A 56,897-nucleotide genomic window follows, 5' to 3' on the forward strand; every position below is an offset into this window, starting at 1 on the left:
CACTAAATCAGTAAGTTGGCAGCATCACCGATTTCTTCTTTTAATTCAGCAGAAGAGAGAGTAAGCAGATCAGCGAATTCAAGTTCTAGTTGTTTCAGACGTTTGAGATATTGGGCAGGTGAAAGATTGCTCTGGTCACGGCGTAAAAATTCAATGGCCAGTTGGGTGGGATCAAGTTGAGTAGACATAGCATCCTCGCTTTTAGACAAGACCTGCACAGTATACCACCGTTTACTGTGCAGATAATAACCAAAGGCAATATGCGTCACACTTTTCTGGTGACAACGTCACAAAATAGCGGTCGTCAATCGTGACGAACAGCACAAACGCTCTTTCTCATCGAATATTTCAATCTGCCAGACCTGATGACGTGAACCAAGATGCAGCGGCTTGCAAACGCCGCGAACTCGCCCTTCTCGCGCTGATCGAACATGGTTAGCATTGATTTCCAGACCAACGACTTTTTGCTCACCTTCGGTACATAAATAACCGGCAACGGAGCCAATACTTTCGGCCAGCACCACGGACGCACCGCCATGCAGCAGCCCGAAAGGTTGCTTTGTCCGCGAATCTACCGGCATTGTCGCTTCCAGAGTGTCATCACCAATATGTTCAAAGCGAATATCCAGCAATCCCACCATGTTTCCATCACCCATGGCATTCAGTGCTTCCAGGGTGATTTTACGTTTCCATATCATTTAATAATCTCCAGTAATGCCTGCACAGGATGGCGTACCCCCGTACCTTCAACCCGTTTTACCTGACTACGGCAGGAATATCCGGTCGCCAGACAGCGATTTCGCGGCAGACGCTGCATCGCCTGATGCCAGGATAACTCATAGATCCCAAGCGAGTTTTTATGATTTTTCGCTTCATGTCCGTAAGTCCCCGCCATACCGCAGCAACCCACACTGACATTTTCCAGCTTCGCGCCAAAACGGGCAAATATCGCGGCCCATTGTGCTGGCGCGCCCGGCAAGGCGGTGACTTCGGTACAGTGACCAAAGAAATACCACGGTTCACCGCTGACCGCAGCCACTGGCTGTGACTCAAGTACGCTTGCCAGCCATTCATTCGCCAGCAGAACGTTAAACTCGCCGCGTTCCTCGCCGAGAGTGAGTTTGTATTCGTCGCGATAACAAAGTACCAGCGCCGGATCGACACCCACCATTGGCATTCCCAGCTTCGCCATACGGTTGAGGAAATCCGCCGTCTTTTTCGCCGTCTTCGCAAAACGATTGAGGAACCCTTTGATGTGCTGGGCTTTACCATTCGGCGAGAATGGCAGTAACACAGGCTGGAAACCTAATTTTTCGACCAGACGCACAAAATCCGCCACCACTTGCGCATCGTAATAGCTGGTGAAAGGGTCTTGCACCACCAACACCGTGCGCGCTTTCTGCTCAACATTGAGAGCTTCAAGCTGTTCCAGCGTCATGTTTGCCGAGCGATGCCCCACCATTTGTTGTTGCAGCGACGGCACCGAAAGCAGCGGCAAGTCGACCATGCCGATATGTTTTTTCGACAGTTTGCGAACCAGAGGCTGGTTAATGAAGAAGTTAAAGGTCTTTGGCGCTCGCGCCATCAGCGGCGCATAACTTTCGACCGTCGCCACAAGATGGTCGCGCAGCGGGCGTAAATAACGGGTGTGATAGAGTTGCAGGAAACGAGAGCGGAACTCTGGCACATCTATTTTGATAGGGCACTGGGTCGAACAGGCTTTACAGGCCAGACAGCCTGACATCGCCTCTTTCACTTCGTGGGAGAAGTCATATTCGCCTTTATTTGCGTGCCAGCTATTGCGCGTGCGGGCAATTAACGTCCGCAAACTGGCTCGCGATTCCGGCAGTTCTTGTTCCAGTTTTAGAGGATCAACACCACGGTCAGCCAGCAAACGTAGCCATTCACGCACCAGCGTTGCGCGCCCTTTCGGTGAATGAATCCGGTTCTGGGTGATCTTCATCGACGGGCACATGGGGCTGCGGGCATCAAAGTTGAAGCATAAACCGTTGCCGTTACACTCCATCGCACCGCGCCACTGCTGGCGTACCGCGATGGGGATCTGCCGATCAAATGTACCGCGCTTTACCGCGTCCACTTTCATCATCGGCGCGTCGAGACCTTCTGGCGGGCAAATCTTTCCTGGGTTGAGTCGGTTATGCGGGTCAAATGCCGCTTTCACTTTGCGCAGTTCTGCAAAAAGTTCCTTACCGAAAAACGCCGGGCTGTATTCGGCGCGAAAACCTTTGCCGTGCTCGCCCCACAACAAACCACCGTATTTCGCAGTCAGCGCCACCACGTCATCAGAAATTTGCTTCATCAACATCTCTTGTTGCGGATCGCACATATCCAGCGCCGGACGAACGTGCAAAACCCCCGCATCGACGTGACCAAACATACCGTAGCTTAAGCCGTGACTGTCGAGCAGCGCGCGAAATTCAGCAATATAATCCGCCAGGTGTTCTGGCGGCACGCAGGTATCTTCGGCAAACGGAATTGGCTTAGCGGCGCCTTTAGCATTGCCAAGCAGGCCAACAGCTTTTTTGCGCATCGCATAGATACGTTCAACACCCGCCAGCTCGCGGCACACCTGCCAGCCAATGACACCTGCTTGCTGACTAGCGATAAGTTCGTCCAGCCGCGTACAGAGTGCATTTACCCGCTCGTCAATCAGCGCCTCATCATCACCAGCAAATTCCACAATGTTCAGTCCGAGCATCTCTTTGTCAGGCACATCGGTAATCAACTCACTGACGGAATGCCAGACGATATCTTCCCGCGCAAGGTTCAGCACTTTAGAATCCACCGTCTCAACTGAAAGCGCGCGCGCCTCAACCATAAACGGCGCGTTACGCAGCGCGGAGTCAAAAGAGTCATATTTGACGTTCACCAGACGGCGCACTTTCGGCAAGCGAGTAATATCCAGTCGCGCTTCGGTAATAAAGGCCAGCGTCCCTTCTGAACCCGTCAGAATGCGCGTCAGGTCGAACTCGGTCATCTCATCGTTAAAGACATGACGCAGATCGTAACCGGTAAGAAAGCGGTTAAGTTTGGGAAATTTGTCGATGATTAACTGCCGTTGCTGACGGCAGCGTTGATAAACCGTTTTATAGATACGCCCGATAGCTGTATTGGTTTTGCCCAGCGTTTCCGCCAGCTCGACGGGTAAAGGTTGCGTATCGAGAATATCGCCCCCCAACAACACTGCCCGCACGCCGAGCACGTGATCTGACGTTTTGCCATAGACCAGCGAGCCCTGACCGGAAGCATCGGTATTGATCATCCCGCCGAGCGTTGCCCGGTTGCTGGTCGAAAGTTCTGGTGCAAAAAAGTAGCCGAACGGTTTCAGGTACTGGTTAAGCTGATCTTTAATAACCCCCGCTTCAACGCGCACCCAGCCCTCTTCAGGGTTAATTTCGATGATGCGGTTCATATGACGGGACATATCAACAATAATCCCCTGGTTGAGCGCCTGACCGTTAGTGCCGGTGCCGCCACCGCGCGGGGTGAAGATCAACGATGAATAGCGTTCCTGCGCAGCCAGACGGGCGATTAATGCCACATCTGCGGTCGAACGCGGAAATACCACTGCGTCGGGGAGAAGTTGGTAAATACTGTTGTCGGTCGACATTGTCAGACGATCGGCATAACTTGTCGCCGTATCGCCGGTAAAACCCTGTTGCTCCAGCTCTTGCAAAAAATTAAGCACCAGTTGAACGACGCCGGGTGCCTGGGAAATCTGTGGAATCATTATATTGACCCTTTCCTGCGGTCTGTGATGTAGGTCGATACACAGTTCTTTCAGGCTGCTGCAATAGCGCACTGAAAGGTGATGTATGTTTACTCTATGGATTTCGAGTTGCGGGAAGGCGGCAAGCGAGTGAACGCCAGGAACTTACAAAAGTAAGTGACTAGGGTGAACGAACGTAGCCGCAGCACATGCAACTTGAAATACGACGAGTAAACCGTTTGCGTGTTGCCTGAATTGTTGTACCACATTTTTTTCTTACACGCCCATCAGAATTAAGGGCAGAATCGGCCTGTTAAAAACCGCTGAAATTGCTCATCATTATGCAGGTGAGTTTCGCGTGTTCACGTCGCGTCGACGATTTGACGCACAAAAAAGGTGAAAAGTAGTTATGGTAAATGTTCGTCAGCCCAGGGATGTCGCACAAATTCTGCTTTCGGTGCTGTTTTTAGCAATCATGATTGTGGCATGTCTGTGGATTGTTCAACCCTTCGTTCTCGGCTTTGCGTGGGCTGGTACGGTGGTTATCGCTACCTGGCCGGTATTGTTACGCTTGCAAAAGATCATGTTTGGTCGCCGTTCGCTCGCCGTTCTGGTGATGACGCTGTTATTAGTGATGGTGTTTATCATCCCTATCGCCTTATTGGTTAACAGTATCGTCGATGGCAGTGGGCCGTTGATTAAAGCCATTTCCAGCGGCGACATGACGTTACCCGATCTGGCGTGGCTTAATACCATTCCGGTGATTGGTGCGAAGCTGTATGCAGGCTGGCACAATTTGCTGGATATGGGGGGTACGGCGATCATGGCGAAAGTCCGTCCTTATATTGGCACCACCACCACCTGGTTTGTTGGGCAGGCAGCGCATATCGGGCGCTTTATGGTGCATTGTGCATTAATGCTTCTCTTCAGCGCCCTGCTGTACTGGCGCGGTGAACAGGTAGCGCAAGGCATTCGCCATTTTGCCACTCGTCTGGCAGGCGCTCGCGGTGATGCCGCAGTCCTGCTGGCGGCGCAGGCTATCCGTGCGGTGGCGCTGGGCGTGGTGGTAACAGCGTTGGTGCAGGCGGTACTTGGCGGTATCGGTCTGACGGTATCCGGCGTTCCTTACGCAACGCTGCTGACGGTGTTAATGATCCTCTCCTGCCTTGTCCAGCTTGGCCCGCTGCCGGTGTTGATTCCGGCGATTATCTGGCTCTACTGGACCGGTGATACCACCTGGGGCACGGTATTGCTGGTGTGGAGTGGTGTGGTTGGCACACTGGATAACGTGATTCGCCCGATGTTAATTCGCATGGGCGCCGATTTACCGCTGATCCTGATCCTCTCCGGGGTTATCGGTGGTTTGATTGCCTTCGGGATGATTGGTCTGTTTATTGGTCCGGTTCTGTTAGCCGTTTCCTGGCGTCTGTTTGCTGCGTGGGTGGAAGAAGTCCCGCCACCGACTGACCAGCCGGAAGAAATTCTCGAAGAACTGGGCGAAATTGAAAAGCCGAATAAGTAACTCTCTCATCAGGCGGCTCTGCCGCCTGATTGTTAACCATCGCTAATTGATATTTCATTTCTCAACCTCGTATTTCCCTGCTTACCTCCATTCAGCTGGTAGTACCTGTCGCAAATTCTTTACGGTTTTTAAACTAATGAGACGAATCTGATCGACGCAAAAAGTCCGTATGCCTACTATTAGCTCACGGTTATAAATCAACATATTGATTTATAAGCATGGAAATCCCCTGAGTGAAACAACGAATTGCTGTGTGTAGTCTTTGCCCATCTCCCACGATGGGCTTTTTTTTAACATTTTTCCGTTTCCTTACCTCGCCATTCATTCTTTCCAATAATGTTGCACAAGATACTGTGACTCTCTTCAAGCCGTTAGCAGGCTGATAATGTTATTTATATTTTATTCTATTTTTTGATGCAGCCATTACCTATGAACGCTTATGAACTCCAGGCACTACGCCATATTTTTGCCATGACTGTTGATGAATGCGCGACCTGGATTGCCCAGACAGGTGACAGCGAAAGCTGGCGGCGGTGGGAAAATGGCAAAAGCGCCATTCCTGATAGTGTCGTTGAAAAATTGCTGGCTATGCGTCAGCAAAGAAAAAAACACCTTCACGCCATCATAGAGAAAATAAATAACCGCATCGGCAATAACACCATGCGTTTTTTCCCTGACTTAACCGCGTTTCAACGTGTCTACCCTGACGGCAATTTTATTGACTGGAAGATTTATCAATCGGTAGCCGCTGAATTATATGCGCACGATCTTGAACGCCTTTGTTGATATTTTAACGGGAATCAACAGTCATCATTACAAAAATAATGAACGGATATTGACGCAATATCGCCACATTTTTTAAAGCACAGTTGCTAAGTGGATCTTATGAAAAATCCCTATTTCCCTACCGCGCTGGGGTTGTATTTCAATTACCTGGTGCATGGTATGGGCGTCATTTTGATGACCCTGAATATGGCCTCGCTGGAGACGCTTTGGCATACCAATGCGGCAGGTGTCTCGATTGTTATCTCATCATTAGGCATTGGTCGACTAAGCGTCCTGTTTCTTTCTGGCTTATTATCCGATAGATTCGGTCGCCGACCGTTTATCATTCTCGGTATGTGCTGCTATATCGTCTTCTTTTTTGGCATCCTGCACACCAATAACATCATTATCGCTTATGTTTTTGGCTTTCTGGCCGGAATGGCAAACAGTTTTCTCGATGCAGGTACTTATCCCAGCCTGATGGAAGCCTTTCCTCATTCACCGGGTACAGCCAATATTTTAATTAAAGCGTTTGTTTCCTGCGGACAATTTTTATTGCCGTTAATCATTAGTTTATTGGTATGGGCCGAACTGTGGTTTGGTTGGTCTTTTATGATTGCCGCAGGCATTATGATTATTAACGGTCTGTTTTTATACCGCAGTACCTTTCCACCGCATCCGGGTCGTCGCTTACCGGCAGTAAATAAAACAACCACTTCTGCGGGGCATCGCTGCTCAATAATCGATTTAGCCAGTTATACCTTATATGGCTATATATCAATGGCAACGTTTTATCTGGTCAGCCAGTGGCTGGCACAATACGGACAATTTGTCGCTGGCATGTCATACACAATGTCGATCAAATTACTCAGCATCTACACCGTGGGATCGCTGCTTTGCGTATTTATTAGTGCACCGCTCATTCGTAAAGCGATTCACCCGACAACATTGTTGATGCTGTACACGTTTATCTCATTTATTGCCCTGCTCACCGTTTGCCTGTATCCCATATTTTATGTGGTAATAACATTCGCTTTCGTTATTGGTTTTACCTCCGCTGGAGGCGTTGTACAAATTGGCCTGACGTTAATGGCTGAACGTTTTCCCTACGCTAAAGGTAAAGCAACCGGGATTTATTACAGTGCGGGAAGTATTGCGACCTTTACCATTCCGTTGATTACGGCTCATCTATCACAAAGAAGTATTGCCGATATTATGTGGTTCGATACTGGCATCGCTGCCGTCGGTTTTTTACTGGCGCTGTTTATTGGCTTACGCAGCCACAAGGAAACACAACATCCATCGCTAAAAGAAAATGTCGCCACGGGCGGGTAATGCAATATTATTTTCAGGACATGCAAGATCTTACGGATAAATTAATCTTTCTGCGCTAATTAAGGGAAATCACGATCTAAAACAAACTATTACATGCAATATTCCTGGAAACATAAACTTTATGCCATGTATCTGGGGGAAATCATCTTCAGTATAGTGATTATGAAAACCGTCGAAGAACAATACGTACGGTAACAAAATTATCTTTCAGCAAGGAGCTGTGAAAATGTCTCAAAATAAGGCTTTCAGCACGCCATTTATCCTGGCGGTTCTTTGTATATACTTCAGCTATTTCCTGCACGGCATTAGTGTTATTACACTTGCACAGAACATGTCATCTCTGGCAGAAAAATTTTCAACGGACAACGCGGGTATTGCTTATTTAATTTCCGGTATTGGCCTGGGTCGCCTGATCAGTATTTTATTCTTCGGTGTAATCTCCGACAAATTTGGTCGGCGCGCAGTCATATTAATGGCAGTAATAATGTATCTACTGTTCTTCTTTGGTATTCCCGCTTGCCCGAATTTAACGCTCGCTTACTGTCTGGCAGTGTGCGTAGGTATCGCTAACTCGGCGCTGGATACCGGTGGTTACCCGGCGTTGATGGAATGCTTTCCGAAAGCCTCCGGGTCGGCGGTAATACTGGTTAAAGCAATGGTGTCATTCGGGCAAATGTTCTATCCAATGCTGGTGAGTTATATGCTGCTGAATAACATCTGGTACGGCTATGGGCTGATTATTCCTGGCATCCTGTTTGTACTGATCACGCTGATGCTGTTGAAAAGCAAATTCCCCAGCCAGTTGGTGGACGCCAGCGTTGCCAATGAATTGCCGATAATGAACAGTAAACCGTTAGTCTGGCTGGAAGGTGTTTCGTCGGTACTGTTCGGTGTTGCCGCATTCTCGACCTTTTATGTGATTGTGGTGTGGATGCCCAAATATGCAATGGCATTTGCCGGTATGTCGGAAGCCGAAGCATTAAAAACCATCTCTTATTACAGTATGGGTTCGCTGGTCTGTGTCTTTATATTTGCCGCGTTACTGAAAAAAATAGTACGCCCCATCTGGGCTAACGTATTTAACTCTGCACTGGCAACGGTAACCGCCGCCATTATCTACTTGTATCCTTCCCCATTGGTGTGTAATGTCGGAGCCTTTGTTATCGGTTTCTCAGCGGCTGGCGGCATTTTACAACTCGGTGTTTCGGTCATGTCAGAGTTTTTCCCCAAAAGCAAGGCCAAAGTCACCAGTATTTATATGATGATGGGCGGTCTGGCAAACTTTATTATTCCACTGATTACCGGTTATCTGTCAAATATCGGCCTGCAATATATCATCGTTCTCGATTTTACTTTCGCGCTGCTGGCCCTGATTACCGCAATTATTGTTTTTATCCGCTATTACCGCGTATTCATTATTCCCAAAAATGATATCCGGTTAGGCGAACGTTATTTTAAACACAATTAAGTACAGAGGTTAAAGGAGTGAATTATGGATGTTACCGCAAAATACGAATTGATTGGGTTGATGGCCTATCCTATCCGCCACAGTTTATCGCCTGAAATGCAGAATAAAGCCTTAGAAAAAGCGGGATTGCCATTTACCTATATGGCCTTTGAAGTGGATAACGATAGCTTTGCCGGAGCAATTGAAGGATTAAAAGCCCTCAAAATGCGCGGCACCGGTGTGTCGATGCCGAACAAACAACTGGCGTGTGAATATGTTGATGAATTAACGCCTGCGGCGAAACTGGTGGGCGCCATCAATACCATCGTTAATGATAACGGCTACCTGCGTGGTTATAACACCGACGGCACAGGCCATATTCGCGCCATAAAAGAGAGCGGTTTTGATATCAAAGGAAAAACGATGGTGCTGTTAGGTGCCGGTGGCGCCTCAACGGCGATTGGCGCGCAGGGTGCGATTGAAGGGTTAAAAGAAATTAAACTCTTTAACCGTCGGGATGAGTTTTTCGATAAAGCCCTCGCCTTCGCGCAACGGGTCAACGAAAACACCGATTGCTTCGTCACAGTGACGGATCTCGCCGATCAGCAGGCCTTTGCCGAGGCGCTGGCTTCTGCCGACATTTTAACCAACGGCACTAAAGTGGGTATGAACCCCCTTGAAAATGAATCATTGGTTAATGATATCAGTCTGTTACATCCAGAACTTCTGGTCACCGAATGCGTATATAACCCGCATATGACGAAGTTATTGCAGCAGGCGCAACAAGCAGGTTGCAAAACGATTGATGGATACGGCATGTTGTTGTGGCAAGGGGCTGAACAGTTCACGTTATGGACTGGCAAAGATTTCCCTCTGGAATACGTTAAACAGGTCATGGGGTTCGGCGCCTGAGAGGCTGACCGCGTGCAGAAAGGGTAAGAAATGAAAACCGTAACTGTAAAAGATCTCGTCATTGGCACGGGTGCACCAAAAATCATCGTCTCGCTGATGGCGAAAGATATCGCCAGCGTGAAATCTGAAGCTCTTGTCTATCGTGAAGCGGACTTTGATATTCTGGAATGGCGCGTGGATCACTTTGCCGACCTCACCTGTGTGGAGTCGGTCATGGCGGCAGCAAAAATTCTCCGTGAGACCATGCCAGAAAAACCGCTGCTGTTTACCTTCCGCAGTGCCAAAGAAGGCGGCGAGCAGGCGATTTCCACCGAGGCTTATATTGCACTCAATCGTGCAGCCATCGACAGCGGCCTGGTTGATATGATCGATCTGGAGTTATTTACCGGCGATGATCAGGTTAAAGAAACCGTCGCCTACGCCCACGCGCATGATGTGAAAGTTGTCATGTCCAACCATGACTTCCATAAAACGCCGGAAGCCGAAGAAATCATTGCCCGTCTGCGCAAAATGCAGTCCTTCGACGCCGATATTCCTAAGATTGCGCTGATGCCGCAAAGTACCAGCGATGTGCTGACGTTGCTTGCCGCGACCCTGGAGATGCAGGAGCAGTATGCCGATCGTCCAATCATTACCATGTCGATGGCAAAAACTGGCGTAATTTCCCGTCTGGCGGGTGAAGTTTTCGGTTCGGCGGCAACCTTTGGCGCAGTAAAAAAAGCCTCTGCCCCTGGACAAATATCGGTGAATGATTTGCGCACAGTATTAACTATTTTGCATCAGGCATAATCAATAACATTCCGGCGGGAACACCCTCACCCGCCGAAATAAAAATAAGTGTTTTAAGAGTATTTAGTAATAATATTCCGTGAGTATCTGCGCGCTATTTTTCTGGCTGGCGCAGGGAAACTCACACCTGAATCAGGAAAAAATAATGAAACCTGTAAAACCACCTCGTATTAATGGACGGGTGCCGGTCCTGTCGGCACAGGAAGCGGTGAGTTATATTCCCGATGAAGCGACGCTTTGTGTATTAGGTGCAGGCGGAGGTATTCTGGAAGCCACCACATTAATTACCGCTCTTGCTGATAAATATAAGCAGACCCAGACACCGCGTAATTTATCAATTATTAGTCCTACGGGGCTTGGCGATCGCGCCGACCGTGGTATTAGTCCGCTGGCGCAAGAAGGTCTGGTGAAATGGGCATTATGCGGACACTGGGGACAATCGCCGCGTATTTCTGACCTTGCAGAACAAAATAAAATTGTTGCCTATAACTATCCACAAGGTGTACTCACCCAAACATTGCGCGCCGCCGCTGCCCACCAGCCGGGAATTATTAGCGATATTGGTATCGGTACATTTGTTGACCCTCGCCAACAAGGCGGAAAACTGAATGAAGTGACCAAAGAAGAGCTGATTAAACTGGTCGAGTTTGATAACAAAGAATATCTCTATTACAAAGCGATTGCGCCAGATATCGCCTTCATTCGCGCTACCACCTGCGACAGTGAAGGCTACGCCACTTTTGAAGATGAGGTGATGTATCTCGACGCATTGGTTATTGCCCAGGCGGTGCACAATAACGGCGGTATTGTGATGATGCAGGTGCAGAAAATGGTTAAGAAAGCCACGCTGCATCCTAAATCTGTCCGTATTCCGGGTTATCTGGTGGATATTGTAGTGGTCGATCCGGATCAAACCCAACTGTATGGCGGTGCGCCGGTTAACCGCTTTATTTCTGGTGACTTCACCCTTGATGACAGCACCAAACTTAGTCTGCCCCTAAACCAACGTAAATTAGTTGCGCGGCGTGCATTATTCGAAATGCGCAAAGGCGCGGTGGGAAATGTCGGTGTCGGTATTGCCGACGGCATTGGCCTGGTCGCCCGTGAAGAAGGATGTGCTGATGACTTTATTCTGACGGTGGAAACGGGTCCGATTGGCGGTATTACCTCGCAAGGTATCGCCTTTGGCGCAAATGTTAATACCCGCGCCATTCTGGATATGACGTCCCAGTTCGATTTTTATCACGGCGGTGGTCTGGATGTTTGTTATTTGAGTTTTGCCGAAGTCGACCAGCACGGCAACGTCGGCGTACATAAATTCAATGGCAAAATCATGGGCACTGGTGGGTTTATTGATATCAGCGCCACCTCGAAGAAAATCATTTTCTGCGGCACATTAACCGCAGGCAGCTTAAAAACAGAAATTGCCAACGGCAAATTAAATATTATCCAGGAAGGACGGGTGAAGAAATTTATCCGTGAACTACCGGAAATCACGTTCAGCGGAAAAATCGCTCTCGAACGGGGACTGGATGTTCGTTATATCACCGAACGTGCCGTCTTCACGCTGAAAGAAGACGGTCTGCATTTAATCGAAATCGCCCCTGGTGTCGATTTGAAAAAAGATATTCTCGACAAAATGGATTTCACCCCAGTTATTTCACCAGAACTCAAACTGATGGATGAGAGATTATTTATCGATGCGGCGATGGGTTTTGTCCTGCCTGAAGCGGCTCATTAACAGGAGTATAATGATGGATTTTTCTTTAACTGAAGAACAAGAACTGCTGCTGGCCAGTATTCGCGAACTGATTACGACTAACTTTCCGGAAGAGTATTTCCGCACCTGCGATCAAAACGGTACATATCCGCGTGAGTTTATGCGGGCGCTGGCGGATAACGGTATTTCCATGCTTGGCGTGCCGGAAGAATTTGGTGGTATCCCTGCGGATTACGTCACCCAAATGCTGGCGCTGATGGAAGTGTCAAAATGCGGTGCTCCGGCGTTTTTGATTACCAACGGTCAGTGTATTCACAGTATGCGCCGCTTCGGTTCTGCGGAGCAGCTACGCAAAACGGCAGAAAGCACACTGGAAACGGGTGATCCCGCCTATGCCCTGGCGTTGACGGAGCCAGGCGCAGGCTCAGACAACAACAGTGCCACTACCACTTACACGCGTAAAAATGGCAAGGTTTATATCAACGGACAGAAAACCTTTATTACCGGTGCGAAAGAGTACCCGTATATGCTGGTGCTGGCGCGCGATCCAGAACCGAAAGATCCGAAAAAGGCCTTCACCCTGTGGTGGGTCGACTCCAGTAAGCCCGGCATTAAGATTAACCCGCTGCATAAAATCGGCTGGCATATGCTCAGCACCTGCGAAGTCTATCTCGACAACGTGGAAGTTGAAGAGAGCGACATGGTGGGCGAAGAAGGAATGGGGTTCCTCAATGTGATGTACAACTTTGAGATGGAACGCCTGATCAACGCCGCGCGCAGCACCGGCTTTGCCGAGTGTGCCTTTGAAGATGCCGCCCGCTATGCCAACCAGCGTATCGCTTTTGGTAAGCCGATTGGGCATAACCAGATGATCCAGGAGAAACTGGCGCTGATGGCGATTAAGATCGACAACATGCGCAATATGGTGCTGAAAGTGGCATGGCAAGCTGACCAGCATCAGTCATTGCGCACCAGCGCGGCGCTGGCAAAATTGTACTGCGCACGTACCGCGATGGAAGTCATTGATGATGCGATTCAAATCATGGGTGGTCTGGGCTATACCGATGAGGCGCGCGTCTCCCGCTTCTGGCGCGATGTTCGCTGTGAACGTATCGGCGGCGGTACAGACGAAATTATGATTTACGTTGCAGGTCGGCAGATTCTGAAAGATTACCAGAATAAATAATCTCCAGGCGGCGCAGCTTCTTACAAAACTGCGCCGCCTGATTTATCCGGCAAGACTTACGGGTTGAGAAAATTCAGATAAGATTTCTTGTTCCGCAAAACAGTTTTTAAATTGCCTGCGGTAATCGCTGGGTGAACAGCCGACATGGCGCAAAAACAGTTTGGCAAAGTGATCGACATTTTCATAACCCACACGCCAGGAGATCTCTGCCTGTGATAATTCAGTATTGGTGAGTGACCATTTCGCTTCCGTCATACGCCGTTGAATAACATAGTTAATAGGGGAAATGCGATACTCTTTGGTAAATTCATGGCAAATATAACTGACGCTGGCACGAAATTTTTTCGATAACTGTTCTAAAGTGATTTTTTCGCGATAATTATTATTCAGATAGAAAAGAATATCTTTAATCAGCACATCTTTTTTAATATACCCTTGCTCCGAACGATACGCATTTTTAAAATTTTCGTAGTAGAGAATTGCTAATGTATAGGCAAAAGCGTCCCATAATGAAGATGTCTGATTATTTTTACTTTGCGGCAAAATAACGCTTAGCTCATTAAATAAGGTTTTAATGACCTCTTTTCCCTGCCCTGCGGCAATTACCGGGCAAGAATGCGGTTGCAGAAGCTGGTTTTCCTCTGCCCCCTGAAACTGAAAGCCATACAGTGCACAGGTACAGGTCGTAGCAGGATCGTTGACATCAGAAGCCACCGCATGAAGTCTGCCGCGTTCTATCACCACAATGTCATCGGCATGGGCTACATACAACGAGGAGTCAATGGTAAACCTTGCCACGCCTTTCTTGACATAAATCAGCTCAGTTTCATTGTCATGAACGTGATGTCCAGACTCCCATTTTGGATCATCGCTAAATGCAAAACGTGAAAGCCGTGGCGTTTTTCCAGCGACAAACAGCGTTTCGCTGACATTATCAAAACAGCGTTGATACATGACAACCTCCCTATTCCATGAGCAAGCAAAAGCAATATATGCCGGATAAAATACGGCGTGTATTACGGTTATACAACCGCGTTTAGCGAGAGCTAAACAAGATTATTTATACCGAATGCAAGATTGTACGGTCACGGCATAACAATATTGCCGCTCACTGCACTTTTGTTTTAGCGATCGCATTTTTTTTGCAAGATTGTTGGCAAGGAAAACAGCTTGCTCCGTCGAAAACGCCTTCCTGCTATCGCACACTATTTTCAGGCCATTTTTACCTTCCATCGGAGATGGTTCCGTATGCGACCCACAGGAGAAATCATGAAAATAATAACCTGCTTTAAGCTGGTGCCTGAAGAACAGGACATTGTTGTCACTCCCGAATACACCCTTAATTTCGACAATGCCGACGCCAAAATCAGCCAGTTCGATCTCAATGCCATTGAAGCTGCAAGCCAGCTTGCAACAGATGACGATGAGATAGCCGCGCTGACCGTTGGCGGTTCGTTATTGCAGAACTCGAAGGTGCGCAAAGACGTGTTATCACGCGGGCCACACAGCCTGTATATGGTGCAGGATGCCCAACTTGAACACGCGCTGCCCGTCGATACCGCAAAGGCGCTGGCAACCGCAGCAGAAAAAATCGGCTTTGATTTACTGATCTTTGGCGAAGGTTCCGGCGATCTCTATGCCCAGCAGGTTGGTCTGCTGGTAGGGGAAATCTTGCAACTTCCGGTGATTAATGCAGTGAGTGCCATTGCGCGTCAGGGCGATACATTGGTGGTTGAACGCACACTCGAAGAGGAAGTTGAAGTTATTGAACTCTCGCTTCCCGCCGTACTTTGCGTCACGTCTGATATCAACGTTCCACGTATCCCCTCCATGAAAGCCATTCTCGGTGCAGGCAAAAAACCGGTGAACCAGTGGCAGGCGAGTGACATCGGCTGGAGCCAGACCACGCCACTTGCTGAATTGACCGGCATTCGCGTACCGCCGCAAACAGAACGTAAACACATCATTCTCGATAACGATTCGCCGGAAGCGATTGCCGAGCTGGCGGAACACCTGAAGAAAGCCCTGAACTAAAGCCAACGGAGAAGAAACGATGAGTCAATTAAACAGCGTCTGGGTCTTTAGCGATAACCCTGATCGTTATGCTGAACTGTTTGGCGGTGCGCAGCAATGGGGGCAACAGGTGTATACCATTGTGCAAAATGCCGACCAGGCGCAGGCGGTTATGCCTTATGGCCCAAAATGTATTTATGTTCTTGAGCAAAACGATGCGCTGCAACGCACTGAAAATTACGCTGAAAGCATTGCTGCCCTGCTTAAAGATAAACACCCCGCTATGTTGCTGATGGCCGCGACGAAACGCGGTAAAGCTCTGGCAGCACGGTTAAGTGTGCAACTGAATGCGGCGCTGGTGAACGATGCCACGGCGGTGGATATTGTCGATGGTCACATTTGCGCCGAACACCGTATGTATGGCGGGCTAGCGTTCGCTCAGGAAAAGATCACCAGCCCGCTGGCGATAATTACCCTTGCGCCCGGTGTTCAGGAACCGTGCACGAGCAATGCTTCTCATCAATGCCCGATTGAAACGGTGCCTTTCGTTGCCCCGCGTCATGAAATTCTCTGTCGCGAACGCCGTGCGAAAGCGGCAAGCAGTGTGGATCTGAGTAAAGCAAAACGCGTGGTCGGCGTCGGTCGCGGTCTGGCGGCGCAGGATGACCTGAAAATGGTTCACGAACTGGCGGCGGCACTGAATGCTGAAGTCGGCTGCTCACGCCCGATTGCCGAAGGCGAGAACTGGATGGAACGTGAACGTTATATCGGTGTCTCCGGGGTGTTGCTGAAATCCGAACTCTACCTGACGCTGGGGATCTCCGGGCAGATCCAGCATATGGTTGGCGGTAACGGCGCAAAAGTGATTGTCGCCATCAATAAAGATAAAAACGCGCCAATCTTTAACTATGCCGACTACGGTCTGGTGGGCGATATCTACAACGTCGTCCCTGCCCTGATTAACCATTTGAATCGCTAATTCCTTTTCAACCACATCTCCCGCTGTTAACGCAGCGGGAAGGGAGCATAACGCATGTCGGATGACAAATTTGATGCCATTGTGGTCGGTGCGGGCGTTGCCGGTAGCGTCGCCGCACTGGTGATGGCGCGAGCCGGACTGGATGTCCTGGTGATAGAACGCGGTGACAGCGCCGGATGCAAAAATATGACTGGCGGGCGTCTTTATGCCCACACGCTTGAGGCTATTATTCCCGGCTTTGCTGCATCTGCACCAGTTGAACGCAAGGTCACACGCGAGAAAATCTCCTTCTTAACCGAAGAGAGCGCCGTTACCCTCGATTTTCACCGTGAGCAACCGGATGCCCCGCAGCAAGCGTCTTATACCGTATTGCGCAACCGCCTCGATCCGTGGCTGATGGAACAAGCAGAACAGGCGGGTGCGCAGTTTATCCCGGGCGTTCGCGTCGATGCCCTGGTTCGTGAGGGAAACAAGGTCACTGGCGTCCAGGCCGGGGATGATATTCTCGAAGCCAATGTGGTGATTCTGGCCGATGGCGTTAACTCAATACTTGGTCGTTCGCTGGGCATGGTTCCCGCCTCCGATCCGCATCATTACGCTGTTGGTGTTAAAGAGGTCATTGGCCTCACGCCAGAACAAATCAACGATCGCTTTAACGTCACCGGCAATGAAGGTGCCGCCTGGCTGTTTGCCGGTTCCCCTTCTGACGGCCTTATGGGCGGTGGATTCCTCTATACCAACAACGATTCCGTATCGTTGGGTTTGGTCTGCGGATTGGGTGATATCGCCCATGCGCAAAAAAGCGTGCCGCAAATGCTGGAAGATTTTAAACAGCACCCCGCCATACGTCCGCTGATTAGCGGTGGCAAACTGCTTGAATATTCCGCGCATATGGTGCCGGAAGGTGGTCTGGCGATGGTGCCGCAACTGGTTAACGATGGTGTGATGATCGTCGGTGACGCCGCCGGTTTCTGCCTCAATCTTGGCTTTACGGTTCGCGGAATGGATTTAGCCATCGCGTCGGCACAGGCTGCTGCCACAACGGTGATTGCCGCCAAAGAACGCGCGGATTTCTCCACCAGCAGCCTGGCGCAATACAAACGTGAGCTGGAACAGAGTTGCGTCATGCGCGATATGCAGCATTTTCGTAAAATCCCGGCGCTGATGGAAAACCCGCGCCTGTTTAGCCAATACCCACGAATGGTCGCTGACATCATGAACGATATGTTCACCATCGACGGTAAACTTAACCAGCCGGTACGCAAGATGATCATGGGACATGCGAAGAAAATTGGGCTGGTCAACTTGCTTAAAGATGGCATTAAGGGAGCAACCGCACTATGAGCCAGAATTCTACGGTTAATGTTGACGTCAAATTAGGCGTCAATAAATTCCATGTTGATGAGGGACATCCGCACATCATTCTGGCGGCAAATCCCGATATCAATGAATTTCGTAAATTAATGAAAGCCTGCCCGGCCGGACTTTATAAGCAGGATGACGCAGGAAATATTCATTTTGATTCTGCCGGTTGTCTCGAATGCGGAACCTGTCGGGTGCTTTGCGGCAACACTATCCTCGAACAATGGCAATACCCTGCTGGCACTTTCGGTATTGATTTCCGCTACGGTTAATCACGCATCCCACAGGCCTGTACGTCGGGCCTGACGTTTTGTTTCGAGAGTCCAAAATGAAAGTAACATTAACGTTTAACGCGCAGCGTCGTGCTGTCTATCGGCAGCAAGGGTTATGGGGTGATGCTTCGCTGGCTGACTACTGGCAGCAAACTGTGCGAGCGATGCCTGACAAAATAGCTGTGGTCGATAATCATGGTGCATCGTACACCTATAGCGTGCTCGATCAGGCCGCGAGCTGTCTGGCAAGCTGGATGCTGGCGAACGGTATTGAAGCCGGCGATCGCGTCGCATTTCAACTGCCGGGCTGGTGTGAATTTACCGTTATCTATCTTGCCTGCCTGAAAACCGGTGCGGTATCCGTGCCGCTGTTACCTTCCTGGCGAGAAGCGGAACTGGTGTGGGTGCTCAATAAGTGCCAGGTCAAAATGTTTTTTGCCCCGACGTTGTTTAAACAAACGCGTCCGGTAGAGTTAATCCTGCCGCTGCAAAATCAGCTTCCACATCTGCAACAAATTGTCGGCGTGGACAAACTGGCTCCCGCCACATCGTCTCTCTCGTTACGCCAGATTATTACCGATAATACCCCGCTGACGACGTCGATATCGGTTCACGGCGATGAATTAGCGGCAGTGCTGTTTACCTCCGGAACTGAAGGTATGCCAAAGGGCGTGATGCTGACACATAATAATATTCTCGCCAGCGAGCGGGCATATTGTGCGCGGCTGAATCTGACATGGCAGGATGTTTTTATGATGCCTGCGCCGCTGGGTCATGCGACAGGTTTTCTTCATGGCGTAACGGCGCCGTTTTTGGTAGGCGCACGGAGCGTATTGTTAGATATTTTCACCCCTGAAGCCTGTCTCTCGCTACTTGAGCAACAACGTTGCACCTGTATGCTCGGCGCAACGCCGTTTGTCTATGACCTTTTGAATTTACTGGAGAAACAGCCCGCAGATCTTTCTGCGCTGCGTTTCTTCCTTTGCGGTGGCACCACGATCCCAAAAAAAGTGGCGCGTGAATGCCAACAGCGCGGCATTAAATTGTTAAGTGTTTATGGCTCCACAGAAAGCTCGCCGCACGCGGTGGTGAATCTCGACGATCCGTTGTCACGCTTTATGCATACCGATGGTTACGCTGCCGCTGGCGTGGAAATCAAAGTCGTCGATGACGCACGCAAGACCTTACCGGCCGGTTGTGAAGGTGAAGAGGCCTCGCGTGGCCCCAATGTGTTTATGGGTTATTTTGATGAACCTGAATTAACCGCCCGCGCGCTGGATGAAGAAGGCTGGTATTACAGCGGTGATCTCTGCCGCATGGATGAGGCTGGCTATATAAAAATAACCGGACGTAAGAAAGATATTATTGTCCGTGGCGGCGAGAATATTAGCAGCCGTGAAGTGGAAGATATATTGTTGCAGCATCCCAAAATTCATGATGCCTGCGTGGTTGCGATGCCCGATGAACGCTTAGGCGAACGCTCGTGTGCTTATATTGTATTAAAATCGCCACATCATTCATTATCTCTGGAAGATGTGGTAGCATTTTTTAGCCGTAAACGGGTCGCGAAATATAAATACCCTGAACATATCGTGATAACTGAAAAATTACCCCGCACTGCATCCGGTAAAATACAAAAATTTTTACTCAGGAAAGATATTATTCAGCGATTAAGCGAGGGTCATTGCGGAATTACTGAATAAGATTCGTATCCGCGAATAGCTAGCCCCGGCGACAATATGCCGCCGGGGCTATATTTTATTTCTTCAGTTCAGCCAGACTTAACCAGGTTTGCACTACAGTGTCTGGGTTCAGAGACAGGCTGTCGATTCCCTCTTCCATCAACCATGCTGCAAAGTCTTCGTGGTCAGATGGCCCCTGACCGCAAATCCCGACGTATTTGCCCTGTTTCTTCGCGGTACGGATTGCCATCGACAACAGTGCTTTCACGGCATCGTTGCGCTCATCGAACAGTTCAGACACCACGCCGGAGTCACGATCCAGGCCAAGCGTCAGCTGCGTCATGTCGTTTGAGCCGATAGAGAAGCCGTCGAAATATTCGAGGAACTGTTCTGCCAGCAAGGCGTTGGACGGAATTTCACACATCATGATGATCTTCAGACCGTTCTCACCACGTTTCAGTCCCTGACGCGCCAGTTCTTCAACCACCGCTTTCGCCTGGTCAACGGTACGCACGAACGGGATCATGATCTCAACGTTGGTTAACCCCATGTCGTTGCGCACACGTTTCACCGCTTCACACTCCAGCGCGAAGCAGTCGCGGAAGCTATCAGAAACGTAGCGACCGGCGCCACGGAAGCCCAGCATCGGGTTCTCTTCATGCGGCTCGTAACGTTCGCCACCGACCAGGTTAGCATATTCGTTGGATTTAAAATCAGAGAGACGGACAATAACGCGCTTCGGATAAAACGCTGCGCCCAGCGTCGCGATCCCTTCAGTCAGACGACCAACGTAAAATTCACGCGGAGAATCAAAGCCTTTCATCATCTCGCGGATTTCGTTTTGCAGCTGCGGTTCCTGGTCGTCAAACTCAAGCAGTGCACGCGGGTGAACGCCAATCATGCGGTTGATGATAAATTCCAGGCGCGCCAGACCTACGCCTTCATTTGGCAAGCAGGCGAAGTCAAACGCACGATCCGGGTTACCGACGTTCATCATCACTTTCAGCGGCAGATCCGGCATGGTTTCCACGCTGGAGCTTTTCACGCTAAATTCCAGCAACTCGGCATAAACGTAACCGGTATCGCCTTCAGCACAAGAAACAGTGACATTCTCACCGTCTTTCATCCGTTCGGTCGCATCGCCGCAGCCAACCACCGCCGGAATACCCAGTTCGCGTGCGATGATCGCCGCGTGACAGGTACGACCGCCACGGTTGGTGACGATGGCTGATGCTTTCTTCATGATCGGTTCCCAGTCCGGGTCGGTCATGTCAGTGACCAGCACGTCACCTGGTTCGATGCGGTTCATTTCGCTGATGTCATGAATGACTTTCACCGGCCCCGCGCCAATGCGATGACCGATAGCACGGCCTTCGGCGATAATCTTGCCCTGTGAATGCAGCGTATAACGTTCCATGACCTGGCCGCGTGAACGCACGGTTTCCGGACGCGCCTGCACAATAAACAGTTTGCCGGTGTGGCCGTCTTTCGCCCACTCAATATCCATCGGGCGACCGTAGTGTTTCTCAATTTGTACGGCCTGTTTTGCCAGCTCCTGCACTTCTTCATTGGTCAGCGAGAAGATGTCACGTTGTTCCTGCGGTACGTCTTCAATTTTAACTTGTTTACCGTGTTCCTGGGTCGGCGCGTAGACCATGCGGATTTTTTTCGACCCCATGGTACGGCGCACGATAGCCGGGCGATTCGCCGCCAGCGTCGGTTTATGCACGTAAAATTCATCCGGGTTAACCGCGCCCTGCACAACCATCTCGCCGAGCCCCCATGCGGAAGTGATAAACACCACCTGGTCGAAACCGGATTCGGTATCAATGGAGAACATCACGCCAGAGGACGCGAGGTCGGAACGCACCATCCGCTGAACACCGGCGGAGAGCGCGACGCCACGGTGATCGTACCCCTGGTGAACGCGATAAGAGATGGCGCGATCGTTAAACAGGGAAGCAAAGACATGCTTCACTGCCACCAGTACGGCGTCAAAACCCTGAACGTTGAGGAAGGTTTCCTGCTGACCGGCGAAGGAGGCGTCCGGCATGTCTTCTGCGGTGGCGGAGGAGCGCACCGCAAAAGAGGCGTTTTCGTCATCGGCGGAAAGCTGTGCATAGGCTTCGCGGATGGCGTTTTCCAGCTCAGGCTGGAAGGGAGTGTCGATAATCCACTGGCGGATTTGCGCACCTGCTTTCGCAAGCTGGGTAACATCGTCAATATCCGTTTTATCCAGCAGTTCATAAATGCGCTGGTTTACGCCGCTTTGATCCAGAAACTGGTTAAACGCATCGGCGGTTGTGGCGAAACCATTCGGAACGGAAACGCCCATTCCGGAAAGGTTAGTAATCATTTCACCCAGGGAGGCATTTTTGCCCCCAACCCTGTCTACATCATTCATGCCGAGTTGGTTATACCAAAGCACCAGCGGTGACGAGCCATTGTTGGACATCGAACAATCCTTTTGTGATAAATGAACGGTTTGAGAAACACATTTCTGCGCATTTATCTTTGCATATTTAACCGGATGAAAAAAACGGTGAATCGTTCAAGCAAATATATTTTTTTACTTTTTAAGACTGATCCCAGCGTTGCGCAAATCTGTTATCTTCGATAATTCCCACATAAACCATCGGTATAAACGAAACCGAAAAATGAAATGCTGTTTTCATAAAAAATAAAATTGAAGGTTCATTTTATAAACCCGGCATAACGTTCTACGCTTCTGTGCATTTTTAATTTATGCTTTCATAGAATTATGTCTGCATCACAGGAAGAACAAAATGGATAATGCTGTTGATCGCCACGTTTTTTATATTTCTGATGGTACGGCAATAACTGCGGAGGTATTAGGACACGCAGTGATGTCGCAATTTCCTGTTACTATCAGCAGCATTACGCTGCCGTTTGTCGAAAATGAGAGCCGTGCACGGGCGGTGAAAGACCAAATAGACGCGATTTATCAGCAGACAGGTGTGCGCCCGCTGGTCTTCTACTCCATCGTGTTGCCGGAAATTCGCGCCATCATTTTGCAAAGTGAAGGCTTTTGCCAGGATATCGTTCAGGCGCTGGTTGCCCCGCTACAACAAGAGATGAAACTGGACCCAACGCCGATTGCTCACCGTACTCACGGCCTGAATCCCAATAATCTGAATAAATATGATGCACGTATTGCGGCGATTGATTACACCCTCGCCCACGATGACGGTATTTCGTTGCGCAATCTGGATCAGGCACAGGTGATCCTGCTCGGCGTTTCTCGCTGCGGTAAAACTCCCACCAGTCTGTATCTGGCGATGCAGTTTGGTATCCGCGCGGCAAACTACCCCTTTATTGCCGACGATATGGACAACCTGGTGCTACCCACGTCGCTCAAACCGCTACAGCATAAACTGTTCGGGCTGACCATCGACCCAGAGCGTCTGGCGGCTATTCGTGAAGAACGTCGGGAAAACAGCCGCTATGCCTCGCTTCGTCAGTGCCGGATGGAAGTCGCGGAAGTAGAAGCGTTGTACCGTAAAAATCAGATCCCGTGGATCAACAGTACCAATTATTCGGTAGAAGAGATTGCCACCAAGATCCTCGATATCATGGGTCTTAGTCGCCGAATGTACTAGGGAACTAGTATAAAGGTTCGTTTTTTTGTTATTATGCCGTCAATTGAGCGAAGTGTTGCCTGCCTCGCACTTGAAATCAGCAGGGATTGGTTTATCGTGATGCGCATCACTTCTTGGCATCCCTGCCGTTGAAGCAACAAATTTCTGAGACTTGTAATGAACAGAACTGACGAACTCCGTACTGCGCGTATCGAGAGTCTGGTAACGCCCGCCGAACTCGCGCTACGGTATCCCGTAACGCCTGGCGTCGCCAGCCATGTCACCGATTCCCGCCGTAGAATTGAAAAAATACTGAATGGTGAAGACAAGCGACTGTTGGTCATTATTGGCCCCTGCTCGATCCACGATCTTACCGCTGCAATGGAGTACGCCACCCGTCTGCAGGCACTGCGCAACCAGTACCAGTCACGGCTGGAAATCGTAATGCGCACCTATTTTGAAAAACCACGAACCGTTGTCGGCTGGAAAGGATTAATTTCCGACCCGGATTTAAACGGCAGCTATCGCGTAAATCACGGCCTCGAACTGGCGCGTAAGTTACTGTTACAGGTAAATGAGCTGGGCGTCCCCACCGCGACCGAATTTCTCGATATGGTGACAGGTCAGTTTATTGCCGACTTAATTAGCTGGGGCGCGATTGGCGCACGCACTACCGAAAGCCAGATCCACCGCGAAATGGCGTCCGCGCTCTCATGCCCTGTAGGCTTTAAAAATGGTACTGATGGCAACACGCGTATTGCCGTGGACGCGATTCGCGCGGCGCGCGCCAGCCATATGTTCCTCTCGCCAGATAAGAACGGCCAGATGACCATCTACCAGACCAGTGGCAACCCGTATGGGCACATTATTATGCGTGGTGGCAAAAAACCAAATTATCATGCCGATGATATCGCCGCCGCCTGCGATACGTTGCACGAATTTGATTTACCAGAACATCTGGTGGTGGATTTCAGCCACGGCAACTGTCAGAAGCAGCACCGCCGTCAGTTAGAAGTTTGTGAGGATATTTGCCAGCAAATCCGCAATGGCTCTACGGCGATTGCCGGAATTATGGCGGAAAGTTTCCTGCGTGAAGGTACACAAAAAATTGTTAGCAGTCAGCCACTCACCTACGGTCAGTCAATTACCGATCCATGTTTAGGCTGGGAAGATACTGAACACCTGGTCGAAAAACTCGCCTCTGCGGTAGATACCCGCTTCTGAATGCGTGCCCATTCCGTCGGGAATGGGCATTTCTACTCAATATCTTGTCTTATCAATGAATTATTACTTGCCCTGGCGCAAGATTGTATTGATAATAAGAATCATTGTTATATCAATTATTATTAGTTTTTATGAGCTATACGGACAGCAGCAGACTCACGCCTAAAACGGATGCAAATCAGAAGATCTCTTCCCCACAGCCTGTTCGACGGATTGCCAGCCAGACACTGTTAGGTCCGGATGGCAAACTGATCATTGATCATGACGGACAAGAATATCTGCTCCGTAAAACACAGGCTGGCAAGCTGCTGCTGACAAAGTAGCGTTTAACTCGAACAGCTGACTTCCAGTCGTTTGCCCCAGTCCGGTGGGCGGCTGACATAATCATCATCTCTGTCGCTGAAAGGATTTCGCAACGCCTCATGCAGGCGGTGTAATTCCGTCATATCGCCCTGTTCCGCCGCCTCAATGGCTCGTTGTGCCAGCCAGTTGCGCAACACCAGCGCCGGATTAACGCTTTGCATCAGTTGCTGACGTTCGCTGTCGGTGACGTTATCTTGCTGCAAACGCGCCCGATAACGGGCAAACCAGTCATCAAATGCCGCACGATCAATAAACTCATCACGCAGTGGCGATGCCGGACTGCGCTGTTCAACCAGGCTAAGGATGCGGAATGTACGGGTATAGTCGCTGCGCTCACGCGCCATCAGACTGAATAATTCATTCAGCAGCGCGTTATCCTCTTTCTGCTCCGTCATAAAGCCCAGCTTCTGCCGCATACGTTGTCCGTAATGCGTCAACAAAACCTGTTGATAGCTGTCCAGCGCCGTATTGAGCGCATCCACAGAAATAAATGGCGACAATGTCTGTGCCAGACGCTGTAAATTCCACAACGCGACGGCAGGCTGATTATCAAAACTATAACGCCCCTGATGATCCGAGTGGTTACAGATAAAGCCAGGCTCGTAATCATCGAGGAAGCCGAACGGCCCGTAATCGAGGGTCAGGCCGAGAATCGACATGTTGTCAGTGTTCATAACCCCATGAGCAAAACCGACTGTCTGCCAGTTAGCCATTAACGACGCGGTACGTGCGACAACATCGGTAAACCAGAGACGGTATTTATCCTCATCATCCTGAAGATGTGACCAGTAATGTCGGATGGCAAAGTCAGCCAACTGGCGAACCTTTTCCGGCTCGCGGCGATAGTAAAAGTGTTCGAAGTGACCAAATCGCAGATGGCTTTGTGCCACGCGCATTAACATCGCGCCTGATTCTACCGTTTCCCGATAAACTGGCGTATCGCTGGTAACAATGCTTAAAGCGCGCATCGTAGGAATACCCAGATAATGCATCGCCTCACTGGCGAGACTTTCACGAATCGTAGAGCGCAATACCGCCCGTCCATCGCCCATTCGCGAATAAGGCGTCAGCCCCGCTCCTTTCAGATGCCAGTCCATTGTTGTGCCATCGGCGAGTTGTTGCTCACCGAGAAGAATGCCACGCCCGTCACCCAACTGGCCCGCCCAGACGCCAAACTGATGACCGCTGTAGACCTGCGCCAGTGGCGACATGCCAGGTAGTAATGTTTCTCCCCCCCACACGCCGGCGCCACTTTCAAACAGCGACGAGGGAATACCCAGCGTGTTAGCCAGTTCTGCATTATGCCAAATCAGCCGGGCGTTATTTAAAGGCGTGGGGGAAAGTGCTGTATAGGTTGCTGGCAATTCATCGCGCCAGCGGGTAATAAAAGACAGGGTCATAGATCCTCCTGTCTGATAGTGTAGACGGTTACCCTCATCTTAAACACCAGCAAACAAAAGGGTTATCGCTGAACCAGCGTTGTTACCTGACTTACGGGAACTGCAGGCCATAAGCATCCTTGTAGGGCATGAAAACCATACGGTGTGATTCGCGCCAACATTCCTGGGGTATCGATACCTGCCGCAATGATATAGCTGCAACAAGGCGAAATTTGCGTATGAATAGCACGAATAAATGGTGCGAAGGATGTATTAGCTATTTGTTGCTGAACAAAGCCTTTATCCAACATAACTCGAGTGAAAAGACCATCAAATATTGCTTTCATGGTGCTGTTACCCGCACCTAAATCCCCCAACACCAATGGACAAATTTGAGATAAGCGCAAGAGATTACAATTATCTTTCCCCTCATTAAGTTGTGGATAATTTTCATTAATCCGCAATTCAATAAAAGGAAATTTTAATAGTTGGCCTGCGTAATTATTAGCACCTAATAATAATTTTGCTACTTGTGGCGTTAAATTAATCCATGCAAAAATTTTGTGTTGAATAAAAAAATGTTGGCATGATTTAAGTAATTCTAACTGCTCGGCAAATAGCTGCCAATGCTGTTCCTCAGAAAGCTGCGCCATAACCCGCGTCGTCGGGATGCGAACCATACCGTCTTCACTGGAGAAATGGGTTATTATTTCAACCCCAACAAGATTTTGCCGGCTATCTCTTATCGGCAGGAAATAGCAATCAGAATGATAAACATTATCCAGTAAAATCTTCATGGTAATCGCCCTTCTCCAGAAATATTTTTACAAATCCGGCTAAAAAGGATGAGGCCATAAAGTATAAAAAAAACAGAAGGGATAACTTTCATTTGTTCCTTGTTAACCACTTTTTCATGGGTCCTTTTTTAGATTATTCTAATTATAAACGAATATTCCATTTACGGAATTTTTGTCTGAAAAATACTACGGTATTCAGAAGTAAAAGGACGGTGATGTATCATCACCGTCCTTTTCGACATACTAGATTCGTCTCGCTTGCCAGAAATTTTTCTGCCAGTAGACATTATCAAGGGAAGAGCGCATCACCCCTTTACTGGTAGAGGCGTGAATAAATTGGTTGTTGGTATCATAAATACCCACATGTAAACCATTTTGCCCAGAGCCAGTTTTGAAGAAAACCAGATCGCCTGGCAGCAACTCGTCTTTATCAATTTGAGTACCGATAGAGGCCTGTTGCTTTGTTTCACGCGGCAACTGCAAATCGAAACGATCGCGCATCGTTACGACCACAAAGCCTGAGCAGTCAACCCCGCGACGACTCATACCACCATAACGATAAGGTGTACCATGCCAGCTTTGTAGTTGATCGTTCAAACCAGCAATCACGGTAATAGAGTCAGAAAGTCTGGCGTTTGGTGGCGGCGCTTTATGGTGGCTACACCCGACCAGAAACAGTGCTGTGATTAAAATAAGGCAGAAACGCATTCCGTACGAATCCTCTGTTTTTTATTCTTGCATTAATTTAGCGTCGAAATTACCCGATTTTCAAGATGCTATTGTTATCAGGCTGTCGAAATCAGCATTCTGTGACCTTCAATGTCCAGACGGCGGAAATTCATCCCATAGGCCTGCGCCAGGTTCGGCGGTGTCAGAACGTCCTCCCTGCGTCCACTGGCCAATAATTTTCCACCTTTTAGCAGCCATGCCCGATGCGCGTGACGCAATGTGTGATTGAGATCGTGACTGCTCATCACAATCGCTAGCCCTTGCTGGCATAGCGCGCTCAGAATTTTGTCTAACGCACTTTGTTGCGCAACGTCAAGGCTGTTCATCGGCTCATCAAGAAGCAGTAATTGGCCTGCGGGATTGGCTTGTGGTGTGATTTGCAGCACTACCGCAGCAAGACGTACACGTTGCCATTCACCGCCGGAAAGTTGATTGGTGCTGCGTCCGAGTTTGTCATCAAGAGCCAGCGCCCCGGCGACATCGTTTAACAGGTCGCTACGCGTTTTATCATGCTGATGCAGGGTCAGGTAATGCCAGACCGGCATAGCAAATGGCGGTGTTTGTTGCTGTGAAAGATAGGCGCGATGCAGCGCGAGTTTTGTTGCGGACCATACTTCCAGTGGTTGCCCCGCGAACTGAATGCTTCCCTTACCGCCGGTCATTCCGGCCATTCGCGCCAGCAAGGTACTCTTACCCGCGCCGTTCGGCCCCACCAGATGCAGGATCTCCCCTGCCCGAACCTCACCCGAAAGCGGCCCCAGGCGGGTTGATTCCGCTACATCCTGCAACTGCATCACAATAGACATTATTTTGCCAACGCCAGTTTAATACTTTCCATCACAATGGGATCTTCCGGCGTCATATCCGGGGAAAAACGCTGGATGACTTTGCCATCTCTGCCTACCAGGAATTTCTCAAAATTCCACAAAATATCATCAGGGTACAGCGGTGCACGACCTTTGCTGACCATGCGCGCATAGAATCCGCTTTCTTCCGGCGCGACTGCGGTCGGCGCTGCGGCAATCAGTTTTTGATACAGCGGATGGCGACCTTCGCCATTGACCTCAATCTTACTGAACATCGGGAACGTCACCCCCCAGGTGGTGGTGCAGTAAGTTTTAATCTCTTCATCGCTGCCCGGTTCTTGCTCCAGAAACTGGTTACACGGGAATCCCAGCACGACAAAACCACGATCGGCCCAGGCTTTCTGAATATTCTCCAGCTGCTCATATTGCGGCGTTAAGCCACACTTTGAGGCGACATTGACAATCAACAGTACATTACCGGCATATTTCTCCAGCGTGGTCACTTCACCGTCGATATCCTTCACTACAGTGGTCAGAATGGAATCTTGCATCGTGTCTCCTGGATGTGGTCAGTAAAAATCTTAGCTTTTAATCATAGACCGTCTTTTTGCGGCTAACGTCCTGCTTTTAACAATAACCAGATAAACACCGGCGCACCCAACGTTGCGGTGACCACGCCAATAGGCAGCTCTGCGGCAGCTAATGCCAGGCGCGCTACAACATCGGCCAGCAGCAATGCGCTCGCCCCTGCCAGCGCGCAGCCTGGAAGTAATACGCGATGATCGGTTAAACCACACAGCCGGAGAATATGTGGGATCACCAGACCAATAAAGCCGATAGCGCCCGCCAGCGCCACACTGACACCAACCATCCAGCCGGTCGCTGCCACCAGCACATTGCGCCAGAACCAAAGAGGCAACCCCAGCTGTCGCGCCGAGACCTCGCCAAGAGCTAACATATTCATCGGTCTGGACTGACAGCAAATCCACAACAATACCGGGATCAACGCCACCATCAGCCAGCTTTGCCGCCAGTCAACGCCGCCAAAGCCGCCCATCATCCAGTACATTAACTGACGTAAATCAACCGAGGTGGAAAAGTAAATGGCCCACGTCATTAATGCGCTACAGATAATCCCTAATGCAACTCCCGCCAGCAATAATCGGCTGGTCGAAAGATGACGGCGGGCAAAACGCAACAGAATTAAAGTGATAATGAGTGCACCAGCAATGGCACAAAGCCCCAGCGCCCACTCAGGTAATTGCCCGTGCCCCAGCAATACAGCGGCGATAAGCCCTACACCTGCACCATTAGAGACGCCGAGTAACCCTGGTTCTGCAAGCGGGTTTTCAAATAGCGCCTGCATTACTGCGCCGGATAACGCCAGCGCAGCACCAACCAGCAATACAGCCAGCGTGCGTGGAAGACGTATTTGCCAGACAAAAAGCTCGCCTCGTGGAGTAAACCAGTCAGTTGGCGAGATCCATTGTTCACCAGCACAAAGGCTTAAAAGAAGCGCCAGCAGCATTAATATTGACAGGCTAAATAACCAGCGTACATTTTGTCGCTGTTGTTGGCGGGCAAGTGTCAGCATGGTATCCGTTCTGCTGAAGAGTCATTTCGTTGATTTTACGGTGACTCGCCAGTAGTGAAAAGAAAAAAGGCCGCAGAGCGGCCTTTTTAGTTAGATCAGATTACTCGTCTTTGGGCGAAGCGTTTTCGACACGGCTTTTTAACTTCTGTCCGGGTCTGAAGGTCACCACGCGCCGTGCTGTAATGGGAATATCTTCGCCCGTTTTCGGGTTACGTCCCGGGCGTTGATTCTTATCACGCAGATCGAAGTTACCAAAACCAGAGAGTTTTACCTGTTCGCCGTTCTCCAGAGCGCGACGGATCTCTTCGAAAAACAGTTCAACCAGTTCTTTGGCATCCCGCTTGCTAAGCCCAAGCTTATCAAACAGATATTCTGACATTTCAGCTTTTGTAAGCGCCATAGGTTCAATCCCTCAATGATGCCTGGAATCGCTCTTTTAATGCCTCTACACATTTGGCGACGGTAGCGGCAATCTCCTCTTCTTCAAGTGTACGGCTGGTATCTTGTAGGATCAGGCTAATGGCGAGGCTCTTATACCCCTCCGCAACACCCTTACCACGGTACACGTCAAATAAGTTTACGCCAACTACCTGATTTACGCCAACTTTCTTACATTCGGATAAAATATCCGCAGCAGGAACGTTTTCTGCGACCACAACGGCGATGTCACGACGGTTCGCCGGGAAGCGAGAAATCTCGCGCGCCTGAGGCACCACGCGGTCTGCGAGCTTGTTCCACTCCAGTTCGAACACCAGAGTGCGACCGTTAAGATCCAGTTTACGTTCCAGTTCAGGATGAACAACCCCAACAAAACCAATACGTTCACCTTTCAGATAAATCGCTGCGGATTGTCCCGGATGCAGTGCCGGATTCGCTTCTGCACGGAACTCAACGTCAGCCAGTTTACCGGTCAGGTCGAGTACGGATTCAAGATCGCCTTTCAAATCATAGAAATCAACGGTCTCTTTTGCCAGGTTCCAGTGCTCTTCGTAACGGTTACCGCAAATCACACCAGCTAACATCAGATCCTGACGAATGCCCAACGGTGCCTGAGTATCTGGTACGAAACGCAGACCGCTTTCAAAAATGCGCACGCGGTTTTGCTGACGGTTCTGGTTGTACACCACGGTTGCCAGCAGGCCAGTCCACAGAGACAGACGCATTGCCGACATTTCAACGGAGATCGGGCTTGGCAGCAGTAACGCTTCAACGCCAGGATGGATCATCTGTTGAACTTTCGGATCAACGAAGCTGTAAGTGATCACTTCCTGATAGCCTTTGTCGTTGAGCAGCGTTTTCACGCGCTTGAGTGACAGGTCAGCTTCACGGTGAGTGCCCATAATCAGGCTCGCCTGTACCGGCTCATCCGGGATGTTGTTGTAGCCGTAAACACGCGCCACTTCTTCGACCAGATCTTCTTCAATCTCCATGTCGAAACGCCAGCTCGGCGCAACTGCCTGCCACTCGTCCTTACCTTCGGTCACTTCACAGCCGAGACGGCGCAGGATGTCAGTCACCTGTTCATCAGCAATATGATGACCAATCAGGCGATCCAGTTTGCTGCGACGCAAAGTGATGGTCGCGCGCTTCGGCAACGTTGCTTCGTTGGTAATATCGATTACCGGACCAGCTTCACCGCCACAGATGTCAATCAGCAGACGGGTCGCACGTTCCATCGCTTTGTGCTGCAGTGCCGGATCAACACCACGCTCGTAACGATGAGACGCATCGGTATGCAGACCATGACGACGAGCACGACCGGTGATAGACAGCGGGCTGAAGAAAGCACATTCCAGCAGGACGTTTTGCGTTTCTTCATTTACGCCAGAGTGTTCGCCACCGAAGATGCCGCCCATCGCCAGCGCCTTGTTGTGATCGGCAATGACCAGGGTGTCAGCATTCAGCTTCGCTTCAGTGCCATCAAGCAGCACCAGCGTTTCGCCCTCTTTCGCCATCCGCACCACAATGCCGCCTTCAATGCGATCTTTATCGAAAGCGTGCATCGGCTGGCCCAGTTCGAGCAGCACATAGTTGGTGACGTCAACAACTGCATCGATAGAACGGATCCCGCAACGACGCAGTTTTTCTTTCATCCACAGCGGAGTTGGCGCTTTAACGTTAATGCCTTTTACCACACGGCCAAGATAACGCGGGCAGGCTTCCGGCGCTTCTACTGCAATCGGCAGCGTGTCGTCGATGGTCGCACCAACCGGAACGATTTCCGGTTCAATCAGCGGTAGTTGATTCAGCACAGCCACGTCACGCGCAACACCAATGATGCCTAAGCAGTCGGCACGGTTTGGCGTAACGCTGATTTCGATGGTGTTATCATCAAGTTTCAGGTATTCGCGGATGTCGGTGCCAATTGGCGCATCCGCTGGCAGTTCGATAATGCCGTTGTGATCGTCAGAAATCCCCAGCTCAGAGAAGGAACACAGCATCCCTTCAGACGGTTCACCACGCAGTTTCGCCGCTTTAATTTTGAAATCGCCCGGCAGAACAGCACCAATGGTCGCTACCGCCACACGCAGCCCCTGACGGCAGTTTGGCGCACCGCAGACGATATCCAGCAGGCGATCGCCGCCGACATTGACTTTGGTCACACGCAGTTTGTCCGCGTTCGGATGCTGGGCACACTCAACCACTTCACCAACAACCACGCCGTGGAAGCTACCGGCAACCGGTTCTACACCGTCAACTTCCAGACCCGCCATGGTGATTTGATTCGCCAGCGCGTCGCTATCAATCGCCGGGTTCACCCATTCGCGTAACCACAGTTCACTGAATTTCATAATCTATTCCTGCCTTATTTAAACTGTTTGAGGAAACGCAGATCGTTTTCGAAGAATGAACGCAGGTCGGTGACGCCATAACGCAACATGGTCAGACGCTCCATCCCCATCCCGAAGGCGAAACCAGAGTAAACTTCCGGGTCGATACCAACGTTACGCAGCACGTTCGGATGCACCATCCCACAACCCAGCACTTCCAGCCATTTGCCGTTTTTACCCATGACGTCAACTTCTGCAGACGGTTCGGTGAACGGGAAATAAGAAGGACGGAAACGAATCTGCAAATCTTCTTCAAAGAAGTTACGCAGGAAATCGTGCAGCGTGCCTTTCAGGTTGGTGAAGCTGATATTGGTATCAACAATCAGGCCTTCCATCTGATGGAACATCGGCGTGTGGGTCTGGTCGTAGTCGTTACGATAAACACGTCCAGGCGCGATGATACGAATCGGCGGCTGCTGAGCTTTCATGGTGCGGATCTGTACACCAGAAGTCTGGGTACGCAGCAGACGGGTCGCATCAAACCAGAAAGTGTCGTGGTCAGCGCGCGCCGGGTGGTGACCAGGAATATTCAGAGCATCGAAGTTATGATAATCGTCTTCGATTTCCGGTCCGGTCGCCACGGTAAAGCCAAGCTCACCGAAGAAACTTTCGATACGGTCGATGGTCCGAGTCACCGGATGCAGACCGCCGTTTTCAATACGGCGACCAGGCAGGGAGACATCAATAGTTTCCGCTGCCAGGCGCGCATTCAGCGCCGCGCTTTCCAGTTCGGCTTTACGCGCATTCAACGCCTGCTGCACCTGCTCTTTCGCTTCGTTGATAACCGCACCGGCTGCCGGGCGTTCTTCTGGCGGCAGTTCACGCAGGGTCGTCATCTGAAGGGTTAAGTGCCCTTTTTTACCCAAATATTCGACGCGCACATTGTCTAACGCGGCAACATCTGACGCCTGGCTAATGGCCGCCTTCGCACTGGCAACCAGTTCTGCGAGATGTGACATGGTTTTCCTCATTGTGTCAGTGGTGACACTGGTTCGTTGGACTTAGAGCCTATCCCATCAGGCTATTTTACTTGCCATTTTGTCCTGGGCAGTGCTCGAAAGCCTCACGTACTGAAAAGTACGCTCCGGTTTCTCCGCACTGTCCGTGTCCAGAATGGCGGCGATAATTACGCCTGATGAGACAAGCTTTTTATTCTTCAAAACGCGCATACAAAAAAAGCCTCCACTGGGAGGCTTTCAGGCGCTGTTTTCCGTTTCTCTTCTCACGCGCTAGCCTCCTGGTGTCAGGTGCTAAAGTAAAAAAAGAAGCGGAAAATAGCAGCATTCATTGCTTGCGTTACCTTTTGGTACTCTTCAAAAGACCTTTATTGAAAAGGCATTGACGATAAAAGTCAATGTTCTGATGGTGTTGAAACGAAAAGAGGGAGACTAGCTCCCTCTTCCAACTGGCTTATGCCAGAGCTGCTTTCGCTTTTTCAACCAGAGCGGTGAACGCTACTTTGTCGAATACAGCGATATCAGCCAGGATCTTACGGTCGATTTCAACAGAGGCTTTTTTCAGGCCATTGATGAATTTGCTGTAAGAAATACCGTTCTGACGTGCTGCTGCGTTGATACGCGCAATCCACAGTTGACGGAACTGACGCTTACGTTGACGACGGTCACGGTAAGCATACTGACCAGCTTTGATAACAGCCTGGAAGGCAACGCGGTATACGCGAGAACGCGCACCGTAGTAACCTTTAGCTTGTTTCAAAATTTTCTTGTGACGTGCGCGTGCAATAACACCACGTTTTACGCGAGCCATATGTGCTCTCCTGTATCTATATTCTAATTAAAAAGTTAAAAACGTTAACGGCTTATGCGTACGGCAGGCACGCGATTACCAGACCCAGATCGCCTTTGGAAACCATGGCTTTCGGACGCAGGTGACGTTTACGTTTGGTCGCTTTTTTGGTCAGAATGTGACGCAGGTTAGCGTGCTTGTGCTTAAAACCACCTTTACCGGTTTTTTTGAAGCGCTTAGCAGCACCGCGTACGGTCTTAATTTTTGGCATTTTAATAACTTCCACTTCGCATTGTTGATAAACAGAAACAAAGGCGAATCACCCTGTGAGCCGAAGCTCACAGGAATGATTACTTGATGGCCTTACTGTTTCTTCTTAGGAGCGAGCACCATGATCATCTGGCGGCCTTCGATCTTCGTTGGGAAGGATTCGACCACTGCCAGTTCTTGCAAATCGTCTTTCACGCGATTAAGCACTTCCATACCGATTTGCTGGTGCGCCATCTCACGACCACGGAAACGCAGTGTGATTTTGGCTTTGTCACCCTCTTCCAGAAAGCGAATCAGGCTGCGGAGTTTTACCTGATAGTCGCCTTCATCTGTACCAGGACGGAATTTGATTTCCTTAACCTGGATAACTTTTTGCTTTTTCTTCTGTTCCTTAGAAGACTTGCTCTTTTCATAGAGGAATTTGCCGTAATCCATGATACGACAAACCGGCGGCTCGGCGTTAGGGCTGATCTCGACTAAGTCTACTCCGGCTTCTTCTGCTTTCTCCAGAGCTTCTCTCAGACTCACAATACCAAGCTGCTCGCCTTCCAGACCTGTTAAGCGAACTTCCTGGGCGCGAATTTCGCCATTGATACGGTTAGGGCGCGCCGTTTGAACTCGTTTTCCGCCTTTAATACCTTATTCCTCCAATTGTTTAAGACTGCGGCTGCGAATCTCTTGTTGCAGCTTCTCGATCACTTCATTTACGTCCATGCTTCCCAGGTCTTTACCACGGCGGGTGCGAACGGCAACTTTGCCAGATTCCACCTCTTTATCACCACAGACCAGCATATATGGGACGCGACGCAAAGTGTGCTCGCGGATTTTAAAGCCAATCTTCTCATTTCTCAAGTCTGCTTTAACACGAATGCCCGCATTTGATAGTTTTTGCGTCAATTCGTTAACGTATTCAGACTGAGAATCGGTAATGTTCATGATAACAACCTGCACTGGCGCAAGCCAGGTCGGGAAGAAACCAGCGAACTCTTCGGTCAGGATACCAATGAAACGTTCCATTGACCCCAGAATTGCGCGGTGAATCATTACCGGAACCTTACGCTCGTTGTCTTCGCCTACATAGGAGGCGCTCAGACGAGACGGCAAGGAGAAGTCCAGCTGTACTGTACCGCACTGCCATGCACGATCGAGGCAGTCATACAGGGTAAATTCAATTTTCGGACCGTAGAAAGCGCCTTCACCCAGTTGATATTCAAACGGGATGTTGTTTTCTTCCAGCGCAACCGCCAGATCCGCCTCAGCACGATCCCACATTTCGTCGCTACCAATACGTTTTTCAGGACGAGTGGAAAGTTTGACCACGATTTTTTCGAAGCCAAAAGTGCTGTACATATCATAGACTAAACGGATACATCCGTTAACTTCATCGCGAATTTGTTCTTCAGTACAGAAGATATGCGCGTCATCCTGGGTAAAACCACGTACACGCATCAGGCCATGCAGAGAACCTGACGGCTCGTTACGATGGCAGCTACCGAACTCGGCCATACGCAGCGGCAGATCGCGATACGACTTCAGCCCCTGGTTGAAAATTTGTACGTGACCCGGGCAGTTCATCGGCTTAATGCAGTATTCACGGTTCTCTGAAGACGTGGTGAACATCGCATCTTTGTAGTTGTCCCAGTGACCGGTTTTTTCCCACAGGACGCGGTCCATCATGAACGGACCTTTTACTTCCTGATACTGGTACTCTTTCAGTTTAGAACGAACGAACACTTCCAGTTCGCGGAAGATTGTCCAGCCGTCGTTGTGCCAGAATACCATACCCGGTGCTTCTTCCTGCATATGATACAGGTCAAGCTGCTTACCGATTTTACGGTGATCGCGTTTAGCGGCTTCTTCCAGGCGCTGCAGGTAAGCGTTGAGGGCTTTTTTATCTGCCCACGCAGTACCGTAAATACGCTGCAACATTTTGTTGTTGCTGTCGCCGCGCCAGTAAGCGCCTGCCGTTTTCATCAGTTTGAAATGATGGCAGAAACGCATATTCGGTACGTGCGGACCACGGCACATATCGACATATTCTTCATGGAAATAGAGGCCTGGCTGGTCATCATGGGCAATATTTTCGTCCAGGATGGAGACTTTATAGCTCTCGCCGCGTTTAACAAACGTTTCACGCGCTTCGTGCCAGCTGACTTTCTTCTTAATGACGTCGTAGTTTTTCTCAGCAAGCTCATGCATCCGCTTCTCGAGTGCTTCGACATCTTCCTGGGTTAACGTGCGGTCAAGATCAACGTCGTAATAGAAACCGTTGTCAATAACCGGGCCGATTGCCATTTTGGTATGCGGCCAAAGTTGTTTAATCGCGTGCCCTAACAGGTGCGCGCAGGAGTGACGAATGATCTCCAGACCTTCTTCGTCTTTTGCGGTAATGATCGACAGTTGTGCGTCGTTTTCAATCAGATCGCAAGCATCAACCAGCTCACCATTTACGCGCCCTGCGATACAGGCTTTCGCCAGACCTGGACCAATGTCCAGCGCAACATCCATGGGACTGACAGCGTGGTCGTAATGGCGTTGGCTGCCATCAGGAAGAGTAATAACAGGCATGTTATATCCTTATTTGCAGTGGTGACCCATACGCAAGATCACATACAAAGATTCATATGAAATTTACCAAAAAGGTTTGGGCTGATTCCCGCTTCACTCTGCGAAATATGTCACAACATGCTGATTAGCGATGCCAGACCTACACCCACTTTCTGATAATACCGTCTGGCAGTTTACACGGTATTTGTTATCGGGCAAAGCGGCAATCATCATGATCGAAATGATATAAATCAATACAGGCAACGCCTGCCCATTTTGTTACACTCGGATATTGACCACTCGAAATACGCAGGAAAACACATGCCGACAAAACGTTTTGACAAAAAACACTGGAAGATGGTGGTGGTGCTACTGGCTATTTGTGGCGCTATGCTGTTACTGCGTTGGGCGGCAATGATTTGGGGTTGAATGGTAGAACGCTATTAGCTAACGAAAAAGCCAGACCGCTCGTCGCGGCCCGGCAGTAATTACATTTTATATCCCAGCGATAACGTTGTTCGGCGATCGGTATGTTCTGGAGCCGATTCAGGCGGTTCAGAGTTCCATGTAACGTTGTACGCCACCTTCAGACCGAAATGTTCATTAATAGCCACATTTAACGCGCTTTCCGAGTTCAGTGTCGTATCTTCTGCGCCAAAGACGGAAACACCCTGGGTAATTTTCGCGTTGTCGGTCAACTGCCACGCGTAAGCCCCGGAAGCATAACCCAGCGGCTGGGTTTTACTGGCATTGTCGGTATATTTGTCGTAACGCACGCCAGGACCGAATTCAAAGCGGAAGCTGTGTACCGGGCCATTCAAAAACTGGCGACCATAACCCGCAGTCAACACATCGCGTTCGCGATAACCGTTATAGCGGTCTGTCAGCCAGCTTGCCTGACCAAATAAATAGTCATAGTCAGTTAAATTAAAACGGCTACGCCCGCCCGCCGCATATTTTTCCGAAGAACGCTCATCGTTAGAAGAAGTATTACTGGCATTCCCCCACAGCGACCAGGCAGTAGAATGCCCATACCAGGTCATAGTGGTATCAGCCGTTAGTGAAGAACTTTTCGTGTTACCTGATTGTGCAAGGTAGCCTGCATTCAGATTACCTTCAAAAGGTTTTTTGGCGCTGGCAGGATCGTCCATGACAGTAAAAACGGAATCATCGGCAGCTGCATTCAGAGACGCAAACATACCCCCCGCCAGCATAACGATGGCAGGAACTGTCTTCAAAAGCTTCATTTATTAAAAGTCCGTACAACAAAAAAAGAGACCATCGCGGTCCCGGAAACTTTCTTAAGGATCAAAGAGTAGCGTCCCTGGAAAGGTGACAAATTATAAAAAGGAGTGAAAAACTTAGCAACGACTTCTTATTTCATTTTTTGAATAAGCACATTATGAAAACAAATATTTATTTATATATCTTCATCTTATTAATTTCATATAAATATCCAATAAATCATATTGTTAATTTCTTCACTTTCCACTGATTCAGTGCCAGACTGAAATCAGCCTATAGGAGGAAATGATGGTACGTATCTATACGTTGACACTTGCGCCCTCTCTCGATAGCGCAACAATTACCCCGCAAATTTATCCCGAAGGAAAACTGCGTTGTACCGCACCGGTGTTCGAGCCTGGTGGCGGCGGTATTAACGTCGCCCGCGCCATTGCCCACCTTGGTGGGAGCGCCACGGCAATCTTCCCGGCTGGCGGAGCGACTGGCGAACATCTGGTTTCACTGCTGTCTGATGAAAATGTCCCGGTTGCGACTGTCGAAGCAAAAGACTGGACCCGCCAGAATCTGCACGTACATGTGGAATCTACAGGTGAACAGTACCGATTTGTCATGCCTGGCGCGACATTAAGTGACGATGAATTTCGTCAACTTGAAGAGCAAGTTCTGGAAATTGAATCTGGAGCCATTCTGGTCATAAGCGGAAGCCTGCCCCCAGGTGTGAAGCTGGAAAAATTAACTCAGCTTATTTCAGCTGCGCAAAGACAAGGGATTCGCTGCATCGTCGACAGTTCTGGCGAGGCTTTAAGTGCAGCCCTGGCCATTGGCAACATTGAACTGGTTAAACCTAACCAGAAAGAGCTAAGCGCACTGGTTAACCGCGAACTCACCCAGCCTGATGATGTACGCAAAGCCGCGCAGGAAATCGTTAATAGCGGCAAAGCCAAACGGGTTGTCGTTTCCCTTGGCCCGCAGGGCGCGCTGGGGGTGGACAGCGAAAACTGCATTCAGGTTGTGCCACCACCGGTGAAAAGCCAGAGTACCGTCGGTGCAGGTGACAGCATGGTCGGCGCGATGACGCTGAAGCTGGCAGAAAATGCCTCTCTTGCAGAGATGGTTCGTTTTGGGGTCGCTGCGGGCAGCGCCGCCACGCTCAATCAAGGAACTCGTCTGTGCTCCCATGACGATACGCAAAAAATTTACGCTTACCTTTCCCACTTATAGAGATATTCCCCCAATCATTGGGGGAATCACCATAAACCTGTCGACAACGCGTTTCTCCGACTATGCTAAAAAATCACGTGATAACAAAGAGGTGAATTATGGCTGGGGGCGATCTTGTCCGTTATGTCATTACTGTCATGTTGCATGAAGACACATTAACTGAAATTAATGAGTTAAATAACTTTCTGACACGCGACGGTTTTTTACTGACCATGACGGATGATGACGGAAATATCCATGAGCTGGGAACGAACACCTTTGGGCTTATCAGTACTCAAAGTGAAGATGAAATAAGAGAGCTGGTTGCCGCACTCACCCAAAGCGCCACAGGCAAAGACCCAGAGATCATGATCACCACCTGGGAGGACTGGCATAGCAACAGAAAATAAATGGTTTTTGGGCAATAATCAGTCTGTGGTGTGCGTTAGCTCGTGTTTTTGCACCGCATTCCTGCGCTAACCTTATGATCTGGCAGACAACATGGGAGAGACATCATGTGGCAGGCAATCAGTCGTCTTTTGAGCGAGCAGTTAGGTGAAGGCGAAATCGAACTGCGTAATGAACTGCCTGGCGGAGAAGTCCATGCCGCATGGCATTTACGCTACGCAGGACGTGACTTTTTCGTCAAATGTGATGAAAGGGAACTGCTTTCCGGTTTTACCGCCGAAGCCGACCAGCTGGAATTACTGTCGCGCAGTAAAACGGTCAGCGTGCCTAAAGTCTGGGCTGTTGGCGCTGACCGCGACTACAGTTTTTTGGTGATGGACTATCTCCCGCCCCGCCCGTTGGATGCACATAACGCATTTATTTTAGGACAGCAAATTGCGCACCTGCATCAATGGAGTGACCAGCCGCAATTTGGCCTCGATTTCGATAACGCACTTTCCACTACTCCACAACCCAATACCTGGCAACGTCGCTGGTCAACGTTCTTTGCTGAACAACGTATTGGCTGGCAACTGGAACTGGCAGCAGAAAAAGGGATCGCCTTCGGCAATATCGACTCCATCGTCGAGCATATTAAGCAACGCCTGAGCTCTCATCAGCCACAGCCATCACTGTTACACGGCGATTTATGGTCTGGAAACTGCGCTCTGGGCCCGGAGGGGCCGTATATATTCGACCCTGCTTGTTACTGGGGCGACAGAGAGTGCGATCTGGCGATGTTGCCACTGCATACCGAACAGCCGCCACAAATCTATGACGGCTATCAGTCCGTTTCACCGCTACCGGCAGATTTCCTCGAACGTCAACCAATTTACCAACTCTACACGTTGCTTAACCGTGCAAGGTTGTTTGGCGGGCAGCATTTGGTTATTGCCCAGCAGTCACTGGATAGATTGTTAGCTGCGTGATGTGGATTGATGATAATGGCCGCTCCATGCGGCCTTTTACTTAAATAAATCCAAGCAAAGAAAAGAACACATACCCCGCAGCAATACAAATTACCGGCAGAATATAGAGTGAGAAAATCTGTAAGAAAATAGTATGGTGTGGCACAACAATGCGTGACTCAATCTGTTCACGCGTTAACCCCTCTTCCCCTTTAGCCTTCTCCAGAATGAGTTGATCCTCAACACCTTCGCGCAAAAAGCGCGCCTGGCGGCTCATACGGGCACCAGAGTCTTGCAGCGCAAGCCCCACAAATATCAGGATGAAAATCACCCAAAACATAACGTTCACGCCACCATTAAAATTGGGCGTCGGTGAGTTGTACCAGAACAGATTCAGAAAAGGCGTATTCGCCTGCATCATATCGATCATGACATGCGCAAAGTCGAGCATTACAGCATTGATACCTTCCTGGGATTCTTGCCGGACATTCATAAACTTCAGCAAGGAAATTAACGTGGAAACAAGTGTCGGTATAAAAATCACCCAACCCAAAATCCTTTTCAAAACAGCAATGCGTCCAGCTTGTTGATACGTCATGAGTTCTCCTTGATTAAGACGCGTCGTTTCAATTAGTTTACCTGTAGATATCTGTTTTCGCCCATTCTTTAAAGGCGATATGATAGGCGCTTAATCATAAGCACTGCTTAATACCTTACACATAATGCTCTAAAGGAGAGGTTGTAATGTCAACCCCGCGTCAGATTCTTGCTGCAATTTTCGATATGGATGGATTACTTATCGACTCAGAACCTTTATGGGATCGAGCCGAACTGGATGTGATGGCAAGCCTGGGGGTAGATATCTCCCGTCGTAACGAGCTACCGGACACCTTAGGTTTACGCATCGATATGGTGGTCGATCTGTGGTATGCCCGGCAACCGTGGAATGGGCCGAGTCGTCAGGAGGTAGTTGAACGGGTTATTGCCCGTGCCATTTCACTGGTTGAAGAGACACGACCATTACTACCTGGTGTGCGTGAGGCCGTTGCGCTATGCAAAGAACAAGGATTATTGGTAGGTCTGGCCTCCGCGTCACCGTTACATATGCTGGAGAAAGTACTGACCATGTTTGACTTACGTGATAGTTTCGATGCCCTCGCCTCCGCCGAAAAGCTGCCTTACAGCAAGCCGCATCCACAAGTGTATCTCGACTGTGCAGCAAAACTGGGCGTTGATCCTCTCGCCTGCGTGGCGCTGGAAGACTCTGTAAATGGCATGATCGCCTCTAAAGCGGCACGTATGCGTTCTATCGTTGTCCCCGCGCCCGAAGCGCAAAATGATCCCCGTTTTGTGTTGGCAAACGTAAAACTTTCCTCTCTCACCGAATTGACCGCGACCGACCTCCTCGGCTAATAAAATCGGGCAGTGCCATAACTGCCCCTGGCTTTTTATCTGAATTTTTATTCAACTGGCGGATTTATCATCATTTTGTGATAAAGAGTTACACCGTCACCACTTCCGCGCACTGTATAAAAATCCTATACTGTACGTATCGACAGTTTAGTGAGTTTTATCATGACGGCGGAAGGTCACCTTCTCTTTTCTATTGCTTGTGCGGTATTTGCCAAAAATGCCGAGCTGACGCCCGTGCTGGCACAGGGTGACTGGTGGCATATTGTCCCTTCCGCGATCTTAACGTGTCTGTTACCGGACATCGACCACCCAAAATCGTTTCTTGGGCAGCGATTAAGGTGGATATCAAAACCCATTGCCCGCGCATTTGGACACCGTGGATTTACCCACAGTTTGCTGGCTGTATTTGCCCTGCTGGCAACCTTTTATCTCAAGGTGCCGGAAAGCTGGTTTATTCCGGCTGATGCACTGCAAGGTATGGTGCTGGGTTATTTGAGTCATATTCTTGCCGATATGCTGACACCGGCTGGTGTTCCCCTGCTCTGGCCGTGTCGCTGGCGCTTTCGCCTGCCAATTCTGGTGCCACAAAAGGGCAATCAGCTGGAACGTTTTCTCTGCATGGCATTATTTGTCTGGTCGGTGTGGATGCCCCATTCCCTGCCTGAAAACAGCGCGGTTCGTTGGTCATCGCAAATGATCAATACCTTGCAGATCCAGTTTCATCGCCTTATTAAGCACCAGGTTGAATACTAAAAAGGCAAAAATCACCTTTCTGGAATAAGCAATTCCATTTGAATATAAGAGCCAGCTCACAGTTCTGTTAATCTTGCGCCAACACTATGACTGTTACACAGTGATAGAAATAATAAGATCAGGAGAACGGGGATGAACTTTCCATTAATTGCGAACATCGTAGTGTTCGTTGTTCTGCTGTTTGTGCTGGCTCAGGCCCGCCACAAACAGTGGAGTCTGGCAAAAAAAGTGCTGGTGGGTCTGGTGATGGGCGTGGTCTTTGGCCTTGCTCTGCATACCATTTATGGTTCTGACAGCCAGGTACTTAAAGATTCTGTACAGTGGTTTAACATTGTCGGTAACGGCTATGTTCAGCTACTGCAAATGATCGTTATGCCGTTAGTATTCGCCTCTATTCTGAGCGCGGTTGCTCGCCTGCATAACGCATCTCAGTTAGGAAAAATCAGTTTTCTGACCATCGGTACGCTGCTGTTTACCACGCTGATTGCGGCGCTGGTTGGTGTGCTGGTGACTAACCTGTTTGGTCTGACTGCTGAAGGTCTGGTTCAGGGTGGCGCTGAGACTGCTCGCCTGAACGCTATTGAAAGCAACTATGTTGGTAAAGTCGCAGATTTAAGTGTTCCGCAACTCATTCTGTCTTTTATCCCGAAAAATCCGTTTGCCGATCTGACCGGTGCGAATCCGACATCAATTATCAGCGTGGTAATTTTTGCGGCATTCCTGGGTGTAGCTGCGCTGAAACTGCTGAAAGATGATGCGCCGAAAGGTGAACGCGTCTTAACAGCTATCGACACACTGCAAAGCTGGGTGATGAAACTGGTTCGCCTGGTCATGCAACTCACCCCTTACGGCGTGCTTGCGCTGATGACCAAAGTGGTTGCCGGTTCCAACCTGCAAGACATCATTAAGCTGGGTAGCTTCGTTGTCGCGTCCTACCTGGGTCTTATCATTATGTTTGCGGTGCATGGCATTCTGCTGGGTATTAATGGCGTCAGCCCGCTGAAATACTTCCGCAAAGTGTGGCCGGTGCTGACATTTGCTTTCACCAGCCGTTCCAGTGCTGCGTCTATTCCACTGAACGTTGAAGCACAAACGCGTCGTCTGGGTGTTCCTGAATCTATCGCCAGTTTTGCCGCCTCTTTCGGGGCGACCATTGGTCAAAACGGCTGTGCCGGGTTGTATCCGGCAATGCTGGCCGTAATGGTAGCGCCAACGGTGGGTATTAACCCGCTGGATCCGATGTGGATTGCAACTTTGGTCGGTATTGTTACCGTCAGTTCTGCCGGTGTTGCAGGTGTTGGTGGTGGTGCGACATTCGCCGCGTTGATTGTTCTGCCAGCGATGGGCTTGCCGGTAACGCTGGTGGCTTTGTTAATCTCCGTTGAACCGCTTATCGATATGGGTCGAACTGCATTGAACGTGAGCGGCTCAATGACCGCAGGTACGCTGACCAGCCAGTGGCTTAAGCAAACCGATAAGTCCATTCTGGACAGCGAAGACGACGCCGAACTGGCACACCGTTAATCCTGGTTTATAACGCAAAACGCCTGTCCTTCGACAGGCGTTTATTTATTCTTCGATCTCATTTTCCTGGCGCACCTGATTAGCCCAACGCTGAGCCGACTCCGGCACATTAAACGCAGGTGAGCGCAAGAATGATTCCCCAACCAGCACAAACGCAACATATTTGCCACGCAGCATCCAGACATCGCGAAACGAATCCATCTTAATCGCATGTTCTGGCGGCGCAGGTTCCGTGCGAGGAACATAGCTAATAATCGGGCGGTTTTGCTGACGTAGCGGTTTCTTCATTACTGGCTTCACTAAACGCATATTAAAAATCAGAAAAATTGTAGTTTAGCTGATTTACCCCCCGTCCGTCCTGCTTTGCGTATATTCCCGAATACCTTCTCTGGCACCGCTTCCAGAGCGAGATCACCCTGATGGTCTATAGTTAGAGGGTTTTTTGACCAAAACAGCGGCCCTTTCAGTAATGAATTAAGGAGACGAGTTCAATGTCGCAACATAACGAAAAGAACCCACATCAGCACCAGTCACCACTACACGACTCCAGCGAAGCGAAACCGGGAATGGACTCACTGGCACCTGAAGACGGATCTCATCGTCCAGCGGCTGAACCGACCCCGCCAGGCGCACAACCTACCGCCCCTGGGAGTCTGAAAGCTCCTGATACGCGTAACGAAAAACTAAACTCTCTGGAAGACGTACGCAAAGGCAGTGAAAATTATGCGCTGACCACTAATCAGGGCGTGCGCATCGCCGACGATCAAAACTCACTGCGAGCCGGTAGCCGTGGTCCAACGCTGCTGGAAGATTTTATTCTGCGCGAGAAAATCACCCACTTCGACCATGAACGTATCCCGGAACGTATCGTTCACGCGCGTGGGTCAGCCGCTCACGGTTATTTCCAGCCATATAAAAACTTAAGCGATATCACCAAAGCCGACTTCCTGTCAGATCCGAACAAAATTACCCCGGTGTTCGTGCGTTTCTCTACCGTTCAGGGTGGCGCAGGTTCGGCAGATACGGTGCGTGATATCCGTGGTTTCGCCACCAAGTTCTATACCGAAGAAGGCATTTTTGATCTTGTGGGTAACAACACGCCTGTCTTCTTTATTCAGGATGCACACAAATTTCCGGACTTTGTTCATGCGGTAAAACCAGAACCGCACTGGGCAATTCCGCAAGGGCAAAGCGCCCACGACACCTTCTGGGATTATGTTTCCCTGCAACCAGAAACGCTCCACAACGTGATGTGGGCGATGTCAGATCGCGGAATACCACGCAGTTACCGCACCATGGAAGGCTTCGGCATTCACACCTTCCGCCTGATTAACGCCGAAGGTAAAGCAACCTTTGTGCGTTTCCACTGGAAACCACTGGCAGGTAAAGCCTCGCTGGTTTGGGATGAAGCGCAGAAACTTACCGGACGTGATCCAGACTTCCACCGCCGCGAACTGTGGGAAGCCATTGAAGCAGGCGACTTCCCGGAGTATGAACTGGGCTTCCAGTTGATCCCCGAAGAAGATGAATTCAAATTCGACTTCGACCTGCTTGACCCAACGAAACTCATCCCGGAAGAGTTAGTCCCCGTTCAGCGCGTCGGCAAAATGGTGCTTAACCGTAACCCGGATAACTTCTTTGCCGAAAACGAACAGGCAGCTTTCCATCCTGGTCATATTGTCCCCGGTCTGGATTTCACCAACGATCCGCTGTTGCAGGGGCGTTTGTTCTCCTATACCGATACACAAATCAGCCGTCTTGGCGGGCCGAATTTTCATGAAATTCCGATTAATCGCCCTACCTGCCCGTACCACAATTTCCAGCGTGACGGTATGCATCGGATGGGAATCGACACTAACCCGGCGAATTACGAACCGAACTCGATCAACGATAACTGGCCGCGCGAAACGCCGCCGGGGCCAAAACGCGGTGGATTTGAATCATACCAGGAGCGCGTGGAAGGCAATAAAGTGCGGGAGCGCAGCCCATCATTTGGCGAATACTATTCGCATCCGCGCCTGTTCTGGTTAAGTCAGACGCCGTTCGAGCAACGCCATATTGTCGATGGTTTCAGCTTTGAGTTAAGCAAAGTTGTACGACCTTATATTCGTGAACGCGTCGTTGACCAGTTGGCGCATATTGATCTGACTCTGGCGCAGGCGGTAGCAAAAAATCTCGGTATCGAACTGACTGACGATCAGCTGAATATTACGCCGCCACCTGACGTAAACGGGCTGATAAAAGATCCTGCGTTGAGTCTGTATGCCATTCCTGATGGTGATGTGAAAGGTCGTGTGGTAGCGATTTTGCTTAATGATGAAGTGAGATCGGCAGACCTTCTGTCAATCCTCAAGGCGCTGAAAGCTAAAGGCGTTCATGCCAAACTGCTTTATTCGCGGATGGGGGAAGTGACTGCCGATGACGGTACGATGCTGCCAATAGCCGCTACCTTTGCCGGGGCACCATCGCTGACGGTCGATGCGGTGATTGTCCCTTGCGGCAATATCGCCGATATTGCCGACAACGGCGATGCAAACTATTACCTGATGGAAGCCTACAAACACCTTAAACCGATTGCGCTGGCAGGAGACGCACGCAAGTTTAAGGCGACAATCAAGGTTGATGACCAGGGTGAAGAAGGGATCGTGGAAGCCGACAGCGCCGACGGTAGTTTTATGGATGAACTATTAACGCTAATGGCAGCGCACCGCGTATGGTCACGTATTCCTAAGATTGATAAAATTCCGGCGTAAATATGAATAAAGTCACTCCCCTAGGGGAGTGACTTTACAAACTATCTTACACATCAAGATAACTACCCAACCGATAACCTCGCTCGGCAATGGCATACTTCAACGATGCTGATGTCAACACTTCCAGCTCCGTTAACCGTGGAAAGCAATAAGCACTCTGGCGAATTGTATTATCGACAAACGCCGGATGGCACATCACTTCCAACGAACGTTCACCGCGATGGCTGGAATCATCCAGCACTTGCAGAAACAGTGACTCGCTAATCTCTTCACCATAGAACGCGCTACTGAAGCCCTGCGAACTGCGCAATTTAGCGGGTAAATCACCATCGCTAAATAACGGCTGACGGTCGATGCGCAACGCAATCCCCTCTTCAGCCGCAAACTTTGCCACAATCGGGAAAATCTGCGGGAACATATGCACATGATGATGGCTATCAAGATGTGTAGGTTTGCGCCCAAATAGCTCAATGAAACGCAGATACTGACAGGCAAGTTCCTGAGCAATTTCCTTTAGCGGTAAAGCATCTTCTTCCGCCAGTTGCCAGATCCACTTCCCCAGCACGCCTTCGCGGGTTAAACCCGGCATTGCAGTCAGCGGCTTGCCCATGGTGAGAACAAAATGCATCCCAACTGCCAGGCTCGGTTCATCACGACTCAACTGCACCACATGGTCGATAGCTTCACCATTCACCAGCGCCGTCGTTGACGTGACAATACCGTTTCGACAGGCCTCGATAATGCCGTAGTTCTGACCTTTGCTTAAGCCAAAATCATCGGCATTAACAATCAGTAAGCGTTCCATAATCAGCCCCGGTTAATGTGCTTTTTTGAGTTCTGCTATGCAGTCGGCAAAATTTGGCAGCCATTTCTCATGCGCCAGAATCATCTCACGCGCCAGCAACTCAGCATCGCGATCGGAATGCACCAACGGGCTAAGGTTTAGCGCCAGTAACACATCGTTAAATTCCCCGCTAAGTGCTGCGTTGCTGGCCGCAATCTCGAAGCCTTTGATGGTGTGAATCAGCCCCATCACTTTGTCATCGAAATGCGTAATGCGCGGATGTGGAGTCGCGCCATCGCGCCCCAGCGTGCAGGTCATTTCTACCGCCCAGTCTGCCGGAATATTATCAATATGCCCATGATGCGGGATATTAACGTAATGTTCCGTTTGCTTGTCGTTGTAGATAGCGTTAATGACTTCGCACGCTGCATCAGAGTAATAAGCTCCACCGCGCTGCTCCAGCTCTTTCGGTTTCACTTTCAGATCCGGGTTTTTATACAGATCAAAGAGTTGCTTCTCGACTTTCTGTACCACCTGCGCACGCGCGCCGCCTTTGTAATACTCACCCATTTCAATCGCCAGCATCTCTTTTTGCTTGAAGTAATAAAGCAAATAGGAACACGGCAACAGGTTCAGTGCCCGAATTAAGCCTTCGCTAAACGGCAGATCGAAAATGTTTTTTACGCCAGACGCTTTTAACTTCCCTGACGCCACGCCGTCGAGCAATTCGGCAAAACGTGATTTGCCATTTACCAACACATCCTTAATAAACACCATGTGGTTCAGGCCGAACAGATCGATAGATAAATCATCGTTCTCATTCAAGGCTAAAACATCGCCGATAAACATTTTCATACCAATCGGAATATTACATACGCCGATAAAGCGTTTAAATCCGCTATGACGATAAACCGCTTCAGTGACCATTCCCGCCGGGTTAGTGAAGTTGATCACCCACGCATTCGGACAAAGTTCTTCGACATCTTTTACGATGTCAAAAATCACAGGAATGGTGCGCAGACCTTTAAACAGGCCACCCGCACCATTAGTTTCCTGGCCAAGATAACCATGACTTAACGGAATACGTTCATCCAGTTCGCGTGCTGGTAATTGACCTACGCGCAGTTGGGTAGTGACAAAATCAGCCCCTTTCAGCGCCTCACGACGATCAAGCGTTTTATAAAGTTTAATCGGTACACCAGCGTTATCGATCATTCGCTGGCAGAGATCAAAGATAATATCCAGTTTTGCCTTACCACCTTCGACATCCACCAGCCATAATTCAGTCACTGGCAATTCGTGATAACGCTTAATAAACCCTTCCAGCAGTTCCGGGGTATAACTACTCCCGCCACCAATAGTGACGACTTTTAATTTCTGGCTCATAATTTCTCCCTTCATCAGGAAATACTGATATTCTTCATACCTGCCTCTACGTCAGGAATATCCCGGTCTCCCCAGGATAAATAAGGCACGCATGTAAATTTAATGATCAGTGACAATAGCTACTGATTAAATTCAGTCAATTTCTTACGATAACTATTTGGTGTAAAAGATGTTAGTTTCTTAAACGTTTTAATAAACAGGCTTGGGCTACTATAACCGGCTTCAAATGCAATATCAGTCACAGAATAGTTGGTCATTTCCAGTTGTTTTTTGGCAAAGTTAATGCGGATTTCATTAATAATCTGCATCGGCGTTTTGCCATAATATCGCTGAGTCGCACGCGTCAAATACTCCTGCGATTTAGCCGATAACATCACCATATTTTCCAGCGCATTTTCACTGAACTGCGCTTTATCATGCATCTTTTCAACCGTACTTTTTAACCACTGTGGCACATCATCAATCACCTGTTCTTCGCGGTAATGACGTAAACGGTTAATGACATAAAAAGTGACTATCTCAACAAATTCTTCCAGACCGGTTTCGCTGAAATTCAATGAAGAAATCACAGTTTCCACATAGGTAAGAAAAGTATTATTAGTTCGGTAAACCTGTGAAGCAACAAAGCAATAAGGCAACAACGGCAAATAATGCTGTTCAAAAAAACGTTTACTGATCCCAACGTTCAATATGCGCGTGGCACCAAACTCATAAAAACTTTGATGGTGTGATCCTAACGGAATAAAAACAAAATCGCCCCGTTCCAGCAACACGCGCTTACCGTTAATCTCCTGGAAATAACGACCAGTTAAAACCAGGGTAAATTCATAATAGTCATGCTGATGCAATCCAGTAATACTTTCCGTTTTATTGTAGATAAACACATGGAAATTTTTGCCATTAAACAACTGCTGTTCACGGGCAGTGGCAATTTCCGGCGCATTAATCACTGGCTGCATCATCGACTCCTTATGCCTTCAGTTTTTCATGAAGCTCAATTAATTCGGTAATCAGTTCACGTGCAAGCATGGAAGTCATTAAATGGTCCTGGGCGTGAACCAGCACCAGACTCACTTTCATCTTGCCTTCACCCGCGTCGCCTTCAATCAGTTTCGTCTGTACCAGATGCGCTTCATTCAAGGCCATCCGCGACTGATCCATCATGGCTTTTGCCGCTGCAAAATCACCCTGCTTCGCCTGCTTCAGCGCCGCATACGCCAGGCTGCGCGCTTGTCCGGAGTTGATGATAAGCCCCATCACCACTTCTTCCAGTTCCTCAGCTTCCGTTTGCGTATCAGGAATATTATCGAGATCCATCATACATCGTTCCTCTCTATTCTTACCGGCACGATTGCCCGTACCGGCATCGATTAAAATTTCAGGGCGTTAGCAATATCTTCTTCGCTCTCTTCTTTATCAATCACGTTCTGCGCTTTGTTTGCCACCACGACAAATGGCAGATATATCAGCGTTGCGATGCCAAGGTTGAAGAGTGCGACCAGCAATGCGGCGACGCTACCGTTAGTATTAAAGAAGGCTCCCAGACCAGTTGGCATGGTCCACGGTGCAATGTTTGTCACCGGTGGGATGATGCCCATGTAGTACGCCGCCAGAGTAATTGCCGCCAGAATCGGTTGCACCAGAACAAACGGGATAAACATCACCGGGTTCATGATAATCGGCAAGCCAAACAGAATCGGTTCGTTAATCTGGAAGATGCCCGACGGCAGCGCCAGTTTTGCCACCTGACGATAATCAGCACGGCGAGAAGCGATAAAGATAGCCAGGATCAGGCCTAAGGTTGCACCGCTGCCACCGAGGAAAATAAAGGAGTCCAGCATCGGCTTGGCCCAGATATGGAAGGTCTTACCGGCTGCCAGCGCCGCTTCGACGGAGCCATATTGTTGATAGGTGGCGATGTTTTCCAGCGCCCACGGCGTCATAATGCCGTTGTCCAGCGCGGTCAGCGCCAGTGCGCCGTGAATACCGAAGAACCACAGCAGCGGAACAAAGATCACATACGCCCAGCCGACCACGCTACCCAACGATGCCAGCGGCGTCGAGATGGTATCCATAATAATCTGATGGAAGTTAGTGCCCCAGGTATTCAACGCCCAGGCAATAATCCCCATCACAGAAAGAATAATAAAGCCGGGAATTAATGCTGAGAAAGAACGTGAGACCGATGTCGGTACACTGTCGGGTAATTTAATCACCCAGTTGCGGTGGACAATAAAGGTAAACATTTCTGCCACCACCAGGCCGATAATAATCCCGGAGATGATATTCGCGCCACCTAACCAATTGGCGCCGACCGCGTAAGCTTCACCGACACTATAAGGCGTGACGGTCATAAATGCCGCAACGGATAACAACCCTGCCGCGAGCGCATCGACTTTACGCTCTTCTGCCAGCGCCATACCGATAAAAAACGGCGCCATTAAAGACATAATCCCTAATGTTCCGTTGTATACGTTTCCGCCAATACCTTTCAGGCCATTAAGTGTTTCAATGGTTGAAGCGTCGAGGCGAATACCTAAGGAGTAAAAAAACGACCCCTCCCCAAAGCTCAGAAAAACGTTATTGATTAATACAAACATGGCCCCCGCAAGGGTTAACGGCATTAAGCGAATAAAACCGTTTTTGATTGCATTAACGTGTGGCTGTTTTCCTATTTTGACTGCAAAAGGGAGGAGTACCTTTTCAAGCGATGCAATAACATTACTCATAGAAAAATACCCTTAAAAACCGCAATTAAAGTATTGCGGTATAGATTTATGAAATAACTCTTTGACGGAAAAATTTAAAAATTAATTTGCTGCGGCTTTTTTAATTGCTGCAACTGCAGCCTTAAGCACGCCTAAACCATCGACTTTGCCATATAACAGTGAATCAATGACTTCAACGGGTTTGTTGGGTAACAAACGCTGGATTTCGGGCAACATATAAGCAATCTGCGGCCCTAATAACACGACATCGGCATTCTGACCTTTTTCACCCGCCAGTGTTTCCGGAAATGCTTCAATAATGACCGGAACTTCATATTTTTCTGCCTGTGCGCGCATTTTTGATACCAGTAAAGAGGTAGACATGCCCGCAGAACAAAACAGATAAATGTGTTTCTTTTCCATAAAACTGCCCTCATCAACGATTATCTGTCAGCCAGACACTCCGCAAGCCTTCACCTGCTTCCATGCTCTGGGTAACTTGCGAAACCAACATGACTTTTTTTGGTGGCTGAAAAGAGTATACGGTATTGACCTGAACGATAGTATTTCTTTGACCATACAAATTGTCTCTCCTTGACCTGTTGTTATGACCTCCTTCACATTTCGGTTAAATAATTCGCGACAATAAATAAGAACACGGGGCAAAAAAAACCGGCGCAATGGCCGGTTTCCGGTGTAACTCAAGCTTTCAGGCGAAGAAATTACTTCGCTGCTTGTGGATCGGTGTCGTATTCGGCACAGGTCTGATAGCCAGAGTTGATAACATGTCCGGTATCATCTAAGGCGACAAAATAGGTTTCTGCTTTACCATCACGTTGACCCAGGATATAGGTCTGGCAAGTACCACGAGCATGGATCATGCTCACTTCAGACGAAGGTTTACCCGCAATTTGTGCAACCTGCGCCCGGCTCATGCCTTTTTTGACGTCTTTCACCACAGGCTGTACAAACTGGTCTTTGGTACGATCATACGCCGTACAACCTGCCAGCATGGTTAATACCGCCGCTGCACCCAGAATTCCTGCCATATTCTTGTTCATATTCCGTCCTCTTGTTTATCAGCGTGTTAGATAAGCCTGGAACACATCGGGGGCTTTTTCAAGCCTGTGAACGAAACGGCTCCGCTTTCAGAGGATTCCTGTATGACGTTTTAACCGCCATTCAACCTGCTGTCGCTTGTCGTTTCAGTAGCAACGGGTTAGCTTTAAGGAAGTTTTATTTTTCTGTCTGGAGGGGTTCAATGACATTGCAACAACAAATAATAAAGGCGCTGGGCGCAAAACCGCAGATTAATGCCGAAGAGGAAATTCGCCGCAGCATCGATTTTCTGAAAAGCTATCTGCAAACCTATCCGTTCATTAAATCACTCGTACTTGGTATTAGTGGTGGTCAGGACTCCACTCTTGCCGGGAAACTGTGTCAAATGGCAATTAACGAGCTTCGTCAGGTAACGGGCAACGAGGCACTGCAATTCATTGCCGTGCGCCTGCCCTACGGTGTTCAGGCTGATGAACAGGATTGTCAGGACGCCATTGCCTTTATTCAACCGGATCGCGTATTAACCGTGAATATCAAGGGCGCGGTATTGGCCAGCGAACAGGCGCTGCGCGAAGCAGGTATTGAATTAAGCGATTTCGTTCGCGGCAATGAAAAAGCGCGTGAGCGGATGAAAGCGCAATACAGCATTGCAGGCATGACCAACGGTGTCGTGGTTGGCACCGATCATGCGGCAGAAGCCATTACCGGATTCTTTACTAAATACGGTGACGGTGGTACTGACATTAACCCGCTATACCGTCTGAACAAGCGTCAGGGTAAACAGTTACTGGCGGCATTAGGTTGCCCGGAACATCTCTATAAGAAAGCACCCACCGCCGATCTGGAAGATGACCGCCCTTCTCTGCCGGATGAAGTGGCGCTTGGCGTCACTTATGACAACATTGATGACTATCTGGAAGGGAAAGCCGTGCCCGAACAGGTCGCCAGAACAATAGAAAACTGGTATCTGAAAACCGAACATAAACGCCGTCCGCCAATTACCGTTTTCGATGATTTCTGGAAAAAGTAATAATTTGCACATAATGGCTTGTACGCAAAAACGTACTTTGTTCATGCCGGATGCGGCGTGAACGCCTTATTCGACCTACAAAACTTCGCAAATTCAATTCATTGCAGGGGGCGAGTCGGCATGATAAGCGTAGCGCATCAGGCGGTATTACTTTTGTCATCGACCCGCCTCTTTTTTAATCGTTTCCCGCCTGTTACACTGGATAAATAACCAGCACCTGGAGTCAACAGTGGTACGGCGTTTAACTTCCCTGCGGCCAGAATTTGAAGCGGCGGCAATCTACGAATATCCCGAACATTTACGTTCATTCCTTAATGACTTACCCACCCGACCAGGGGTGTATCTGTTTCATGGCGAAAGTGACACCATGCCGCTCTATATCGGCAAAAGCGTTAATATCCGCAGCCGGGTGCTTTCTCATTTACGCACTCCGGATGAAGCCGCCATGCTGCGGCAATCCCGGCGAATTAGCTGGATCTGCACCGCAGGCGAAATCGGTGCGCTACTCCTTGAAGCGCGATTAATTAAAGAACAACAGCCACTGTTTAATAAACGCTTGCGCCGTAATCGCCAGCTCTGTGCCCTGCAACTGAATGAAAAGCGTGTCGATGTGGTGTATGCCAAAGACGTGGATTTTTCTGCCGCAGCAAACTTATTCGGCCTGTTTGCCAACCGTCGTGCGGCTTTACAAGCATTACAGACCATCGCCGATGAACAAAAACTTTGTTATGGCTTGCTCGGGCTGGAACCGTTAAGTCGCGGGCGCGCTTGTTTTCGTTCGGCGCTAAAACGTTGCGCCGGGGCGTGCTGCGGTAAAGAGAGCCATGACGCTCATGCGCTACGTTTGCGTCAGTCTCTGGAGCGTTTGCGGGTTGTTTGTTGGCCATGGCGAGGTGCGGTGGCGCTGAAAGAACAGCATCCGGAAATGACGCAATATCATATTATTCATAACTGGCTGTGGCTGGGTGCCGTTAATTCGCCGGAAGAGGCAGCAACGTTAATTCGCACACCCGCCGGGTTTGATCACGACGGTTATAAAATCCTCTGTAAACCTCTGCTTTCCGGTAACTATGAAATCACTGAACTTGATCCGGAGAATAGCCTGCCAGCCAGTTAATTTCACTGAACAGCAGTTTGCCTTGCGGTTGCAAAAGCCGCAGGGTGTGCCTTCCGTCGTACCAGCACGCGCCCTGGTCGGTAGTCAACAGCTTGTCGCCCAGTTGCCACGCGCCACTAATTACAAACACCACCCCACCGCGTGAGCCAAAAGTGGTGAACGTGCGATCGGCAATTCTGACTTTCGCCTTACAGGCATCAAGGCGCGTCATAATGTTGAAATCCATCGACATCTTACCTTCAGTCAGTTTCGCTTTTACCACCTGATCCGCAGCGAAAGCAAAAGGCTGTAGCGGTTTTAAGGTATGGCTAAAACGGTTAGTGCTTTCAAGGAGCATCTCACCGCCTTCCAGCAGCGTCACGCTCCTTTCCATTCCCGGAAACAAAGAAAACTCACCATTTGCCGCAATGGAAGCAATGCTGGCACGCCAGTAAAAATCACGTTTTGCCGGAGGAAAGCTACAGATTTCACGAGTTTCACCGGCAGCGTTTCGCCACAGGTTCACCGACATTTTACGCATATCAAAGTATTCCATACTCGCTCCCGGCATGCTCTTTTCATTGTTATCGTTCAGGCAACCGTGGATTGTTATCGGCAACTCGGGTGATTTACCTTAGTGGTGATTAGACTTTTTTTGCAAAAGTTGAAGAACAGAAAAGAAAACCGCCGATCCTGTCCACCGCATTGCTGCAAGGTAGTGGACAAGACCGGCGGTCTTAAGTTGTCAGGCTGAAAGATTATTCAGCAGTTGCAGGCATTTTACCTTTTGCCGCAGGGCGTTCTGTCAGGCGCTTCTCAAAATTAGCATTAAATTGCTTTTTCTGCTCCGGCGTCAGGATGTTGTAAATCTTGTTCTGGGTTTCCAGGTGCGCCAGCATGTTAGCTTTGCGCTGTTCTTCCATTTTTGCGATCTGCGCTTCAGCTTTCGCTTTGTCGAAGGTATCGCTGGCAATAATGTCATGCATTGCGCG

At 49.5% G+C, this 56,897-nt stretch carries 57 protein-coding genes, 1 other RNA gene and 1 other annotated feature (1 of these 59 running past the window's edge); of the genes, 27 read left to right on the forward strand and 31 right to left on the reverse strand.

Going from position 1 to position 56,897, the window contains the following annotated elements; all coding sequences use genetic code 11:
- Positions 1-2 precede the first annotated feature (2 nt).
- The 3 genes from EQY_RS0100660 to ydiJ all read right to left on the reverse strand — a co-directional run bounded on the left by EQY_RS0100660 (position 3) and on the right by ydiJ (position 3,751).
- A complete protein-coding gene (locus tag EQY_RS0100660) occupies positions 3-188 on the reverse strand; it encodes a YdiH family protein (RefSeq protein WP_024212349.1) in 186 nt (61 codons plus the stop codon).
- Positions 189-287: 99 nt separating this feature from the next.
- Positions 288-698 carry a 1,4-dihydroxy-2-naphthoyl-CoA hydrolase gene (menI, locus tag EQY_RS0100665; RefSeq protein ID WP_000637977.1) on the reverse strand — a complete coding sequence of 137 codons (411 nt, stop codon included), beginning with the start codon at positions 696-698 and terminating at the stop codon, positions 288-290.
- Positions 695-3,751 carry a D-2-hydroxyglutarate dehydrogenase YdiJ gene (ydiJ, locus tag EQY_RS0100670; RefSeq protein ID WP_000613016.1) on the reverse strand — a complete coding sequence of 1,019 codons (3,057 nt, stop codon included), beginning with the start codon at positions 3,749-3,751 and terminating at the stop codon, positions 695-697. Before ydiJ ends, menI begins: the two co-directional genes overlap by 4 nt.
- A 388-nt stretch (positions 3,752-4,139) precedes the next feature.
- Between ydiJ and ydiK the strand changes: the two genes are divergently transcribed.
- The 9 genes from ydiK to EQY_RS0100710 all read left to right on the forward strand — a co-directional run bounded on the left by ydiK (position 4,140) and on the right by EQY_RS0100710 (position 13,406).
- Positions 4,140-5,252: an AI-2E family transporter YdiK gene (ydiK, locus tag EQY_RS0100675; protein WP_000248653.1), complete on the forward strand. Its 1,113-nt coding sequence runs from the start codon at positions 4,140-4,142 to the stop codon at positions 5,250-5,252.
- A 186-nt stretch (positions 5,253-5,438) separates the two neighbouring features.
- Positions 5,439-5,546: antisense sRNA RprA (rprA, locus tag EQY_RS24055), an RNA gene on the forward strand.
- A 135-nt stretch (positions 5,547-5,681) separates the two neighbouring features.
- Positions 5,682-6,038 (forward strand): YdiL family protein, encoded by a 357-nt coding sequence (locus tag EQY_RS0100680; RefSeq protein WP_000995296.1) that lies wholly within the window; start codon positions 5,682-5,684, stop codon positions 6,036-6,038.
- 99 nt (positions 6,039-6,137) lie between these two features.
- On the forward strand, positions 6,138-7,352 hold the full coding sequence (locus EQY_RS0100685) for an MFS transporter (RefSeq protein ID WP_000795535.1): 1,215 nt from the start codon (positions 6,138-6,140) through the stop codon (positions 7,350-7,352).
- Between the two features lie 226 nt (positions 7,353-7,578).
- Positions 7,579-8,820, forward strand: a complete 1,242-nt coding sequence (locus tag EQY_RS0100690; protein ID WP_000081190.1) for an MFS transporter — start codon at positions 7,579-7,581, stop codon at positions 8,818-8,820.
- 24 nt (positions 8,821-8,844) lie between these two features.
- Positions 8,845-9,711, forward strand: a complete 867-nt coding sequence (gene ydiB, locus EQY_RS0100695; RefSeq protein WP_000383452.1) for a quinate/shikimate dehydrogenase — start codon at positions 8,845-8,847, stop codon at positions 9,709-9,711.
- Positions 9,712-9,741: 30 nt separating this feature from the next.
- Positions 9,742-10,500: a type I 3-dehydroquinate dehydratase gene (gene aroD, locus EQY_RS0100700; protein ID WP_000860207.1), complete on the forward strand. Its 759-nt coding sequence runs from the start codon at positions 9,742-9,744 to the stop codon at positions 10,498-10,500.
- Positions 10,501-10,645: 145 nt separating this feature from the next.
- A complete protein-coding gene (locus tag EQY_RS0100705) occupies positions 10,646-12,241 on the forward strand; it encodes an acyl CoA:acetate/3-ketoacid CoA transferase (RefSeq protein ID WP_000805716.1) in 1,596 nt (531 codons plus the stop codon).
- Between the two features lie 13 nt (positions 12,242-12,254).
- Positions 12,255-13,406 (forward strand): acyl-CoA dehydrogenase, encoded by a 1,152-nt coding sequence (locus tag EQY_RS0100710; protein WP_000347836.1) that lies wholly within the window; start codon positions 12,255-12,257, stop codon positions 13,404-13,406.
- A gap of 42 nt (positions 13,407-13,448) precedes the next feature.
- On the opposite strand, the gene EQY_RS0100715 is transcribed toward EQY_RS0100710, so the two are convergent.
- Positions 13,449-14,360, reverse strand: coding sequence for a helix-turn-helix domain-containing protein (locus tag EQY_RS0100715; protein WP_000284825.1), 912 nt, complete (start codon positions 14,358-14,360; stop codon positions 13,449-13,451).
- Between the two features lie 315 nt (positions 14,361-14,675).
- Between EQY_RS0100715 and EQY_RS0100725 the strand changes: the two genes are divergently transcribed.
- The 5 genes from EQY_RS0100725 to fadK are packed head-to-tail and all read left to right on the forward strand — an operon-like array spanning position 14,676 to position 19,735.
- The gene (locus EQY_RS0100725) at positions 14,676-15,440 is read left to right on the forward strand and encodes an electron transfer flavoprotein (RefSeq protein ID WP_000692164.1); all 765 of its coding nucleotides are present in this window, start codon (positions 14,676-14,678) and stop codon (positions 15,438-15,440) included.
- A 19-nt stretch (positions 15,441-15,459) separates the two neighbouring features.
- A complete protein-coding gene (locus tag EQY_RS0100730; RefSeq protein ID WP_000080674.1) occupies positions 15,460-16,398 on the forward strand; it encodes an electron transfer flavoprotein subunit alpha in 939 nt (312 codons plus the stop codon).
- Positions 16,399-16,452: 54 nt separating this feature from the next.
- Positions 16,453-17,742 carry an FAD-dependent oxidoreductase gene (locus EQY_RS0100735; protein ID WP_001278490.1) on the forward strand — a complete coding sequence of 430 codons (1,290 nt, stop codon included), beginning with the start codon at positions 16,453-16,455 and terminating at the stop codon, positions 17,740-17,742.
- On the forward strand, positions 17,739-18,032 hold the full coding sequence (locus EQY_RS0100740; RefSeq protein ID WP_000081469.1) for a ferredoxin family protein: 294 nt from the start codon (positions 17,739-17,741) through the stop codon (positions 18,030-18,032). Before EQY_RS0100735 ends, EQY_RS0100740 begins: the two co-directional genes overlap by 4 nt.
- 56 nt (positions 18,033-18,088) lie before the next feature.
- Entirely contained in the window at positions 18,089-19,735 is a 1,647-nt protein-coding gene (fadK, locus tag EQY_RS0100745; RefSeq protein WP_000869243.1) for a medium-chain fatty-acid--CoA ligase, read from the forward strand.
- Positions 19,736-19,790: 55 nt separating this feature from the next.
- Here the strand turns inward: fadK and ppsA are convergent, their stop codons facing one another.
- Positions 19,791-22,169, reverse strand: a complete 2,379-nt coding sequence (ppsA, locus tag EQY_RS0100750) for a phosphoenolpyruvate synthase (protein ID WP_000069383.1) — start codon at positions 22,167-22,169, stop codon at positions 19,791-19,793.
- 331 nt (positions 22,170-22,500) lie between these two features.
- Between ppsA and ppsR the strand changes: the two genes are divergently transcribed.
- The 3 genes from ppsR (at position 22,501) to hemP (ending at position 24,860) form a co-directional block, all read left to right on the forward strand.
- On the forward strand, positions 22,501-23,334 hold the full coding sequence (ppsR, locus tag EQY_RS0100760) for a posphoenolpyruvate synthetase regulatory kinase/phosphorylase PpsR (protein WP_000368057.1): 834 nt from the start codon (positions 22,501-22,503) through the stop codon (positions 23,332-23,334).
- A 156-nt stretch (positions 23,335-23,490) separates the two neighbouring features.
- Positions 23,491-24,537 (forward strand): 3-deoxy-7-phosphoheptulonate synthase AroH, encoded by a 1,047-nt coding sequence (aroH, locus tag EQY_RS0100765; RefSeq protein ID WP_001082212.1) that lies wholly within the window; start codon positions 23,491-23,493, stop codon positions 24,535-24,537.
- A 131-nt stretch (positions 24,538-24,668) separates the two neighbouring features.
- Positions 24,669-24,860: a hemin uptake protein HemP gene (hemP, locus tag EQY_RS0100770; protein WP_010345977.1), complete on the forward strand. Its 192-nt coding sequence runs from the start codon at positions 24,669-24,671 to the stop codon at positions 24,858-24,860.
- A gap of 3 nt (positions 24,861-24,863) precedes the next feature.
- Here the strand turns inward: hemP and selO are convergent, their stop codons facing one another.
- From selO to thrS, 14 genes are all read right to left on the reverse strand, one after another.
- Positions 24,864-26,300, reverse strand: coding sequence for a protein adenylyltransferase SelO (gene selO, locus EQY_RS0100775; RefSeq protein ID WP_000175585.1), 1,437 nt, complete (start codon positions 26,298-26,300; stop codon positions 24,864-24,866).
- Positions 26,301-26,362: 62 nt separating this feature from the next.
- A complete protein-coding gene (locus EQY_RS0100780) occupies positions 26,363-27,076 on the reverse strand; it encodes an EAL domain-containing protein (protein WP_024212350.1) in 714 nt (237 codons plus the stop codon).
- A 243-nt stretch (positions 27,077-27,319) separates the two neighbouring features.
- Positions 27,320-27,784, reverse strand: coding sequence for a C40 family peptidase (locus EQY_RS0100785; RefSeq protein WP_001209788.1), 465 nt, complete (start codon positions 27,782-27,784; stop codon positions 27,320-27,322).
- Positions 27,785-27,861: 77 nt separating this feature from the next.
- Positions 27,862-28,611, reverse strand: a complete 750-nt coding sequence (gene btuD / locus EQY_RS0100790; protein WP_000029447.1) for a vitamin B12 ABC transporter ATP-binding protein BtuD — start codon at positions 28,609-28,611, stop codon at positions 27,862-27,864.
- Positions 28,611-29,162 carry a bifunctional thioredoxin/glutathione peroxidase gene (gene btuE, locus EQY_RS0100795; RefSeq protein ID WP_001154183.1) on the reverse strand — a complete coding sequence of 184 codons (552 nt, stop codon included), beginning with the start codon at positions 29,160-29,162 and terminating at the stop codon, positions 28,611-28,613. The genes btuD and btuE overlap by 1 nt, the downstream gene beginning before the upstream one ends.
- A 62-nt stretch (positions 29,163-29,224) precedes the next feature.
- Entirely contained in the window at positions 29,225-30,205 is a 981-nt protein-coding gene (gene btuC, locus EQY_RS0100800) for a vitamin B12 ABC transporter permease BtuC (protein WP_000956540.1), read from the reverse strand.
- 100 nt (positions 30,206-30,305) lie between these two features.
- Positions 30,306-30,605: an integration host factor subunit alpha gene (gene ihfA / locus EQY_RS0100805; protein ID WP_001229265.1), complete on the reverse strand. Its 300-nt coding sequence runs from the start codon at positions 30,603-30,605 to the stop codon at positions 30,306-30,308.
- Positions 30,606-30,609: 4 nt separating this feature from the next.
- Positions 30,610-32,997: a phenylalanine--tRNA ligase subunit beta gene (gene pheT / locus EQY_RS0100810; RefSeq protein ID WP_000672316.1), complete on the reverse strand. Its 2,388-nt coding sequence runs from the start codon at positions 32,995-32,997 to the stop codon at positions 30,610-30,612.
- A 14-nt stretch (positions 32,998-33,011) separates the two neighbouring features.
- On the reverse strand, positions 33,012-33,995 hold the full coding sequence (pheS, locus tag EQY_RS0100815; RefSeq protein ID WP_000018588.1) for a phenylalanine--tRNA ligase subunit alpha: 984 nt from the start codon (positions 33,993-33,995) through the stop codon (positions 33,012-33,014).
- A 210-nt stretch (positions 33,996-34,205) separates the two neighbouring features.
- Positions 34,206-34,330 (reverse strand) — a sequence feature (Phe leader region).
- Positions 34,280-34,324, reverse strand: coding sequence for a pheST operon leader peptide PheM (gene pheM, locus EQY_RS26020; protein ID WP_001386830.1), 45 nt, complete (start codon positions 34,322-34,324; stop codon positions 34,280-34,282). (Overlaps the previous feature by 45 nt.)
- 116 nt (positions 34,331-34,446) lie before the next feature.
- Positions 34,447-34,803 (reverse strand): 50S ribosomal protein L20, encoded by a 357-nt coding sequence (gene rplT / locus EQY_RS0100825; RefSeq protein WP_000124850.1) that lies wholly within the window; start codon positions 34,801-34,803, stop codon positions 34,447-34,449.
- A 52-nt stretch (positions 34,804-34,855) separates the two neighbouring features.
- Positions 34,856-35,053, reverse strand: a complete 198-nt coding sequence (gene rpmI, locus EQY_RS0100830; RefSeq protein WP_001124225.1) for a 50S ribosomal protein L35 — start codon at positions 35,051-35,053, stop codon at positions 34,856-34,858.
- A gap of 92 nt (positions 35,054-35,145) precedes the next feature.
- Entirely contained in the window at positions 35,146-35,688 is a 543-nt protein-coding gene (gene infC / locus EQY_RS0100835) for a translation initiation factor IF-3 (RefSeq protein ID WP_001700733.1), read from the reverse strand.
- Between the two features lie 3 nt (positions 35,689-35,691).
- The gene (thrS, locus tag EQY_RS0100840; protein WP_001144207.1) at positions 35,692-37,620 is read right to left on the reverse strand and encodes a threonine--tRNA ligase; all 1,929 of its coding nucleotides are present in this window, start codon (positions 37,618-37,620) and stop codon (positions 35,692-35,694) included.
- Between the two features lie 300 nt (positions 37,621-37,920).
- Here thrS and yniD point away from each other — a divergent pair, with 300 nt between their 5' ends.
- Positions 37,921-38,028, forward strand: a complete 108-nt coding sequence (yniD, locus tag EQY_RS0100845) for a small membrane protein YniD (RefSeq protein ID WP_001142445.1) — start codon at positions 37,921-37,923, stop codon at positions 38,026-38,028.
- Between the two features lie 59 nt (positions 38,029-38,087).
- Here yniD and EQY_RS0100850 read toward each other — a convergent pair whose 3' ends face one another.
- Positions 38,088-38,846, reverse strand: a complete 759-nt coding sequence (locus tag EQY_RS0100850; RefSeq protein ID WP_000771389.1) for a DUF481 domain-containing protein — start codon at positions 38,844-38,846, stop codon at positions 38,088-38,090.
- Between the two features lie 286 nt (positions 38,847-39,132).
- Between EQY_RS0100850 and pfkB the strand changes: the two genes are divergently transcribed.
- The 3 genes from pfkB to EQY_RS0100865 all read left to right on the forward strand — a co-directional run bounded on the left by pfkB (position 39,133) and on the right by EQY_RS0100865 (position 41,420).
- Entirely contained in the window at positions 39,133-40,065 is a 933-nt protein-coding gene (pfkB, locus tag EQY_RS0100855; protein ID WP_000251748.1) for a 6-phosphofructokinase II, read from the forward strand.
- A 98-nt stretch (positions 40,066-40,163) separates the two neighbouring features.
- On the forward strand, positions 40,164-40,454 hold the full coding sequence (gene ghoS, locus EQY_RS0100860) for a type V toxin-antitoxin system endoribonuclease antitoxin GhoS (RefSeq protein WP_000896963.1): 291 nt from the start codon (positions 40,164-40,166) through the stop codon (positions 40,452-40,454).
- Between the two features lie 105 nt (positions 40,455-40,559).
- The gene (locus EQY_RS0100865; RefSeq protein ID WP_000267674.1) at positions 40,560-41,420 is read left to right on the forward strand and encodes a fructosamine kinase family protein; all 861 of its coding nucleotides are present in this window, start codon (positions 40,560-40,562) and stop codon (positions 41,418-41,420) included.
- A gap of 40 nt (positions 41,421-41,460) precedes the next feature.
- Here the strand turns inward: EQY_RS0100865 and EQY_RS0100870 are convergent, their stop codons facing one another.
- A complete protein-coding gene (locus EQY_RS0100870) occupies positions 41,461-41,997 on the reverse strand; it encodes a YniB family protein (RefSeq protein WP_000222184.1) in 537 nt (178 codons plus the stop codon).
- A 146-nt stretch (positions 41,998-42,143) separates the two neighbouring features.
- Here EQY_RS0100870 and hxpB point away from each other — a divergent pair, with 146 nt between their 5' ends.
- The 3 genes from hxpB (at position 42,144) to tcyP (ending at position 45,089) form a co-directional block, all read left to right on the forward strand.
- A complete protein-coding gene (gene hxpB, locus EQY_RS0100875) occupies positions 42,144-42,812 on the forward strand; it encodes a hexitol phosphatase HxpB (RefSeq protein WP_000106829.1) in 669 nt (222 codons plus the stop codon).
- Between the two features lie 162 nt (positions 42,813-42,974).
- Positions 42,975-43,565 carry a metal-dependent hydrolase gene (locus EQY_RS0100880; protein WP_010345892.1) on the forward strand — a complete coding sequence of 197 codons (591 nt, stop codon included), beginning with the start codon at positions 42,975-42,977 and terminating at the stop codon, positions 43,563-43,565.
- 132 nt (positions 43,566-43,697) lie between these two features.
- Positions 43,698-45,089, forward strand: a complete 1,392-nt coding sequence (gene tcyP, locus EQY_RS0100885) for a cystine/sulfocysteine:cation symporter (protein ID WP_001010734.1) — start codon at positions 43,698-43,700, stop codon at positions 45,087-45,089.
- 45 nt (positions 45,090-45,134) lie between these two features.
- Here tcyP and cedA read toward each other — a convergent pair whose 3' ends face one another.
- Complete coding sequence (cedA, locus tag EQY_RS0100890) at positions 45,135-45,398, reverse strand: cell division activator CedA (RefSeq protein ID WP_001241547.1); 264 nt, start codon at positions 45,396-45,398, stop codon at positions 45,135-45,137.
- 182 nt (positions 45,399-45,580) lie between these two features.
- Between cedA and katE the strand changes: the two genes are divergently transcribed.
- On the forward strand, positions 45,581-47,842 hold the full coding sequence (katE, locus tag EQY_RS0100895; RefSeq protein ID WP_000077864.1) for a catalase HPII: 2,262 nt from the start codon (positions 45,581-45,583) through the stop codon (positions 47,840-47,842).
- 46 nt (positions 47,843-47,888) lie between these two features.
- On the opposite strand, the gene chbG is transcribed toward katE, so the two are convergent.
- The 7 genes from chbG to osmE form a co-directional block, all read right to left on the reverse strand.
- Complete coding sequence (gene chbG / locus EQY_RS0100900; protein WP_000440425.1) at positions 47,889-48,647, reverse strand: chitin disaccharide deacetylase; 759 nt, start codon at positions 48,645-48,647, stop codon at positions 47,889-47,891.
- 12 nt (positions 48,648-48,659) lie between these two features.
- Positions 48,660-50,012, reverse strand: coding sequence for a 6-phospho-beta-glucosidase (gene celF / locus EQY_RS0100905; RefSeq protein ID WP_000078790.1), 1,353 nt, complete (start codon positions 50,010-50,012; stop codon positions 48,660-48,662).
- 119 nt (positions 50,013-50,131) lie between these two features.
- Complete coding sequence (gene chbR, locus EQY_RS0100910) at positions 50,132-50,974, reverse strand: transcriptional regulator ChbR (RefSeq protein ID WP_000983663.1); 843 nt, start codon at positions 50,972-50,974, stop codon at positions 50,132-50,134.
- A gap of 7 nt (positions 50,975-50,981) precedes the next feature.
- Complete coding sequence (gene chbA, locus EQY_RS0100915) at positions 50,982-51,332, reverse strand: PTS N,N'-diacetylchitobiose transporter subunit IIA (RefSeq protein ID WP_000968919.1); 351 nt, start codon at positions 51,330-51,332, stop codon at positions 50,982-50,984.
- A gap of 50 nt (positions 51,333-51,382) precedes the next feature.
- Positions 51,383-52,741 (reverse strand): PTS N,N'-diacetylchitobiose transporter subunit IIC, encoded by a 1,359-nt coding sequence (chbC, locus tag EQY_RS0100920; RefSeq protein ID WP_000073031.1) that lies wholly within the window; start codon positions 52,739-52,741, stop codon positions 51,383-51,385.
- Between the two features lie 81 nt (positions 52,742-52,822).
- Positions 52,823-53,143 (reverse strand): PTS N,N'-diacetylchitobiose transporter subunit IIB, encoded by a 321-nt coding sequence (gene chbB / locus EQY_RS0100925; protein ID WP_000412169.1) that lies wholly within the window; start codon positions 53,141-53,143, stop codon positions 52,823-52,825.
- 299 nt (positions 53,144-53,442) lie between these two features.
- Positions 53,443-53,781, reverse strand: a complete 339-nt coding sequence (gene osmE / locus EQY_RS0100930) for an osmotically-inducible lipoprotein OsmE (RefSeq protein WP_001039038.1) — start codon at positions 53,779-53,781, stop codon at positions 53,443-53,445.
- 200 nt (positions 53,782-53,981) lie between these two features.
- Here osmE and nadE point away from each other — a divergent pair, with 200 nt between their 5' ends.
- Positions 53,982-54,809, forward strand: coding sequence for an NAD(+) synthase (gene nadE / locus EQY_RS0100935; RefSeq protein WP_000175023.1), 828 nt, complete (start codon positions 53,982-53,984; stop codon positions 54,807-54,809).
- A gap of 229 nt (positions 54,810-55,038) precedes the next feature.
- Complete coding sequence (cho, locus tag EQY_RS0100940) at positions 55,039-55,926, forward strand: excinuclease Cho (protein WP_000252346.1); 888 nt, start codon at positions 55,039-55,041, stop codon at positions 55,924-55,926.
- Here the strand turns inward: cho and ves are convergent.
- Both ves and spy read right to left on the reverse strand, forming a co-directional pair.
- Positions 55,886-56,461, reverse strand: coding sequence for an environmental stress-induced protein Ves (gene ves, locus EQY_RS0100945; protein ID WP_024212351.1), 576 nt, complete (start codon positions 56,459-56,461; stop codon positions 55,886-55,888). The genes cho and ves overlap by 41 nt on opposite strands.
- A 202-nt stretch (positions 56,462-56,663) precedes the next feature.
- Positions 56,664-56,897: the end of an ATP-independent periplasmic protein-refolding chaperone Spy gene (spy, locus tag EQY_RS0100950; protein WP_001228965.1), read on the reverse strand. It continues 252 nt past the right edge of the window; the window shows 234 of its 486 coding nt (coding positions 253-486); the start codon falls outside the window, past its right edge; it ends in the stop codon at positions 56,664-56,666.

The sequence above is a fragment of the Escherichia sp. TW14182 genome, assembly GCF_000208525.1.
Taxonomy (GTDB): domain Bacteria; phylum Pseudomonadota; class Gammaproteobacteria; order Enterobacterales; family Enterobacteriaceae; genus Escherichia; species Escherichia ruysiae.

Excerpts from the sequence above, each read along its gene's own strand:
- EQY_RS0100660 (WP_024212349.1), bottom strand. The coding sequence starts at position 188 with ATGTCTACTCAACTTGATCCCACCCAACTGGCCATTGAATTTTTACGC.
- menI (WP_000637977.1), bottom strand. The coding sequence starts at position 698 with ATGATATGGAAACGTAAAATCACCCTGGAAGCACTGAATGCCATGGGT.
- ydiJ (WP_000613016.1), bottom strand. The coding sequence starts at position 3,751 with ATGATTCCACAGATTTCCCAGGCACCCGGCGTCGTTCAACTGGTGCTT.
- ydiK (WP_000248653.1), top strand. The coding sequence starts at position 4,140 with ATGGTAAATGTTCGTCAGCCCAGGGATGTCGCACAAATTCTGCTTTCG.
- EQY_RS0100680 (WP_000995296.1), top strand. The coding sequence starts at position 5,682 with ATGAACGCTTATGAACTCCAGGCACTACGCCATATTTTTGCCATGACT.
- EQY_RS0100685 (WP_000795535.1), top strand. The coding sequence starts at position 6,138 with ATGAAAAATCCCTATTTCCCTACCGCGCTGGGGTTGTATTTCAATTAC.
- EQY_RS0100690 (WP_000081190.1), top strand. The coding sequence starts at position 7,579 with ATGTCTCAAAATAAGGCTTTCAGCACGCCATTTATCCTGGCGGTTCTT.
- ydiB (WP_000383452.1), top strand. The coding sequence starts at position 8,845 with ATGGATGTTACCGCAAAATACGAATTGATTGGGTTGATGGCCTATCCT.
- aroD (WP_000860207.1), top strand. The coding sequence starts at position 9,742 with ATGAAAACCGTAACTGTAAAAGATCTCGTCATTGGCACGGGTGCACCA.
- EQY_RS0100705 (WP_000805716.1), top strand. The coding sequence starts at position 10,646 with ATGAAACCTGTAAAACCACCTCGTATTAATGGACGGGTGCCGGTCCTG.
- EQY_RS0100710 (WP_000347836.1), top strand. The coding sequence starts at position 12,255 with ATGGATTTTTCTTTAACTGAAGAACAAGAACTGCTGCTGGCCAGTATT.
- EQY_RS0100715 (WP_000284825.1), bottom strand. The coding sequence starts at position 14,360 with ATGTATCAACGCTGTTTTGATAATGTCAGCGAAACGCTGTTTGTCGCT.
- EQY_RS0100725 (WP_000692164.1), top strand. The coding sequence starts at position 14,676 with ATGAAAATAATAACCTGCTTTAAGCTGGTGCCTGAAGAACAGGACATT.
- EQY_RS0100730 (WP_000080674.1), top strand. The coding sequence starts at position 15,460 with ATGAGTCAATTAAACAGCGTCTGGGTCTTTAGCGATAACCCTGATCGT.
- EQY_RS0100735 (WP_001278490.1), top strand. The coding sequence starts at position 16,453 with ATGTCGGATGACAAATTTGATGCCATTGTGGTCGGTGCGGGCGTTGCC.
- EQY_RS0100740 (WP_000081469.1), top strand. The coding sequence starts at position 17,739 with ATGAGCCAGAATTCTACGGTTAATGTTGACGTCAAATTAGGCGTCAAT.
- fadK (WP_000869243.1), top strand. The coding sequence starts at position 18,089 with ATGAAAGTAACATTAACGTTTAACGCGCAGCGTCGTGCTGTCTATCGG.
- ppsA (WP_000069383.1), bottom strand. The coding sequence starts at position 22,169 with ATGTCCAACAATGGCTCGTCACCGCTGGTGCTTTGGTATAACCAACTC.
- ppsR (WP_000368057.1), top strand. The coding sequence starts at position 22,501 with ATGGATAATGCTGTTGATCGCCACGTTTTTTATATTTCTGATGGTACG.
- aroH (WP_001082212.1), top strand. The coding sequence starts at position 23,491 with ATGAACAGAACTGACGAACTCCGTACTGCGCGTATCGAGAGTCTGGTA.
- hemP (WP_010345977.1), top strand. The coding sequence starts at position 24,669 with ATGAGCTATACGGACAGCAGCAGACTCACGCCTAAAACGGATGCAAAT.
- selO (WP_000175585.1), bottom strand. The coding sequence starts at position 26,300 with ATGACCCTGTCTTTTATTACCCGCTGGCGCGATGAATTGCCAGCAACC.
- EQY_RS0100780 (WP_024212350.1), bottom strand. The coding sequence starts at position 27,076 with ATGAAGATTTTACTGGATAATGTTTATCATTCTGATTGCTATTTCCTG.
- EQY_RS0100785 (WP_001209788.1), bottom strand. The coding sequence starts at position 27,784 with ATGCGTTTCTGCCTTATTTTAATCACAGCACTGTTTCTGGTCGGGTGT.
- btuD (WP_000029447.1), bottom strand. The coding sequence starts at position 28,611 with ATGTCTATTGTGATGCAGTTGCAGGATGTAGCGGAATCAACCCGCCTG.
- btuE (WP_001154183.1), bottom strand. The coding sequence starts at position 29,162 with ATGCAAGATTCCATTCTGACCACTGTAGTGAAGGATATCGACGGTGAA.
- btuC (WP_000956540.1), bottom strand. The coding sequence starts at position 30,205 with ATGCTGACACTTGCCCGCCAACAACAGCGACAAAATGTACGCTGGTTA.
- ihfA (WP_001229265.1), bottom strand. The coding sequence starts at position 30,605 with ATGGCGCTTACAAAAGCTGAAATGTCAGAATATCTGTTTGATAAGCTT.
- pheT (WP_000672316.1), bottom strand. The coding sequence starts at position 32,997 with ATGAAATTCAGTGAACTGTGGTTACGCGAATGGGTGAACCCGGCGATT.
- pheS (WP_000018588.1), bottom strand. The coding sequence starts at position 33,995 with ATGTCACATCTCGCAGAACTGGTTGCCAGTGCGAAGGCGGCCATTAGC.
- rplT (WP_000124850.1), bottom strand. The coding sequence starts at position 34,803 with ATGGCTCGCGTAAAACGTGGTGTTATTGCACGCGCACGTCACAAGAAA.
- rpmI (WP_001124225.1), bottom strand. The coding sequence starts at position 35,053 with ATGCCAAAAATTAAGACCGTACGCGGTGCTGCTAAGCGCTTCAAAAAA.
- thrS (WP_001144207.1), bottom strand. The coding sequence starts at position 37,620 with ATGCCTGTTATTACTCTTCCTGATGGCAGCCAACGCCATTACGACCAC.
- yniD (WP_001142445.1), top strand. The coding sequence starts at position 37,921 with ATGCCGACAAAACGTTTTGACAAAAAACACTGGAAGATGGTGGTGGTG.
- EQY_RS0100850 (WP_000771389.1), bottom strand. The coding sequence starts at position 38,846 with ATGAAGCTTTTGAAGACAGTTCCTGCCATCGTTATGCTGGCGGGGGGT.
- pfkB (WP_000251748.1), top strand. The coding sequence starts at position 39,133 with ATGGTACGTATCTATACGTTGACACTTGCGCCCTCTCTCGATAGCGCA.
- ghoS (WP_000896963.1), top strand. The coding sequence starts at position 40,164 with ATGGCTGGGGGCGATCTTGTCCGTTATGTCATTACTGTCATGTTGCAT.
- EQY_RS0100865 (WP_000267674.1), top strand. The coding sequence starts at position 40,560 with ATGTGGCAGGCAATCAGTCGTCTTTTGAGCGAGCAGTTAGGTGAAGGC.
- EQY_RS0100870 (WP_000222184.1), bottom strand. The coding sequence starts at position 41,997 with ATGACGTATCAACAAGCTGGACGCATTGCTGTTTTGAAAAGGATTTTG.
- hxpB (WP_000106829.1), top strand. The coding sequence starts at position 42,144 with ATGTCAACCCCGCGTCAGATTCTTGCTGCAATTTTCGATATGGATGGA.
- EQY_RS0100880 (WP_010345892.1), top strand. The coding sequence starts at position 42,975 with ATGACGGCGGAAGGTCACCTTCTCTTTTCTATTGCTTGTGCGGTATTT.
- tcyP (WP_001010734.1), top strand. The coding sequence starts at position 43,698 with ATGAACTTTCCATTAATTGCGAACATCGTAGTGTTCGTTGTTCTGCTG.
- cedA (WP_001241547.1), bottom strand. The coding sequence starts at position 45,398 with ATGCGTTTAGTGAAGCCAGTAATGAAGAAACCGCTACGTCAGCAAAAC.
- katE (WP_000077864.1), top strand. The coding sequence starts at position 45,581 with ATGTCGCAACATAACGAAAAGAACCCACATCAGCACCAGTCACCACTA.
- chbG (WP_000440425.1), bottom strand. The coding sequence starts at position 48,647 with ATGGAACGCTTACTGATTGTTAATGCCGATGATTTTGGCTTAAGCAAA.
- celF (WP_000078790.1), bottom strand. The coding sequence starts at position 50,012 with ATGAGCCAGAAATTAAAAGTCGTCACTATTGGTGGCGGGAGTAGTTAT.
- chbR (WP_000983663.1), bottom strand. The coding sequence starts at position 50,974 with ATGATGCAGCCAGTGATTAATGCGCCGGAAATTGCCACTGCCCGTGAA.
- chbA (WP_000968919.1), bottom strand. The coding sequence starts at position 51,332 with ATGATGGATCTCGATAATATTCCTGATACGCAAACGGAAGCTGAGGAA.
- chbC (WP_000073031.1), bottom strand. The coding sequence starts at position 52,741 with ATGAGTAATGTTATTGCATCGCTTGAAAAGGTACTCCTCCCTTTTGCA.
- chbB (WP_000412169.1), bottom strand. The coding sequence starts at position 53,143 with ATGGAAAAGAAACACATTTATCTGTTTTGTTCTGCGGGCATGTCTACC.
- osmE (WP_001039038.1), bottom strand. The coding sequence starts at position 53,781 with ATGAACAAGAATATGGCAGGAATTCTGGGTGCAGCGGCGGTATTAACC.
- nadE (WP_000175023.1), top strand. The coding sequence starts at position 53,982 with ATGACATTGCAACAACAAATAATAAAGGCGCTGGGCGCAAAACCGCAG.
- ves (WP_024212351.1), bottom strand. The coding sequence starts at position 56,461 with ATGGAATACTTTGATATGCGTAAAATGTCGGTGAACCTGTGGCGAAAC.